45 protein-coding genes (2 of these 45 running past the window's edge) are annotated in these 57,671 nt (G+C 50.1%); 32 read left to right on the top strand and 13 right to left on the bottom strand.

Features of this window, described 5'->3' with window-relative positions; genetic code table 11:
- Together VH86_RS06740 and VH86_RS06735 are read right to left on the bottom strand one after the other, a co-directional pair.
- Positions 1–1,743, bottom strand: partial view of an MdtB/MuxB family multidrug efflux RND transporter permease subunit gene (locus VH86_RS06740; RefSeq protein WP_045832330.1) — the 5' portion only. It extends 1,380 nt beyond the left edge of the window; only the first 1,743 of its 3,123 coding nucleotides appear in the window; its start codon is at positions 1,741–1,743; the stop codon falls past the left edge of the window.
- Complete coding sequence (locus VH86_RS06735) at positions 1,743–2,969, bottom strand: MdtA/MuxA family multidrug efflux RND transporter periplasmic adaptor subunit (protein ID WP_038645922.1); 1,227 nt, start codon at positions 2,967–2,969, stop codon at positions 1,743–1,745. Before VH86_RS06735 ends, VH86_RS06740 begins: the two co-directional genes overlap by 1 nt.
- Before the next feature lie 240 nt (positions 2,970–3,209).
- Between VH86_RS06735 and VH86_RS06730 the strand changes: the two genes are divergently transcribed.
- The gene (locus VH86_RS06730; RefSeq protein WP_045832329.1) at positions 3,210–4,172 is read left to right on the top strand and encodes an aldo/keto reductase; all 963 of its coding nucleotides are present in this window, start codon (positions 3,210–3,212) and stop codon (positions 4,170–4,172) included.
- Positions 4,173–4,385: 213 nt separating this feature from the next.
- Positions 4,386–5,726: a carbohydrate porin gene (locus tag VH86_RS06725; RefSeq protein ID WP_045832328.1), complete on the top strand. Its 1,341-nt coding sequence runs from the start codon at positions 4,386–4,388 to the stop codon at positions 5,724–5,726.
- A 138-nt stretch (positions 5,727–5,864) separates the two neighbouring features.
- On the opposite strand, the gene yegD is transcribed toward VH86_RS06725, so the two are convergent.
- The 3 genes from yegD to VH86_RS06710 form a co-directional block, all read right to left on the bottom strand.
- Positions 5,865–7,217 carry a molecular chaperone gene (gene yegD, locus VH86_RS06720; protein WP_038645930.1) on the bottom strand — a complete coding sequence of 451 codons (1,353 nt, stop codon included), beginning with the start codon at positions 7,215–7,217 and terminating at the stop codon, positions 5,865–5,867.
- A 62-nt stretch (positions 7,218–7,279) separates the two neighbouring features.
- Positions 7,280–9,844 carry a diguanylate cyclase gene (locus tag VH86_RS06715; protein ID WP_052696564.1) on the bottom strand — a complete coding sequence of 855 codons (2,565 nt, stop codon included), beginning with the start codon at positions 9,842–9,844 and terminating at the stop codon, positions 7,280–7,282.
- 149 nt (positions 9,845–9,993) lie between these two features.
- Positions 9,994–10,608 carry a phosphatase PAP2 family protein gene (locus VH86_RS06710; RefSeq protein ID WP_045832327.1) on the bottom strand — a complete coding sequence of 205 codons (615 nt, stop codon included), beginning with the start codon at positions 10,606–10,608 and terminating at the stop codon, positions 9,994–9,996.
- Positions 10,609–10,837: 229 nt separating this feature from the next.
- Here VH86_RS06710 and udk point away from each other — a divergent pair, with 229 nt between their 5' ends.
- The 3 genes from udk to asmA all read left to right on the top strand — a co-directional run bounded on the left by udk (position 10,838) and on the right by asmA (position 14,082).
- Complete coding sequence (gene udk / locus VH86_RS06705; RefSeq protein WP_034824830.1) at positions 10,838–11,476, top strand: uridine kinase; 639 nt, start codon at positions 10,838–10,840, stop codon at positions 11,474–11,476.
- Positions 11,477–11,563: 87 nt separating this feature from the next.
- Complete coding sequence (gene dcd, locus VH86_RS06700; RefSeq protein WP_034824828.1) at positions 11,564–12,145, top strand: dCTP deaminase; 582 nt, start codon at positions 11,564–11,566, stop codon at positions 12,143–12,145.
- A gap of 134 nt (positions 12,146–12,279) precedes the next feature.
- Positions 12,280–14,082: an outer membrane assembly protein AsmA gene (asmA, locus tag VH86_RS06695; protein WP_045832326.1), complete on the top strand. Its 1,803-nt coding sequence runs from the start codon at positions 12,280–12,282 to the stop codon at positions 14,080–14,082.
- 50 nt (positions 14,083–14,132) lie between these two features.
- Here the strand turns inward: asmA and VH86_RS06690 are convergent, their stop codons facing one another.
- Positions 14,133–15,698 (bottom strand): TerC family protein, encoded by a 1,566-nt coding sequence (locus VH86_RS06690; RefSeq protein WP_045832325.1) that lies wholly within the window; start codon positions 15,696–15,698, stop codon positions 14,133–14,135.
- A 791-nt stretch (positions 15,699–16,489) separates the two neighbouring features.
- Here VH86_RS06690 and wbaP point away from each other — a divergent pair.
- The 27 genes from wbaP to gndA all read left to right on the top strand — a co-directional run bounded on the left by wbaP (position 16,490) and on the right by gndA (position 52,748).
- Complete coding sequence (gene wbaP, locus VH86_RS06685) at positions 16,490–17,923, top strand: undecaprenyl-phosphate galactose phosphotransferase WbaP (protein ID WP_045832324.1); 1,434 nt, start codon at positions 16,490–16,492, stop codon at positions 17,921–17,923.
- A gap of 298 nt (positions 17,924–18,221) precedes the next feature.
- Positions 18,222–19,352, top strand: a complete 1,131-nt coding sequence (locus VH86_RS06680; protein ID WP_156149352.1) for a polysaccharide export protein — start codon at positions 18,222–18,224, stop codon at positions 19,350–19,352.
- A gap of 9 nt (positions 19,353–19,361) precedes the next feature.
- Entirely contained in the window at positions 19,362–19,796 is a 435-nt protein-coding gene (locus VH86_RS06675) for a protein-tyrosine-phosphatase (protein WP_045832323.1), read from the top strand.
- A 12-nt stretch (positions 19,797–19,808) separates the two neighbouring features.
- Positions 19,809–21,980 (top strand): tyrosine-protein kinase Wzc, encoded by a 2,172-nt coding sequence (wzc, locus tag VH86_RS06670; protein ID WP_045832322.1) that lies wholly within the window; start codon positions 19,809–19,811, stop codon positions 21,978–21,980.
- A gap of 62 nt (positions 21,981–22,042) precedes the next feature.
- On the top strand, positions 22,043–23,179 hold the full coding sequence (locus VH86_RS06665) for an EpsG family protein (RefSeq protein ID WP_038645948.1): 1,137 nt from the start codon (positions 22,043–22,045) through the stop codon (positions 23,177–23,179).
- 12 nt (positions 23,180–23,191) lie between these two features.
- Complete coding sequence (locus tag VH86_RS06660; protein WP_045832321.1) at positions 23,192–23,923, top strand: SGNH/GDSL hydrolase family protein; 732 nt, start codon at positions 23,192–23,194, stop codon at positions 23,921–23,923.
- A gap of 33 nt (positions 23,924–23,956) precedes the next feature.
- Positions 23,957–25,138: an acyltransferase gene (locus tag VH86_RS06655; RefSeq protein WP_045832320.1), complete on the top strand. Its 1,182-nt coding sequence runs from the start codon at positions 23,957–23,959 to the stop codon at positions 25,136–25,138.
- A gap of 69 nt (positions 25,139–25,207) precedes the next feature.
- Positions 25,208–26,125 (top strand): glycosyltransferase family 2 protein, encoded by a 918-nt coding sequence (locus VH86_RS06650; protein WP_038645955.1) that lies wholly within the window; start codon positions 25,208–25,210, stop codon positions 26,123–26,125.
- A 73-nt stretch (positions 26,126–26,198) separates the two neighbouring features.
- Positions 26,199–26,951 (top strand): glycosyltransferase family 2 protein, encoded by a 753-nt coding sequence (locus VH86_RS06645; RefSeq protein ID WP_045832349.1) that lies wholly within the window; start codon positions 26,199–26,201, stop codon positions 26,949–26,951.
- An 85-nt stretch (positions 26,952–27,036) separates the two neighbouring features.
- Positions 27,037–28,071, top strand: a complete 1,035-nt coding sequence (locus VH86_RS06640; RefSeq protein WP_045832319.1) for a glycosyltransferase — start codon at positions 27,037–27,039, stop codon at positions 28,069–28,071.
- 71 nt (positions 28,072–28,142) lie between these two features.
- The gene (locus VH86_RS06635) at positions 28,143–30,353 is read left to right on the top strand and encodes a phage tailspike protein (RefSeq protein WP_045832348.1); all 2,211 of its coding nucleotides are present in this window, start codon (positions 28,143–28,145) and stop codon (positions 30,351–30,353) included.
- A gap of 196 nt (positions 30,354–30,549) precedes the next feature.
- Positions 30,550–31,812 (top strand): colanic acid biosynthesis pyruvyl transferase WcaK, encoded by a 1,263-nt coding sequence (wcaK, locus tag VH86_RS06630; protein WP_045832318.1) that lies wholly within the window; start codon positions 30,550–30,552, stop codon positions 31,810–31,812.
- A gap of 3 nt (positions 31,813–31,815) precedes the next feature.
- Entirely contained in the window at positions 31,816–33,039 is a 1,224-nt protein-coding gene (locus VH86_RS06625) for a glycosyltransferase (RefSeq protein WP_034824779.1), read from the top strand.
- Positions 33,036–34,376, top strand: a complete 1,341-nt coding sequence (locus VH86_RS06620; protein WP_045832317.1) for an MOP flippase family protein — start codon at positions 33,036–33,038, stop codon at positions 34,374–34,376. Before VH86_RS06625 ends, VH86_RS06620 begins: the two co-directional genes overlap by 4 nt.
- Positions 34,377–34,863: 487 nt before the next feature.
- A complete protein-coding gene (gene galF, locus VH86_RS06615; protein ID WP_038645967.1) occupies positions 34,864–35,757 on the top strand; it encodes a UTP--glucose-1-phosphate uridylyltransferase GalF in 894 nt (297 codons plus the stop codon).
- A 44-nt stretch (positions 35,758–35,801) separates the two neighbouring features.
- Complete coding sequence (gene galE, locus VH86_RS06610; protein ID WP_045832316.1) at positions 35,802–36,815, top strand: UDP-glucose 4-epimerase GalE; 1,014 nt, start codon at positions 35,802–35,804, stop codon at positions 36,813–36,815.
- Between the two features lie 528 nt (positions 36,816–37,343).
- Complete coding sequence (locus tag VH86_RS06605) at positions 37,344–38,759, top strand: mannose-1-phosphate guanylyltransferase/mannose-6-phosphate isomerase (protein ID WP_045832315.1); 1,416 nt, start codon at positions 37,344–37,346, stop codon at positions 38,757–38,759.
- A gap of 14 nt (positions 38,760–38,773) precedes the next feature.
- Positions 38,774–40,150, top strand: a complete 1,377-nt coding sequence (gene cpsG / locus VH86_RS06600; protein ID WP_045832314.1) for a phosphomannomutase CpsG — start codon at positions 38,774–38,776, stop codon at positions 40,148–40,150.
- Between the two features lie 3 nt (positions 40,151–40,153).
- Complete coding sequence (locus VH86_RS06595) at positions 40,154–40,951, top strand: ABC transporter permease (protein ID WP_045832313.1); 798 nt, start codon at positions 40,154–40,156, stop codon at positions 40,949–40,951.
- Positions 40,948–42,246, top strand: coding sequence for an ABC transporter ATP-binding protein (locus VH86_RS06590; RefSeq protein ID WP_045832312.1), 1,299 nt, complete (start codon positions 40,948–40,950; stop codon positions 42,244–42,246). Before VH86_RS06595 ends, VH86_RS06590 begins: the two co-directional genes overlap by 4 nt.
- A 9-nt stretch (positions 42,247–42,255) precedes the next feature.
- Entirely contained in the window at positions 42,256–44,445 is a 2,190-nt protein-coding gene (locus VH86_RS24675) for a methyltransferase domain-containing protein (RefSeq protein ID WP_052696562.1), read from the top strand.
- A 30-nt stretch (positions 44,446–44,475) separates the two neighbouring features.
- Positions 44,476–46,986 carry a glycosyltransferase family 1 protein gene (locus tag VH86_RS06580; RefSeq protein ID WP_045832311.1) on the top strand — a complete coding sequence of 837 codons (2,511 nt, stop codon included), beginning with the start codon at positions 44,476–44,478 and terminating at the stop codon, positions 46,984–46,986.
- 27 nt (positions 46,987–47,013) lie between these two features.
- Positions 47,014–48,048, top strand: coding sequence for a GDP-mannose 4,6-dehydratase (gene gmd / locus VH86_RS06575; RefSeq protein ID WP_045832310.1), 1,035 nt, complete (start codon positions 47,014–47,016; stop codon positions 48,046–48,048).
- A gap of 1 nt (position 48,049) precedes the next feature.
- Complete coding sequence (locus tag VH86_RS06570; RefSeq protein ID WP_045832309.1) at positions 48,050–48,952, top strand: GDP-mannose 4,6-dehydratase; 903 nt, start codon at positions 48,050–48,052, stop codon at positions 48,950–48,952.
- On the top strand, positions 48,928–50,091 hold the full coding sequence (locus tag VH86_RS06565) for a glycosyltransferase family 1 protein (RefSeq protein WP_082082829.1): 1,164 nt from the start codon (positions 48,928–48,930) through the stop codon (positions 50,089–50,091). The genes VH86_RS06570 and VH86_RS06565 overlap by 25 nt, the downstream gene beginning before the upstream one ends.
- Positions 50,088–51,203, top strand: a complete 1,116-nt coding sequence (locus tag VH86_RS06560; protein WP_045832308.1) for a glycosyltransferase family 4 protein — start codon at positions 50,088–50,090, stop codon at positions 51,201–51,203. Before VH86_RS06565 ends, VH86_RS06560 begins: the two co-directional genes overlap by 4 nt.
- Positions 51,204–51,338: 135 nt before the next feature.
- A complete protein-coding gene (gndA, locus tag VH86_RS06555; RefSeq protein WP_045832307.1) occupies positions 51,339–52,748 on the top strand; it encodes an NADP-dependent phosphogluconate dehydrogenase in 1,410 nt (469 codons plus the stop codon).
- A 35-nt stretch (positions 52,749–52,783) separates the two neighbouring features.
- On the opposite strand, the gene VH86_RS06550 is transcribed toward gndA, so the two are convergent.
- The 7 genes from VH86_RS06550 to hisA all read right to left on the bottom strand — a co-directional run.
- The gene (locus VH86_RS06550; RefSeq protein ID WP_045832306.1) at positions 52,784–53,899 is read right to left on the bottom strand and encodes a succinylglutamate desuccinylase/aspartoacylase family protein; all 1,116 of its coding nucleotides are present in this window, start codon (positions 53,897–53,899) and stop codon (positions 52,784–52,786) included.
- A gap of 170 nt (positions 53,900–54,069) precedes the next feature.
- Positions 54,070–54,867, bottom strand: a complete 798-nt coding sequence (locus VH86_RS06545; RefSeq protein ID WP_045832305.1) for an ABC transporter substrate-binding protein — start codon at positions 54,865–54,867, stop codon at positions 54,070–54,072.
- A gap of 66 nt (positions 54,868–54,933) precedes the next feature.
- Positions 54,934–55,410: a YbaK/prolyl-tRNA synthetase associated domain-containing protein gene (locus VH86_RS06540; RefSeq protein ID WP_082082828.1), complete on the bottom strand. Its 477-nt coding sequence runs from the start codon at positions 55,408–55,410 to the stop codon at positions 54,934–54,936.
- Positions 55,397–55,720, bottom strand: a complete 324-nt coding sequence (locus tag VH86_RS06535) for a helix-turn-helix domain-containing protein (protein WP_045832303.1) — start codon at positions 55,718–55,720, stop codon at positions 55,397–55,399. The genes VH86_RS06540 and VH86_RS06535 overlap by 14 nt, the downstream gene beginning before the upstream one ends.
- A 190-nt stretch (positions 55,721–55,910) precedes the next feature.
- Positions 55,911–56,522 (bottom strand): bifunctional phosphoribosyl-AMP cyclohydrolase/phosphoribosyl-ATP diphosphatase HisIE, encoded by a 612-nt coding sequence (gene hisIE, locus VH86_RS06530; RefSeq protein ID WP_034824749.1) that lies wholly within the window; start codon positions 56,520–56,522, stop codon positions 55,911–55,913.
- Positions 56,516–57,292, bottom strand: coding sequence for an imidazole glycerol phosphate synthase subunit HisF (gene hisF, locus VH86_RS06525; RefSeq protein WP_034824747.1), 777 nt, complete (start codon positions 57,290–57,292; stop codon positions 56,516–56,518). Before hisF ends, hisIE begins: the two co-directional genes overlap by 7 nt.
- Positions 57,274–57,671 carry the 3' portion of a 1-(5-phosphoribosyl)-5-[(5-phosphoribosylamino)methylideneamino]imidazole-4-carboxamide isomerase gene (gene hisA / locus VH86_RS06520; protein ID WP_045832302.1) on the bottom strand. 340 nt of this gene lie beyond the right edge of the window, so 398 of the gene's 738 nt are visible here — the last part of the coding sequence; the start codon falls outside the window, past its right edge — the gene reads right to left on this strand; its stop codon occupies positions 57,274–57,276. Before hisA ends, hisF begins: the two co-directional genes overlap by 19 nt.

Genomic DNA, 57,671 nt, shown 5'->3' with positions numbered 1-57,671 from the left:
CGACACCGACTGCGGCGCCTGTAAGGTGCCCTGAATAATGCCGTTGTCCTGTTGCGGGAAAAAGCCTTTCGGGATGGCGATCCACATCACTATTGTGAGTAGCAGGGTGCCGAGCGCCACCGACAAAGTGATCCATGGATGTTGCAACACGCGGGTTAGCCAGCGGCCATAACCGGCAATCACCCGATCAAACATCGCTTCACTGGCGCGCGAGAAGCGATTCTGTTTGCGCAACGATTCGGCGCTGAGCATGCGTGCACACATCATCGGCGTCAGCGTGAGCGACACCACGGCGGAGATCAGTATCGCCACTGCCAGCGTCACCGCAAACTCACGGAACAGGCGACCAATCACATCGCCCATAAACAGCAGCGGGATCAGCACTGCAATCAGCGAGAAGGTGAGGGAGATAATGGTGAAGCCGATTTCGCCCGCGCCTTTCAGCGCCGCCGTCATCGGCTTTTCGCCTTTTTCGATATAGCGCGAGATGTTCTCGATCACCACGATGGCGTCATCGACCACAAAGCCGGTGGCAATGGTGAGTGCCATCAGCGTCAGGTTATTGATCGAGAAGCCAAGAAAATACATCGCCGCAAACGTCCCGACCAGCGACAGCGGCACGGCCACGGCCGGGATGATGGTGGCAGGCACGTTACGCAGAAACAGATAGATGATCATTACCACCAGACCAATCGCCAGCATCAGCTCGTGCTGCGTATCCGCCACCGATGCACGGATGTTGGTGGTGCGGTCGGTGAGCAGTTTCACGTCCACCGATTTGGGCAGTGTGGCGGTAAGGGAGGGCAGCAGCGTACGAATACTGTCAGCGGTGGCGATGATATTGGCGCCCGGCTGGCGCTGTACGTTGAGCACAATTGCCTGCTGACGGTTAGCCCAGGCCCCGAGCCAGCTGTTTTCCGCACCTTGTTCAATGCTGGCAACATCGCCTAAGCGGACCGGCGCGCCGTTGTTATAGCTGATGATCAGCTTGCGGTAATCTTCGGCCGAGGTCATTTGGTCATTGGCCGCCAGCGTAATCGAGCGCGTTGGGCCATCCAGGCTACCTTTGGCGGAGTTGACGTTGGCGTTGGTAATCGCGGTGCGCACGGTTTCGCTGGTCAAGCCTAATGCGGCCAGCGCCTGGGTATTCATTTTCACGCGTACCGCCGGGCGCTGTCCGCCGGATAGCGTCACCAGGCCTACACCGGTGACCTGCGAAATTTTCTGCGCCACGCGCGTTTCGACCATGTCCTGCACTTGCGTCAGCGGCATGCTGGTGGTGGTGACGGCGAGCGTCATGATCGGTGGATCGGCAGGATTGACCTTACTGTAAACCGGCGGGTTGGGCAGATCGCTGGGCAGCAGATTGGTGGCAGAGTTGATCGCCGCCTGTACTTCCTGCTCGGCAACATCCAAAGAGAGGGAAAGCTGGAACTGCAAGGTCACCACGGAGGCACCGCCGGAACTCTGCGATGCCATCTGCTTCAGCCCTGACATCTGGCCGAACTGGCGCTCAAGCGGGGCGGTAATCGAGGACGTCATCACATCCGGGCTGGCGCCGGGATAGAGCGTGACCACCTGAATCGTCGGGTAATCCACTTCGGGCAGCGCCGATACCGGCAGAAAGCGGTAACCGAGCACGCCCGCCAGCAGAATGGCAATCATCAGCAGCGTGGTCGCCACTGGGCGCAGAATAAACAGGCGTGACGGGCCGCCACTGCTGTCTGGGGGCATCGCCTGCATTATTGACGCTCTCCGCGCGCAGGCTGGGCGGCGCGCGTGCTGTGTGTGGCGGTACTTTGCGGTGATACCACTTCAACGGTGGCACCTTCGGTCAGACGGTCCAATCCGTCAGTGACCACGCGCTCACCGGCGTCGAGCCCGGCACTGATCACCACTTTCTGGCTGTCCTGCAAGCCCGCCGTCACGCGCTTCTTGCTCACTTTGTTTTCGCTGTTGACCACCCAGACAAAGTGGCCGTCGTTGCTCATTTGCAGCGCAGCCGTTGGGATAACCACCGCATCCTGCAGCGTGTCCACTTTCAGGCGCGCGTTGACGAACTGATTGGGGAACAGCGCATCATCCTGATTATCGAAGCGCGCTTTGAGTTTGATGGTGCCGGTGGTGGCATCAATCTGGTTATCGAGGCTGAGCAGCGTGCCGCTGGTGAGCAAGGTTTTGTTACTGCGATCCCAGGCTTCGACAATCAACGGCTGTCCACTTTTCTGTGCCTTGAGAATCTGGCTAATGTTGTTTTCGGCGACGCTGAACACCACGTCAATCGGATGGGTTTCGGTGATCACCACTAAGCCAGTGGTATCGCCAGAAGTGATGTAATTACCGACATCAACCTGCTTCAGCCCGACGCGACCGGCGATCGGCGCGGTAATGCGGCTGTAGGTGAGATTAAGCTGCGCGCTGGCGACGTTACCTTCATCGGCTTTAATCGTGCCCAGCGTTTCACTCACCAGCGAGCGTTGTGTGTCCAGTTCCTGCTGCGACACCAGTGAGGTTTTCGCCAGTTTTTCATAGCGACTCAGATCGCGACGTGCATTGGCGAGCGTGGCCTGATCTTTTGCCAGCTGTCCCTGGGCCTGAATTAACGCGACCTGATACGGGCGGGGATCGATTTCGGCAAGCAGTGCACCCGCTGCCACCTGCTGACCTTCCTGGAAATGTAAAGCCATCAGCTGGCCGTCAACACGGCTGCGTACCGTGACGGTATTCGCGGCGGTCACGGTGCCGAGTCCGCTGAGATAGTAGGGCACGCTTTGGGTGGTTGCAGCAGCCGCCTGCACCGGTGCCAGAGGACGGCGATTGGCGCCGCCGGCGCCGCGACCATGATGTTGCTGGCCCTCGGCTTGCGGCTGTTTACTCGGTTCCGCAGGATGCTGCCACCAGTAATATCCACCGGCCAGTGCGGCGACCGCGACGATAGTTATCAGGCTTGTTTTCAGTCGACTGTTCATCTGCTTGCGTGCTCTCCAGCGGTTTCGTATTCCCCAAATGCGAAAGCAAAATGGCTGTTTCGCAAACGAAATGATTGTAGTCGCCCGTACCGGGCAAAAATTGAAGGAATTAAGAATATCGCCCCTGAGGCGCTAAGTATTCATATTACATAAACATTTTGGCAGGAAAACGCATAAGCGCAGCGATTTCCTTTGCTAAGCTCAAAGGCAGTCATGTCTCGTTTCAATAAGGAGAACAAAATGAGTCAACAGAAAACCCGTCAGCTTGGCGACAGTGGTATTCAGGTTCCGCTTCTCACTTTTGGCGGCAACGTTTTCGGCTGGACAGTCGACGAGAAAACCTCGTTCTCACTGCTCGACGCGCTGGTGGAAAAAGGGCTGTTCTTTATCGATACCGCGGACGTTTATTCGCGCTGGGCACCCGGTAATGAAGGGGGCGAGTCTGAAACTATCATGGGTAAATGGCTGAAAAAAAGCGGCAAGCGCGACAGTATCGTGCTGGCGACGAAAGTGGGGATGGAACTGTCTCCGGAGAAAACCGGGCTAAAACCGGCTTACATCCGTCAGGCGGTGGAAGATTCGCTGCGTCGTTTGCAAACCGATGTGATCGACCTTTATCAGGCGCACCGTGACGACCAGGATACGCCGCTGGTTGAAACCCTCAAAGCTTTTGATTCGTTGATTAAAGAGGGAAAAGTGCGCGCGATTGGCGCCTCCAACTACAACGCAAAACGCTTGCAGGAAGCGCTGGATATCAGCAAGAAAGAGGGGCTGGCGCGCTATGAAACGCTGCAGCCAGAATACAATCTGTATGACCGCCAGGAGTATGAAAGCGGGCTGGAGCAGGTGGCGGTTAAAAATGGCCTCGGCGTGATTAACTACTACTCACTGGCCAGTGGCTTTCTGAGCGGCAAATACAAAAAGCCGGAAGACGCCAGCAAAAGTAAACGCGGGCAGGGCATCGTAGAGAAGTACCTGAATGAGCGCGGCAAGCGCATTGTTGAAGCGCTGGAGGATGTTGCGGCTTCGCATGATGCGTCAGCGACTCAGGTGGCTCTGGCGTGGCAGATTGCGCGCCCGAGCATCACCGCACCGATCGTCAGTGCGACCTCGCTTGAGCAGATTAACGAATTGGTGAAGGCCACCGAGTTAGAGTTGAGTAAGCAAGAGATCGAGGAACTGGCGAGCGCCAGTAAGCTGTAATCCTCACGGGACGCGACGGCGTCCCGCTTTATTTTGTTTTTTTGCCATGCAAAAAATGCCATTTCTGTAAAAAGATATTCATTCATAGACCCTTGTCACAGTTGCGTTAATTAACTATCACCCTTCCAATCAGTGCGCACATATTTGCAAAAATTGACATAACGCCAGCACTATCCTCTGTTCGATCCTTTCCCGTCACATCACAAAAGAATAATGATCATGAACAGAAAAAAAGCAGTGCAGCATATGCCCCGTCTGGCAGCGGGCACCCTGATGTTTCCGATGTTGAGTACATCAGCAATGGCGGCTGATGCATTCAGCTATGACTCACCTTACATGTTTGGCGATTGGGGTGGTTCCCGAACGCAGCTGGAAAAAGACGGCATTAAATTCGACGTCAACTACACCATGGAGAGCGCCTCTAACCTCGGCGGCGGCGCGGATACCAACACATCCATGCGCTACAGCGATCAATGGGCGTTTGGCGCCAACTTTGACCTGGAAAAACTGCTGAACTGGCAGGATGCACAATTCCAGATGACCATCACTGACCGTAATGGCCAGAACATCTCCGATCAGGTCGCAGACCGTCGCACGGGCATGCTCTCTTCAATGCAGGAAGTGTACGGCCGTGGACAAACCTGGCGCCTGACGCAGTTCTGGTTGAGCAAAGGCCTGTTTGATGACGCGGTTAACCTGAAAGCCGGTCGTGTCACCGTGGGTGAAGATTTCGATAACTTCGACAGTAAGTTCCAGAACCTTGCTTTTGGTAGTGGTCAGGCGGGGAACTGGCGTGGAGATCGCTGGTTCAACTGGCCTGTCTCCCAATGGGGCGGCCGTGTGAAATTCAACATCACACCTGAAGTGTTCTTCCAGGTCGGTTTCTATAACCAGAACAGCGCCAACTACGATCGCGGTGATGGCTTCCGTCTGGATACCAGCAACTCTGAAGGCAACATGGTGCCGGTGGAACTGGGCTGGAAACCGACTTTCGGTGCCGACAAACTGCCGGGTAACTACCGTATCGGGTATTACTACTCGTCAGCTAACAGCGATAACTACGGCAGCTGGCGCGATGGGGCTTATCAGAGCCAGGATCACGCCTACGGCGGTTATGTGCTGTTGCAACAGCAGCTGACAGCGCAAGGCGGGGACGCCAGCCGTGGTTTGGGCGTGACGGTGCAGGCGGTGATGAACGACCACAAAACGTCGAAAACCGACAATTACCAGTCCATCAGTTTCACCTGGAAAGGGCCGTTTGATGCGCGTCCACAGGATGAAATCGGTGTCGGTGCGGCGCGTATTCACGTTAACAGCGCCTATACCCGTTCGCTGCGTGAGCAGAACAACGCTAACGGCGAAACTGACTTCAACAGCCCGACCTATCTGCCGATTCAGGATGGCTCGGAGTATAACTATGAGATCTATTACAACGCTCAGCTGACCAAATGGCTGCAGCTGCGTCCGAACCTGCAGTATGTGGTGGCGCCGGGTGCAGTGAGCGAAGTGAAAGATGCGTTTGTCGGTGGCATCGCGGCGAATATTAACTTCTGATTCGCGGATGCACATGAAAATGGCGGCCAGATGGGCCGCCATTTTTTTGTCGCTTACCTATAGCGCCACAACGCCATTCGCCTCTGCCGGCGAGTCAGTCGCTAGTGCGGTGAGCGATGGAGCAGGTCGCGGTAGCGATTAACGGAACATCACTTCTGCCCAGCGCGCCAGACCGGCGGTGACCGAGCCAAAGTCATCGCCACCGGCAATCGGCGTGTCTGGCAATGCTTGCTGTAATGCCGCACGCAGCACCGGCGACCGTGCGCTGCCGCCGGTCAGGTAAATCACTTCCGGCTTGGTTTCACAGGTGGCGAGTGCCAGATGCACTTGCTCCAGGATACGCTCCAGTGGCTGGTTGATGGCTTCTTCCAGCTGGGCGGCACTGATTTCAGCCTGCAATGACTGGGCGATAAACGCCAGTGACGCTTCGGTCTCCGGCAACTCGGACAGCGCGATTTTGCTCTCTTCAGCGGCACGCACCAGACGATAGCTTAGCTTCTGTTGCCACACTTTCAGCAGGTGCGCCACTTTATCGCCCTGCTCGGCATCGCGAATCAAATCGCGCAGCAGTTTACCGCTCGCGGCAGAGTAGAAGTCGCTTTGCGCCGGAACATCGTTAATCGCCACCGCATTCCACCACGGCAGTGCGGGCAGGGCGGTGCCTTTTTGCGTGTTACCACCGAGACCCAGCAGAGGCATCAGTGTTTTGAACGCGAGGATAATGTCGAGATCGTTACCGCCCACGCGGCAACCACTGTGGCCCAGCAAACTTTCACGACGGTCGGTTTTATTGCGCCACTCTGGGCCCATCAACAGCATCGAGCAGTCGGTCGTACCGCCGCCGATATCCACCACCAACACACGCGTCTCTTTCTCCAGCGTGGCTTCAAAGTCCAGCCCGGCGGCAACCGGTTCAAACTGGAATTCCACGTCGCGGAAACCCGCACGCTTCGCCGCACGCAGCAGAATACCCTGCGCCTGCTGGTTTGCCTCTTCGCCGCCCAGGCCCTGGAAGTTGATCGGGCGGCCGATCACGGCTTGCTCAATCGGACGGTCTAGTTGGGTTTCGCCCTGCTGGCGAATGTGCAGCATCATGGCGCACACCAGATCTTCGAAGAAGGCGATTTGCTGTGGTTTAAGGCCGTTGGCGCCAAGGAAAGACTTCGGTGATTTCACGAACCACACTTCTTCCGGATCCACCATATATTGTTGCAGCGCGGTCAGGCCGAACTGCACGCTTGCCGCGGTCACTTCGATATCTTCTTCGCGGTTATAGCGCAGGGCACGCTGGAGCAGCGCGGTACCCTCGGTGTCCGGTGTCGGCACCTGATGATGGCGGTGCAACCATTCGCTGATCGCTTCACGCGTGGGTGCACAAATCATGGAGGGAAGCAGGCGCTGACCCTTCTCCAGTGTCAGCAGGCGCGGTGTACCGTTATCGCTGACTGCGATAGAACAGTTGGCCGTGCCGTAATCGAATCCAATGAACATTTTATCCCCCATGCCAGAAAAAAGGGGGCGACTTTAGCGCAGCCAGCGCAGGCTGGCAATGATCACATTTGTACTTCCTGATAAACGTGATATTGACCACGGCCCGCATGTTTCGCACTGTAGCAGGCGACATCCGCCTGTGACATCACCACATTGCGGATGCAGTTGTGCTGATCAATCTGCGTGATCCCGGCGCTGGCGCCCACATGATAAGGATGATCGTGCCACAGGAAGGTGTATTCGTTGACTGAAGTGACAATGCGCTGAACCACATCGCGCACCTGGTCAACGTGACTGTTCGGCAGCAGCACGCCAAATTCATCGCCGCCCAAACGCGCCAGCAGATCGCTGCTGCGCAGGTGTTTTTTCATCAGCTCCGCCAGTTCACGCAGCAGGGCGTCACCTGCCGCATGACCTGCGTTGTCATTCACCGCTTTAAATTTATCGAGGTCGATAAACACCAGCACATGCTGAGTGTTGTTGGCCGCAGCATCGTTCACCACGCTTTTCAGTTGCTGTTCAAAGCTATGGCGATTCGGTAGCCGCGTCAGCATATCGTGCGAAGCACTGTAGCTGAGGCGTTTCATCATTTTGCGTGATTCACTGACATCCTGGATAACCATCACCGCACCGATGCTGGCACCGGTGAGGGTTTTCAATGGGGTAATGCTGTAGTGAATTTCCACCTGCACCCCCTCTGGCGTGTGCAGCACCAGCTCTTCTTCCAGGTCCGGTGACGTTTTTTCTCCCGGTAAGTCACACAGCAGCAAATTCTCTACGCGCGGACCGTTAGCACCGCGCGTGATATTTAACAGCTCGCTTAACGCCACTCCCGCTGCTTTTTCCTGCGGCCAGCCGCTCAGCGTTTCGGCCACCGGGTTCATAAAGGTCACGCGCATCTCATCGTCGGTACTGATCACCGCTTCGCCGATCGAATCGAGGGTGATCGCCATCCGCTCTTTTTCCTGGAACAGCGCTTCGTTGAGCGCGCGCAGTGGCGTAATGTCCTGGCAGATGCCGAGCATGCGCTCGATTTGACCATCCTGACTGAGAATTCGGTTTGCCTCGGTGCGCACATAGCGCGCGCCGCCGGGCAGATTGACGCGATATTCCAAATGGAAAGCGCTGCGTCGTTCAATCGCCTGCTGCACGGTCAGTGCGGCGTTTTCACGTTCGGCGGGATCCAACAGATGCAGCCACAGGTCATAGGTGGGCACCTGATGGGGGCCGAGCGCGAACAGTTCATACATGCGTTTATCCCACAGCATCTCACCGCTCAGCAGGTTCCACTCCCACACGCCGATACCGCCCGCCTCGTTAGCCAGCGTGATGCGTTCCATCAGGCGGCGATTCACCTGTTCACTCTGTTTGAGTTCAGAAATATCGACTATCTGCGCAATAAAATAGAGCGGCTGGTATTCAGCATCGCGCACCATGGAAACCGTCAGGCGCGCCCAGACGATTTCGCCATCTTTGCGGAAATAGCGCTTCTCCATGGTGTAAGTCATGATGTCACCCGCCACCAGACGTTCCAGCTGCTGCAGGTCGCTGTGGAGATCGTCGGGATGGGTAATCTGCTGGAAAGTGAGTTTTTTCAGTTCGTCAGCCGGGAAGCCCAGTGTATGACACAGCGACTGATTGACCTGCTGCCAGCCACCGTTGGGCGACACCAGCGCCATGCCAATCGCCGAGTACTCCATTGCATTACGGAAACGGGCTTCACTCTCGCTGATATGATGCTTTTCGCGCTGAAACGCATCCATCACCAGCGCCATGACATGGCTGGGAAGAAGCACTAACAAGAACGGCAGCCAGGTGCTGACCTGGCCAAGCAGCAAGCCGTTTTGCGCCAGATTAACAAAGTTAAACGCCAGCAGAATCGAGATGAAACTCGCATTCAGGAAGAACAGCACAAAGGCTTCGAATTTCGGTAGCCGCACAGCGCACCAAAACAGGATCACCACGATAAAAGTGAACGGCCACGGCAGAAATCGCAGCGATAAGTAACTGGCGAGCAGGGTGACGATCAGGGTCAGCAGGGTTTCCAGCTGATGGCCGGGGCTGATTAATTGGCGCAGTGGCTTATTGGGCCACAGTAACAGCACGGGTCCAAATGCCAGTACGCCGATCACCTCGGAGATCACCCAGGTCGAAAAGAAGGGCAGAGACGCGCGATGGCCCACATGCAGCATCCACACTGCCACCACACCGCCAATCAGGGGGGCAATCAAACCGGCGCAAACAGCGAAACGCACCCAGTCGAGTAGCGAGTTAAGGGGATTTCTACGGTCAAGCAGCGCGCGCAACATCAGGCCGCCCAGAATGGCCTGTACCATATTCAGAATGGAAAACTTTATGTTGCTCAGCGCCGGGCCAATGACGATTAAGTTGGCCAGCGTGGTGCCGATGACACAGCTTAGCAGCAACAGCGGCACATGTTTTGAGGGGGCGCGGAACACCACCACCGTCATCAGAGCGGTGGAGTACCAAAGCGGGGAAATACGTCCGCTGACCACAATCAGTTCGAGACAAAATAGCGTCAATAAAAAGGCCAATGCACCCAGAAACAGTGCGTTGAGCCATTTTCTTTGCGGTCTATCCTGTGAGGTTAATATTTCCAGGGTCATGCACGAATCCAGCAGCGCGCATTCGTTACACGTCGAAAAATGCGCCAATCATTCTCTGTTTTGCATGCTAGCACATCTGTATAAGATGTCTGCGCAGAATCTAGTTTAGCCCTGATTCAATGAAAGTTTTGGCCCTGACAGAAAAAAGATTAATCGCGAAACAGATCGGCGCGCGTATAGGGTTTTTCTAATCCGGCGATGTGGGCAGAAAAACGTTCAAGAAATTGCTGCGTGGTGGCAACGCGGCCATGACTCATCAACACCAGCGGCACCAGCAGGGCGACACACACTTGTGCCAGGCTGAAGCCCTTCAGGGCGGTGCGGCGCTGTGTCAGCAGGAATGCACTGCTCAGCGTAAAGCCCAGCATCAGGCCGGTGAGCACTTCACTGAAGGAGTGCGCGTGGATCACGAGGCGTGACAGGCCGACCATCATCGGGATCAGATAGCCAATACCGATGGTTAATGCGCGCCAAAAGGTGGGGAAGCGGCCCGAAACCAGCCACATCATCACCGGCCAAAGCGTTGCTGACATGGCGCTGTGGCCGCTGAATCCGGTGAAGTTAAATCTGGCGCTGCCAATGCCAAACCCGAGAAACAGGATTTTAGACAGGCTAACCAGCAGGCCCGCCAGGCCAAAAGCGAGCAGCCAATACCAGACAGTCTGGCGGTTGTCGCTTTTCCACGGCAACACCAGCGCGATAATCACGGCGGTCGGGATCAGCAACATGCTGTCACCAAAATAGGTCAGGGTTTTCCAACTCATATTTTTCCTTGGGCTTTATTGAGTCAACCTGGGTGGTACACCACTCAGGCAGGAGAACAGTGTATCGATTAAGCATCTGGCTGCAAAAGGGGATATTCTGAAAAGCGGCGGGCCCATTTCTCTGGCATCAAACAGGTGAAATACCTATAATTGCCGCCAACTAACCCTCTCAATCGGCCCATTGCGGTTTCGGCTTCAATTGGCTCCAGTTATCAGGTCTTAAAAAAGTATGACTGACAAGTCTCATCAGTGCGTGATCGTTGGCATCGCAGGTGCATCCGCATCCGGAAAAAGTCTTATCGCCAGCACGCTCTATCGTGAAATCCGTGACCAGGTCGGTGACGAGCATATCGGTGTGATCCCCGAAGATGCCTACTACAAAGATCAGAGCCACCTCACCATGGAAGAGAGGGTGAAAACCAACTATGACCATCCCAGCGCCATGGACCACGATCTGCTGTTGCAGCATCTGCGCGCGTTAAAGGCGGGTCAGGATATTGAGTTACCGGTTTACAGCTACGTTGAACACACGCGCACCAGTGACTGTATTCATCTTAAGCCGAAAAAAGTGATCATCCTTGAGGGCATTCTGCTGCTGACCGATGCGCGTCTGCGTCAGGAGATGAACTTCTCCATCTTCGTGGATACTCCGCTGGATATCTGTCTGATGCGTCGCATGAAGCGCGATGTGAATGAACGCGGTCGTTCCATGGATTCGGTGATGAGCCAGTATCAGAAGACCGTGCGTCCGATGTTCCTGCAGTTTATTGAGCCATCCAAACAATACGCTGACATTATCGTGCCGCGTGGCGGGAAGAACCGCATCGCCATCGATATTCTCAAAGCCAAGATTAACCAATATCTTTGAAAATACTGCGTCCGGATGGACGTGACGCGTGAAGGTTGTCACAACAGTGGCGACCTTTCGCTACACTTAAAGCATGGAGACTCTGCGATGAGATTATGCGATCGCGACATTGAAGCCTGGCTCGACAACGGTAAACTGGCGATTGACCCGCGCCCACCGGTTGAGCGCATTAATGGCGCCACCGTGGATGTGCGCCTCGGCAACCAGTTCCGCACTTTCAGTGGTCACACTGCACCGTTTATTGATTTGAGTGGCCCAAAACACGAAGTCAGCGCCGCACTGGATCGCGTAATGAGCGATGAGATTGTGCTGCCGGAAGGGGAAGCTTTCTTCCTGCATCCGGGTGAGTTAGCGCTGGCAGTGACGCTGGAATCGGTCACGATTCCGGATGATCTGGTGGGTTGGCTGGATGGCCGCTCCTCGCTGGCGCGTCTGGGCTTGATGGTGCACGTGACGGCACACCGTATCGATCCAGGCTGGCAGGGCCGCATCGTGCTGGAATTCTACAACTCCGGTAAGCTGCCGCTGGCGCTGCGCCCGGGCATGCTGATTGGCGCATTGAGCTTCGAGCCATTGTCTGGCCCGGCAGCGCGCCCCTATAACCGCCGCGAAGATGCAAAATATCGTGGTCAGCAGGGTGCCGATGCCAGCCGTATCGACAAAGACTGATGTTCACCTAATGATTCAACGTGCGGCAAAGCGGTAAGAGGGTGAATCCCCGGTAGCTGGCATCAGTGTGTGACTGGGGTAAATGAACGCAGCCAACGCCGCTGCAGCATGAAGAATGACGGTGATGAGGGATTATGAGAAGAGTGATAACGACGCTGGCCATCCTGTTAGTGGTGGTCGTGGCGGGCATGACGGCACTGGTGTTGCTGGTCAATCCCAACGACTTTCGTACCTATATGGTACAGCAGGTAGAACAGCGCAGTGGTTATCAACTTGAAGTCAGCGGTGGCCTGCGCTGGCACGTCTGGCCGCAACTCAGTATTCTCGCCGGGCGCATGAGCCTGACCGCACCTGGCGCCAGTCAGCCGATGGTCACCGCAGAAAATATGCGTCTGGATGTCAACCTCTGGCCGCTACTCTCGCATCAGCTAAGCGTCAGCCAGGTGATGCTGAAAAATGCCGTGATTCGCGTCACGCCTGACAGCGCCGCCCAGAAACCGAGCGGTTCACCGGTGGCACCCACGGACGCGGAGCCGGTGGTAACGCGTACCAATGGTTGGTCATTCGATATTGCTAAACTGCGCCTCGCCGATAGTCTGCTGATCTGGCAGCAACCCGGCGGCGACGAATACAACTTCCGTAATCTCAATCTCAGCCTCGATCAGGATGCCAGCAAAACCGCCAGCATCGAACTCGCCACGCGCATTTCACGCAATCAGCGTAATGTGAGCGTCAACCTTAAAGGGCAGATGAATGTGGCGCAGTATCCGCATCGGCTGGTGGGGCAGATAGAGGAGATGGATTACACGCTGGATGGCGCTAACCTCCCGCCGCAGGGCATCAAAGGGGCGCTGAGCGGGCAGGGCGAGTGGAATGCCGATAAACAGCAATTCGCGTTGCAAAAGATGCAGTTGACGGCCAACGACAGTACGTTGGATGGCAGTGCCGAAGGGCGTTTAATGTTGCCTCAGCAGCTCAATCTGGCTTTACACGCCACGACGTTGAATCTTGATAATCTGATGGCCAGCGCGCCCGCCAGCGACAACAGCACCCCGCAGCATGCCAGCGTGACGCGCACGCCAGTGATCGCTGAACCACGCACGCGCACCAACGCTGACTCGCCGTTGAATCTGATGGATTTAACGCTGAACCTGAATGCGGATTCCAGCGTGTGGCGCGGATTGACGCTGAGCAATCTGCAGATTGATGCCAGCAATCAGGAAGGGTTGATGACCCTGAACAAACTGCAGGGAAAAATCGGCGATGGGCACTTCTCGATTCCGGGCAGCATTGATATCCGCCAGCCGGCGACGAAAGTCGCCTTGCAGCCGGAAATTGAAAACATCGCCATTGCACCATTAATGAAAGCGCTGGAACTGCCGGAGAGTTTGCAGGGCACGGTCTCTCTGAAAGGCGATCTCAGCGGCACGGGCCTGAGCGTGGATGAAGCGAAGCGTAACTGGCAGGGTAACGCCGAGCTAGAGGCCACCAACCTGCAACTCGCCCAGCTTAATCTGCAACAGATGGTGCGCCGTGCCGTGGCGCGCGTGAGTAGTAGCGTAACCAATGATGAGCCTGACGATCAGGGGATTCAGCAGCTGAGCGGCCGTATTAGCCTGAACCAGGGCAAGATTGTCATGCCCGATCTGCAGGGTGGCAGTAGCCGCCTGGCAGTGCAGACCAAAGGCACGGTTGATGTGGTGAACCAGCAACTCGACGTCACCATCAATATGATGCTGCGCGGCTGGAAAGGTGACGATAAGTTAGCGAGTCTGCTCAACGGCCAGCCGATTCCACTGCGGATGTACGGTGGCTGGAACAACCTGCAATATTCACTACCGGTTGACGATGTGGTGCGCCAGCAGTTGCAGAGTGAAGCGAAATCGCGCCTGAACGAGTGGCTGGATCGCCAAAAGCCTGCGGTGCAACAACCTTAATCTACCTGTAATGCCGTTATGCCTGGTTTGATTGGGCATAACGGCGTCGGTTACTGTGCCAGCTCAGGCGCGGGCACAATTTCCACTTTCTGCACCCGATGATTTTCCACCTGCAGCGTGCGCAATAAATAATCCCCCACCTGTAACTCTTCTCCCTCTTCAGGCACATGTTGCAGGCTGTCCATTAATAATCCGGCCAGCGTGTGGTAATTCCGTTTCTCATCCAGTGGCAAGTGCACATAGGCTGCCAAATCCTCTAAAGGAATATGTCCGTTCGCCACCCAACCGCCATGCGGCAACGGCTGGATATCATAGCGCGCATCAATCTCCTCGCCTTCATTCGGCAGATTCCCGGCGATCGTCTCCATCAGGTCGCTCAGGGTGACCACGCCTTCCACCGATCCAAACTCATCGACCACAAACGCAAAATGGGTGCGGGCGTGACGGAACTGCTCCAGTGCCTGCAATAACGTCAGGCGTTCGGGAAAGATCAGCGGCTGCTTCACCAAAGCACGTAAATCAAGAGAATGGCTGTGCAGCGACTGATGGAGCAAATCAATCACATGTACCACGCCGAGTGGATCTTGCCCGCGTTCGGTAATCAGGATGCGGGTGTGTTGATTGTTATCCAGCTTAGTCATGATTGCGGCCGGATCTTCACTCAGGTCGATGTGCTCAATATCGTGGCGTGATGTCATGATGCTGCTGATGTGGCGCTGCCCTAAGCCGAGTACGCGGGCAATCATGCGCCGCTCCTGGCGATTGAATAACGCCCCTTCATCGCTGTCGCTGAGCAATGAGGCGGTATCGGCGTCCAGCTCGGCACGCTGAGCTTCACCGCGCAGAATGCGCAGCACGGCTTCTGAGGTGCGCTGGCGTAGCGGGCGTCCGGCGGTGAGGAAGCGGCGGCGATTAAACAATGCCAGCTGATTAAACATCTCGATCACTATTGAGAAACCAATCGCCGCGTAGAGATAGCCCTTTGGAATAATAAAGCCGAGGCCTTCCGCGACCAGACTGAAGCCAATCATCAGCAGGAAACTCAGGCAGAGAATCACAATGGTGGGATGACCATTCACAAATCGCGTGAGCGGCTTACTCGCCAGCAGCATGAGCAAAATGGCAATGGTGACCGCCGCCATCATCACCGGCAGCTCGTTCACCATGCCGACAGCGGTAATCACCGCATCAAGCGAGAAGATGGCATCCAGCACCACAATTTGCGCGACCACTGGCCAGAATTTAGCACCGTTCTTACTTTGACCGCTCTCTTCGTCGCTCCCCTCCAGGCGACTATTGAGTTCCGTCGTCGCTTTATATAGAAGAAACAGCCCGCCGGAGAGCAGCAGCAGATCGCGGGGGCTGAAATTGTGCTGGAACAGGGTAAACAGCGGTTGCGTGAGAGTCACCAGCCAGGAAAGCGATGCCAGCAACACCAGTCGCAACAGCAACGCCAACAGTAAACCGATCACGCGCGCACGGTCACGCGCTGCAGGCGGTAACTTTTCGACCAGGATGGCAATAAAAACCAGGTTATCAATACCCAGCACCAGCTCGAGAACGATTAGCGTGACTAATCCTGCCCAGAGCGACGGATCGAGGATCCACTCCATCATGCTTTCATCACCTGAATGTCTGAAAATGCGTTTTGTCTGATGATAGTGAATCAGCGGGCAAGGTACAAATGAGGCAAATCGCGCTATATCACCCTGTTGCCCTGAGTTTTAGGCATATTCTGAGAAGCGACAATTCGTCGATAAGATGAATGTATGGATAAACTTCACCCCATCGTGATAGTGACGATTAATTCTAATATTCACGCGCAAGCGTACGTTTTTAATGCGAAGCAGTCCGAAGGTGAGTATCGAATTATTCTGAATTTTACGCAGGAATGGGCTGAAAGGGATGGCATCAATACTTATGACTGGTAGTCTTTTTCCTAAAATAGTGCAGGGGACACGGGGCCTACTTGTAAACAAGCCAGTAATAACTAGTATAGCAACGTGTTAGTAAATGTCTGCGCCGAAGTTGTTAATAGCGCGCTGTTTAGCTTCTTAATGTTATGAATTGTGATCGTGCACGGGATTAGCCTGCCGCTGGCTAAGAATAATCTCAGTGAATGCGATGAAAATAGATGCGATTGCAGCGGTATTGGCAGCGACAGCCAAGGGCGGTAGCGTGCCTGAAGTGCTTTTCTCCGTTCAGATTAGGGCTAAATCGTGGCAAGGGAAGTCAGACTAATCTGTTGGTATTTATTGCAATTCTTTGGTTTTACTAAAAAGAGAATTGGCATAAACACCGGAGCGTTTGCCGCAGATTGCCTCCCCGTTAGCAGTGGATATATCGCTCGTTTATTACACAGGGCAGAGGCGTTAGGGATTAGGGAAATAAAATAAAAGAGTTAAATATGCGCGATAACCAAATTACATATAAAAGTCTCCTCACTAAAATTTTACTGGCGTGCTCGGATTTAATTTGTTTCAACGCGGCATTGTTTATTGCTCTGGCGGTGATTAATTCGTTCACAGATTCTCCACTGGCAGATATATCTGAAAAATACCTGCACTTAAAAATCGCCACTCATGTTTGCTTATCGATTATTTGCGTAGGCTGGTTCTGGGTTCGCCTGCGTCATTACACTTATCGCAAGCCATTCTGGTTTGAGCTGAAAGAGATATTTCGTACCATTCTTATTTTCTCTGTCATCGATTTGTCAATCTCAGCCTTATCGCAGTGGCAGCTGTCGCGCTTTGTCTGGGTCACCACCTGGATTTTGGCGCTGATTTTAATTCCACTGGCACGCGCCATCTCTAAGCGCGTACTCAATCACTTCGGTATGTGGAAGAAACAAACCATCATCATCGGCAGCAGCCGTAATGCTGAAGAAGCCTGGCAGGCGCTGCAGAGCGAAGAAGTGATGGGTTTTGATGTCATTGCCTTCTTCGATGTCGATGGCAGTTGCCCTCAGGCCAGCCTCTCTGGCGTGCCGGTGCTGCACAATGAACAAGAGCTGTGGCAGCTGACGCACAGCGAAACCCAGTTCATCGTGGCGGTGGAGTTTGAACAAAGCCAACACCGCGACAACTGGCTGAAAATGCTGGCAAAGCATAACTGCCGTTCAGTCTCAGTGATTCCAACCCTGCGCGGCGTACCCCTTTACGGTACCGACATGGCCTACATCTTTAGCCATGAAGTGATGATTCTGCGCGTGAACAATAATCTGGCGAAACGCACTTCACGCTTCCTGAAACGTGCTTTCGATATTGTCGGCGCTCTCGGCATCATCATTGCGCTGTCACCGGCGCTGCTGGTCCTCGGCTTTATGGTTGGACGCGACGGTGGTCCACCGATTTACGGTCATGAACGTGTCGGCATGAACGGCCGTAAATTCAAATGCCTTAAATTCCGCTCGATGGTGATCAACTCGAAAGAGGTGCTGGAGGAAGTCCTGCGCACTGATCCGGTCGCTCGCGCCGAGTGGGATAAAGATTTCAAACTGAAGAATGACCCGCGTATTACCAAAGTTGGCCACTTCATCCGTAAAACCAGTCTGGATGAACTGCCGCAGCTGTGGAATGTAGTACGCGGCGACATGAGCCTGGTGGGCCCACGTCCAGTGATTGAAGACGAACTCTGTCGTTATGCCGGTGATGTTGATTATTACCTGATGGCGAAACCCGGCATGACGGGATTGTGGCAGGTTAGCGGTCGTAACGACGTTGACTATGAAACGCGCGTCTATTTCGATTCGTGGTATGTCAAAAACTGGTCGCTGTGGAATGACATCGCGATCCTGTTTAAGACAGTGGGTGTCGTGCTGAAACGCGATGGCGCTTATTAAGAGAAGAAGGGCAGGGGACGAAGTCATTATCCCCGTCTGAAATGCCGGTGCTGGGAGTGCCTTAACTGACAACTGCCATTATCGAGCCTGAATAGAGTCGGTGACTTGCCGGCAGGGTAATCACCGACTTTACTTGATGTCGTCTCAGGGCACGGTGACAACATAAAACCAAGGGAGCGCATAATAATGACCCACAGTTTCAGTGTTTAACCCGTCAGTTTTATTTTTTTATAAGACGCTACACAGCGGCGTTTTCGCCTCTATCAATCATTAACTGATAGCGAAGAATCAGATGATAATGAAAATTAAATTGATACCTTTACTGGTATCCGCAACTTTTCTCTCCGGGTGCACCATTGAACCAGGTTCGCACCTTTCCACTGGCGGAAAAGATGTCATTGAGCAACAGGATAGCAACTTTGACATCGACAAATACGTCAACGTCTTCCCGCTGACGCCGCGTCTGGTTGAACAGATGCGACCGAGGCCTCTGGTTGCGCAGGCCAACCCGGCGCTGCAAACCGAAATTCAAAGCTACGAGTATCGCGTGGGCATTGGCGACGTGCTGAACGTCACCGTCTGGGACCACCCGGAGCTGACCACACCAGCGGGTCAGTATCGTAGCGCCAGTGACACCGGTAACTGGGTACAGGCCGATGGCACGATTTTCTACCCGTACATCGGTAAAGTACGTGTAGCCGGCCGCACCGTAACGGAAATCCGTGCTGAAATTGCGCGCCGCCTTGCGCAGTTCATTGAAAGCCCGCAGGTGGATGTCAATGTTGCGGCGTTCCGCTCACAGAAAACCTACGTGACCGGTTCGGTGACCACTTCCGGTCAGCAGCCGATTACTAACGTGCCGCTTACCGTACTCGATGCCGTCAACGCCGCCGGTGGCTTAGCCGCCGATGCTGACTGGCGTAACGTGGTGCTGACGCATCAGGGCAAAGAGCAGCGCATCTCACTGCAGGCGCTGATGCAAAACGGCGACCTGAGCCAGAACCACCTGCTGTATCCGGGCGATATTCTTTACGTTCCGCGTAACGATGACCTGAAAGTCTTTGTGATGGGCGAAGTGAAGCAGCAGTCCACGCTGAAAATGGACCGCAGCGGCATGACGCTGGCCGAAGCGCTGGGCAATGCGCAAGGGATGGATCAAACCACGTCCGATGCCACCGGTGTCTTCGTTATTCGTCCTATTCGTGGTGCCAACCGCACCAAGATCGCCAACATCTATCAGTTGAATACCAAAGATGCGGCATCGATGGTGATGGGCACCGAATTCCAACTGGAGCCGTACGACATCGTCTACGTCACCGCGACACCGATTACCCGTTGGAACCGTGTTATTTCCTCACTGTTGCCAACCATCGTGGGTATCGATGATGCCAGCGAGGCAACGCTACGTTTCCGTAACTGGGGTAACTAAGGTTTCCGCATGATTAAGTCCGTGCTAGTCGTCTGCGTCGGCAATATCTGCCGCTCTCCCACCGGAGAGCGCCTGTTCCAGCGCGCGCTACCTTCAACTCGGGTGGCTTCTGCAGGGCTTGGTGCTCTGAAGGGGTTCCCGGCAGATCAGACTGCCAGCGATGTTGCCGCTGAACACGGCGTATCGCTGGAAGGCCATCATGCTCAGCAGTTAACGGCCAGTATGTGCCGTGACTATGACCTGATTCTGGTGATGGAGAAGCGCCACGTTGAGCAGGTGAATCGCATCGACCCAGCCGCACGCGGAAAAACCATGCTGCTTGGGCACTGGCTCAATCAGCAGGAAATTGCGGATCCGTACAAAAAAAGTCGCGAGGCCTTCGAAGAGGTCTACGGGTTACTGGAAAACGCTACCCAGAAATGGGTCAACGTACTAAGCCGATAGTTGGGAATACCCATGAATATTAAAAACAAGGTTATGACCGCGCCAAAAGAAGATTCGAGTGGATGGGATCTGGCGCATCTTGTGGGACAGCTAATTGATCATCGCTGGATCATTGTGGCCGTTACCGCCTTCTTCATGTTGGCAGGAACGCTCTACACACTGTTTGCAACGCCGATTTACAGCGCCGATGCCATGGTTCAGGTAGAGCAGAAAAACACGGCTTCTGTTCTGAATGAATTGCAGGATGTGATTCCAACGACACCCGCTTCCGACACTGAGATTCAAATCCTCGAATCCCGTATGGTGCTGGGCAAAACGGTCAATGACTTAGGTCTGGATACCGTGGTGGAGCAGAACTACTTCCCGGTGATTGGTAAAGGTCTGTCGCGCCTGATGGGCAACAAGCCGTCTGAAATCGCCATTTCTCGCCTGGAAATTCCGCGCACTATCGATAAGCGTACGGTGCAGTTGGAAGTGACAGGGCCGCAGACTTATACCGTGACCAGCGAGGGTGATGAGCTGTTCAAAGGCCGCGTGGGTCAGTTGGAGCAGCATGGTGACGTCACTATGCTGGTCAGCGGTATCCAGGCTGATGAAGGGACCAGCTTCAACGTCACCAAACTCACTGACTTGCAGGCCATCAGAGCGGTGTTGAACGCGCTGACCGTCGCCGATAAAGGCAAAACGACCGGTGTGCTGGGTCTGGAATATCAGGATGAAGATCCGGTGCGTGCCAGCAAAGTACTGAATCAGATCGTGAACAACTATCTGCTGCAGAACGTTGACCGCAAATCTGAGCAGGCTGAGAAGAGCCTGGAGTTCCTGCGCAACCAACTGCCACAAGTGCGTAGCAGTCTGGATGATGCGGAGAACAAGCTCAACGCCTATCGCCGCCAGAATGAATCGGTGGATATGTCGCTGGAAGCGAAATCGGCGCTCGACTCCTCCGTTAGCGTGCAGAGCCAGTTGAACGAACTGACCTTCAGAGAAGCTGAAGTGTCACAGCTCTACACCAAAGATCACCCGACCTATCGCGCGCTGCTGGAAAAACGCAAAACCCTGGAAGATGAGCAGGCAAAACTGAACAAGAAAATTGCCGGTATGCCGCAAACCCAACAGGAAATTCTGCGTCTGACACGTGATGTGCAGTCAGGTCAGGAAATCTACATGCAGTTGCTGAATCGCCAGCAAGAGCTGGGTATCAGTAAAGCCAGTACCGTGGGTGATGTGCGCATCATCGACGGTGCGGAAACCGCCGGTAGCCCGGTGGCACCGAAGAAAATGTTGATTATTGCCGCCAGCTTTATTCTGGGTCTGATTATCTCGGTGGGTCTGGTGCTGCTGAAAGCGCTGTTCCATCACGGTATTGAGAATCCTGAGCAGCTGGAAGAGCTGGGCATGAACGTCTATGCCAGCGTACCGCTGTCAGAATGGCAACGTAAGAAAGATACCGAAGCGCTGGCGCGTCGTGGTCACAAAGAGAAGAGTGACCCACACAATACGCTGCTGGCGCTGGGTAATCCGACTGACCTCTCCATCGAAGCGATTCGTAGCCTGCGTACCAGCCTGCACTTCGCGATGATGGAAGCCAAAAACAACATTCTGATGATTACCGGTGCCAGCCCGGGTATTGGTAAAACCTTTATCTGTGCCAACCTGGCGACCCTGGTATCGAAAGCAGGCCAGCGTGTGCTGTTCATCGATGGTGATATGCGCCGTGGTTATACCCATGAGCTGCTCGGTTCGGAAAACAAAATGGGTCTCTCCAATGTGTTGTCCGGCAAGAGTGAGTTCTCACCGGCCATGATTCAGAAAGGCGTGTACGGTTTTGATTTCCTGCCACGCGGTCAGGTACCACCGAACCCGTCTGAACTGCTGATGCATCGTCGCATGAGTGAGTTGCTGGATTGGGCGAGCAAGAACTACGACCTGGTGCTGATTGATACCCCACCAATTCTGGCGGTGACCGATGCTTCCATCATCGGTAAGTTGGCCGGTACGTCGCTGATGGTGGCGCGTTTCGAAACCAACACCACCAAAGAGTTGGATGTTAGCTACAAGCGCTTCGCGCAGAACGGTATCGAGATTAAGGGTGTCATCCTGAACGCCGTGGTGCGTAAAGCAGCGAACTCCTACGGTTATGGTTACGACTATTACAACTACGAATATAAACAGAAAGTGTAACGCACCCTGTTATTGACTTAGAGGCGGCATCTGCCGCCTCTTTTTGCGTAAGGAATGACACCATGGCACCCTATTGGGTTATATCCGGATTGTTGCTTCTGATTTCATTGAGTGAGCTTATTGTCAAAAAAGATGAGCGCACCTCGGGTCTGATGCTCTACCTGCTGTGTATCGCCACCGCTATTCTGATTGTGTTTGCCGGGATTCGCGGTTTGGGTACCGGCATGGATGACCTGCAGTATCGGACATTTTATACCGGCTTTATTCAAAGTCTGCAGATCAACGGCTTTAGCGCCACCGTCGAGCTTTTCCGTTATGAGCCGCTGATTTTTGCCATCGCCTGGCTAACCAGCCTGATTTCCAGTAATGCTGACACCTTCTTATTTGTATTCAGCATTCTGGCGGTGGTGACCAACGCGGTGTTCTTCCGCAAAATGTCACCGTACCCGATCCTCGCGCTGGCACTCTATTCCGCCCATATCTACATCAACAAAGACATGAACCAGATTCGCTTTGGTCTCAGTTCTGCGCTGTTTTTGGGTGTGCTCTGGTGTCTGTATCTGAAGCGTTACTGGGGAGCGTTCGGCTTTTTCCTGCTCTCTTTCTTCAGCCACAACACCGGGATTATGGTGGTTACGGTCTTGCCATTCTTGTTTATCCGTCAATGGCGCTATTGGCCGGTGCTGATTATCTTGCTGAGTATCCCGATGTCGAAGTTCGGCGGGACAAACTTTATCAGCTTGATCAGTGCGCATATGGGCGCGATGGGGGAGAGGGCGGAAGGCTACAGTGCTGAAGCATCGAATACCGCGGATGGCAGTATCTTCTCGGTTTCTAACCTTAAAAACATCATGCTGGTGTGTATGTTTGTCTATTTCATGCTCAGCGATGAATTGAAACGCAACAACGCTGAGCAGTGGCGATTTAACTATCTGATGATTGTGACCTTCGCGCTGGGCGGGGCCATCAGGATCTTCTTCTATAACTATTCATCCGGGGCAAGGCTTTCCAACTACCTGTTGCAAGTTGAGCCTATTCTACTGACCTCGTTGATCTATCAATCACGGCAATTACTCAAACCGGCGATGTTCGCGATGTTCAGTTTCTTTCTTGTTTATTACCTCTACTACAACACCATCTCGCAGAAACAGGCCGTTGTCGGCTACGAGGTGGCGCAGGAGTTCAAAATCTTTAGGTAACAGAGAGGTAACATGACAAGAAAATTGATGGTTTTAGCCCTCGCGCTGGCACCGATTGCGGCACTGGCAGCACCGGGTTTAAGCACGTTGCAGATTGACGCTTTTGGTGATTCCACGACCGCGGGTGTCATCAGCAAAGACCGTAAAAGCAGCATCACCCAAGCCAGTGAAATCGGTGAATTGACGCAAATGCTGCAACAGCAGTATGGCGATCGGGTCAACATCGTGGTGAAAAACCACGGTGTTCCCGGTGCGCAGGCCGCTGAGTTGTTGTACCCGCATGGCGGTGATGATCAAAGCCATTGGGAGGACTTAATGAAAACCTCCCCGGCCAAAATCGTTTTGATCAACTACGCCATTAACGATGCCCGACACTATTTTTTCAAGGATAAGAAGGTGCACCTTGAAAGCCCTGAAGAGTATGGGCGGATTATCACGCGGCTGGTCGAAGTGGCGAAGCAGAACCATAAACAGGTTATTTTGCAGGAGCCGAATCCCATTTGCGGCAAAGCGGAACGTTGGAATGTTTGGCCCTACGTCTGGCAACTTAATCAGGTGGCTAAGCAGCAACAGGTTGCCGTGGTTCACCAGTATAGGGTGATTAAAGAAGATCGTGACTGGCAGTCGCAGATGTCTGACGACTGTATTCATCCGCTGGAGTCACTGTATAAAGCCAAAGCGGATCGTACCTTTAGTATTGTTAGCCCACTTGTTCAGCAAAGTCTTGCGCAGCAAAGCCCCTAACCTTGTTGTGTCGATTTTATAAGGGATCCTGATATGTACATCATGATTATGGTGGTTTCGTTCTGCCTTGCATTGCTCATTTTACATGCCTGCTCTTATCATCGCGGTATTTATAATGATAAAGGCGTGAAGAGTATTTCTGGCCTGCGTGCTTTCCTTGCCAGTATTGTCGCCTTTTCTCATTTTGTTCATTATATTTACGGGCTGGATCAACCGTGGATATATGATAAAAACTATTTTGCCTGGTTCTCTGAGGGCAATTTTTTTGTGAACTCGGGTAAATTCGGCGTCTTGCTGTTCTTTATGATTTCGGCATTCCTGTTCTATCGCTGGCTGGATAACGATACGCTCACCCCTGCACAGTTGAGTGGAAAACTCTGGCGTTCACGCGTTCGACGTATTGTGCCGATGTTTTGGTTCTCAGGTTTCGTTATCTTTACCATTGGTGCGCTGCAAGGTGCGCTGATGCCGCCGTTGCAAGCGCTGAAAGATGCCGTTTTATGGCTGCTGTTCATTGGCAGTTACAACGTTGGCGAGATGTCTACAGCGGTGGTGAACTCCGGCGTGGAGTGGACGCTGCGTCTGGAATGGCTGCTGTATTTGTCTATTCCCGTGATTTATTTCCTCAACCGTTTAACGCGCGGGAAATACAAAACTCTGCTGATCCTCTCGTCCATCGGCGTTATTTTCATCATTGCCGTCGCATTACGCTTATATGGGAAAACCTATACCGATCCGCGTCCGGTACTCGGCTTTGCGATGGGATATTTTGCTTATAAGTTCCGTGATAGATTTGCTGGTCTACGCCATTCACACAGTGCGGCAATCCTCAGCCTTGGATTGGCCGTATTCTCTCTGTTCTTCACCTCAAATACCTTCTTCTATGTCTTCTTCCTGATATCCCTGACGGTGATCTTCTTTATTGTCAGTAGCGGTAATTCGCTGATGGGACTGCTGGAAAATAAGACCTTGATGTCGATTGGTGAAGTGAGCTACAGCCTCTATTTGATTCATGGTGTGGTGCTGTACGGTATTGAACAAATTCCACCGACGTTATATCCGCATAATTACTGGATGTTTACGCTGTTATCTACACTGTTCTTTGTTGCGGCGTTTTATGTCGCAAAAATGACCTATCTTTGGGTGGAAAAACCGTTTATCGGCAGCAGTGGCGGTAAGTCTAAAGCAGCAACCAAAGCAGCAGCCGAAAATTAAGAATTTGACTGATTACCTTCGCTTAATATTCGTATTACTGTTAACCAGAAGTTTTTAGAGGTACTGGCAATGCAGGATATTCGTTTCTCAATTGTAATTCCCGCGTATAACGCGTCGAAGTCGATTGTAACGACGCTGGATTGCGTCAAAGCGCAAACCTATCGCAATTTTGAAGTCATCATCGTGGATGACAAATCGGCTGATGCCGCTGAACTGGCACAGGTGGTGCGCAGTGAGCGTTATCAGGATCTGGACATTAAACTTGAGCTGTCTGAGGTGAAACTCAACGGTGCCGGTGCTCGTAACAAAGGTATCGAACTGGCTGAGGGCGATTTCATCAGCTTCCTTGATGCCGATGATGAGTGGGGCGTCGATAAGCTGCTCACCGTTTATGACACCATCACCAAACTTGAAGCACAGGGTAAGTCGAACTATCTGATTTTCAGCCAGGTGAACATTCATCAGGATGGCCGTTTCCTCAAGGTGATGCCGATGCAGGAACCGGGCAAGAATGAAACCATCGCTGAATATCTGTTTGGCTGTTACGGCTTTATTCAAACCAGCACCATTGTGTTGAAGCGCGAAGATGCCGATAAAATCCGTTTTGATGCGCGTTATATTCGCCATCAGGATTACGATTTCTGCATCCGTGCTGACCGCATGGGCTATGAATTTGTGATGATCGATAAGCCGCTCGCCACCTACCATCTGGTGACCAAATTTGGTTCCAAGCACAAAGGCGAGTCGGTGAAGTACTCCTTCTTCTGGCTGGACACCATGAAGCCGCACCTCACGGCACGTGACGTCCATACCTATAAGGCGTTCAAGCTGCCGCTGCGCTACAAGATGGATGGTAAATCACTGCAGGCGAGCCTCAGTTTCGCGCGCTACTTCTTTCTGACCAATCGTGATAACCGGGCTTATTTCCTGAATCGACTGTTCGATAAGGTGAAGTCCCGTTTCTCTGGCGGACGAGCCGTCTCCTGATTCACTTTATATAAATTTCACTTGCTCCCGCACCGGGAGCAATTTTTTGGTTCCTGACACTCCGGGTATGCAAATGACAAATCATGTTGGCACCGTCGGTATCGTGATGCCGATGTATAACGCGCGTAAAACGGTATTGCGTGCGGTAGAATCGATCGTCAATCAGACCTATAGCGACTGGCATCTTTATTTAATAAACGATCAGTCCACCGATGATTCGCTGGCCTATGTACGCGAACACTGCACTGATGCGCGCATCACCATTCTTAACAATGACGTCAACCTCGGTGCGGCGGAAACACGTAACGTGGGTCTGCGTGCCGCGAAAGAAGAGATCATCGCGTTTCTTGACAGTGACGACGAATGGCACGCCGATAAACTCGCCGAACAGACTGCGGCGATCGCGGCGGGTGATGATTTTGTCATCACGCATTATCATTACAAAACCAAAACCGCCGACCACGATATTCTCTACAGCAAACCCTATCTGCAGCAGGAAAACTTCGTGAAGAAGCAGTATCGCGTCTGCTTCTCTTCCGTATGTTTCCGCCGTCCTCCTCAGGGCATCTTCTTCCAGCGTAAAGGGCATGAAGATTTCCTGTTCCTCTACGAACTGTTCCTCCGCTACAAGCAAGCTCGGGTGATCCAGAAGACGCTGGTCAACTATTACGAGCTGGGCGATTCCCTCTCGCGCAATAAGAATAAAGCGGCGAAATGGCACCTCGAATTATTAAGAATTATCTATAAAAACAATCCGTTAAAAATCTATTACTATTACGGCTGGTATATGGTGAACGGCGTTCTCTTCACCCTGAAGCATCGTTAAGACCCGGCATCCTTCGTGTTGTTACGACGTGAGCAGCACGCAGGCGTTGGGTCTTAAGTTCACATTTTGAGGTGGAAAGCGTTTTATGAAAAAGATCGTTTTAGTGATTAAGGATGCCTACTCCTACGCGGGCACGGAAAACATCTGTAATTTCATGTCGGAGTGCCTTGGAGAGCAGCACGCCGTCACCATTTATTCGCTGGAAGGGTACGGCAAAACCTTTTATCCGTTCGATCGCGTGAAAGAGATCGTCAGTTTTGAAGGGCACAGCAACCCGATTAAAAGCGCTGTCGCCAGCATTCATCAGCAAGGGTTCGACAGCGTATTTCTGATCAGCATGGGCCGCCTGAGCGTGATGTTCGCCTTCTGGAATTTGATGGCGATGAAGAAAAAACGCTTTAAAGCCTACGCCTGTGAACACATTGCGATTAACTCCTTTAGCAAACCGATCAAAGCGCTGAAATGGATGCTGCTGCGCTATTACGACCAGGTCATCGTGCTGACGGACAAAGATCATCAGGTGTTCAGCCGCTGGAATATCGCCAGTAAGCAGATCCCCAACCCGGTGGTGTACAAGGCCTTTCAGCGCCAGAGCCGCAGCCGTCAGGCGCTGGCGGTGGGGCGTCTGGACAATCAAAAAGGCTTCGACCTGCTGCTGGATATCTGGGCTGATTTTAGCAAAACCCATCCTGAGTGGACGCTGGTGATTGCCGGTGACGGTGAATTGCGTCAGCAATTGCACGATCAGGCTGCGGCGTTGGGCATCACCGACAGCGTGAATTTCGTCGGCAAAGTCAGCAACATCAACGATTACTACCGTGACAGCGACATGGCGCTGATGACCTCGCGTTATGAGGGCTTGCCACTGGTCCTGCTCGAAGCGAAATCCTGGTCATTGCCGGTGGTGGCTTATGACTGCCCAACCGGCCCGCAGGAAATCATCAACCACGGGGAAGATGGTTTCCTGGTGCCGATGAATGACAAATCGACGTTTCTGGCGCGGATGGAACAGCTGGCGAGTGACGATAGCCTGTTCTACGCCATGAGCGAAAAAACCAAAGAAACTGCGCTGAAGTTTGACGGTAACCAGATCAAACAAAGCTGGCTGGCGCTGGTTTAAGCGTCCGTTCTCGTGCCTCCGGGATCACATTTATGGCTGTTACGCAGCCCCATGACCACGGGATTGAAAGCATGAAAAGAAGAGAAGTCTTGCAAACTGCAGCCTCCTCCATTGTTGCCGCGCTCTCAGTGAGCGCATTTTCCAGCTATGCGGCAAAAAGTGGTCAACCTGCTTTGAAAGCTGTCGATCCGTCCAGCGTACCGCAGGGCGATGTGCCGATTTTAACGCCGGAAAATGTCTACACCATGCCACCACAGTTCTGGCAGAACTTTGAGGGCAAATTGTGGATCGGGCAGGCCGGTCAGGATGCCAGCAAAGCGGGCAATCAGATTCCGGTCTTCCTGCGCGATGCCAGCGGTAAAGTGTCACAAATCAGCCAGCCTATTGCGCTGAATAAGGGCAACTTCGCGCAATTCATCCACGATAATGCAGCGTTGATCGCCAATCCTTCGCACTCCATGGTGGTGGAAGACGACCAGGGGAATACGCTGTTTTCGATTGCAGATGTTTCGCGACCCAACCCGAGTAACTTTAGTCAGCGTCTGGCGCAGCCGAATGGCTATCAGTTGATTGGCGAAATCCCGTCGGTCGATGAGTTACGGAAAACGCGTCCGCTGTTCGCCGGCGCCAAAATCAAGCTGAAAAGCTGGCATGAAGGCTTAGAAGTGGGCGGCGGGGAATTCGTTGGCGCTTTTGGTGACGGCAAAGATGATGGCGGCGTTATCTTCAGTGGTAACGGTTTCTATTGGCGTCGCGTGGTTGAAGATTTTAACCGCCTGACGCTGTTCGATTTTGGCGCCATTGCCGATGCCAAAACCGATGCCGCACCGGCGATAAAAGCCATGTATCAATGGTCAATTGATGCCAATCAGCAGATCTGTGTGCAGTTCCCGGCAGGCAATTTCTTCGTCACCGAGTGCGATTTCGGTAATGAACAACGACGCTACTTCCGCATCTCCGGCGCGATGGTCAATTTTGGCTATTTCCCGGCGACCACCCTGACTTCAGACGGTCGCTCTGAATTCCTGTTCCAGGTGAACGCGCGTTGGACGGAAATCTCCAATCTGATTTTCAACGGCCAAAACGACAAGCGGCCTAATAAGCAGGGGCTGTTCCGCAACACTTGTCCCGGTGGGCAATTTTTCCGCGGTGCCTGCCTGCGCCTTAATCAGGTTGGCGGGGTGTCGTTGAGCTTACTGGATACGCTGGATTGTAAAATCGATCAGTGGTACGCCAATGCCTGTACCGGCGATGTGATCAAAGCCAGTTGGTCAGGCCAAAAGGCTGGCGCCTGGGATCACAGCACGGCGATTGAACTCTCCAACTTCAACGCCCAGCACTGTAAAGGCGGTAAGGTGTTGAATCTGCCGCGTTGCAGCCAGTCGATCATTCATAACGGCTGGATCGAGCACAGCGAGTTTCCCGGTGACATTTCCAATGGGCAGTGGATTATCGATGCGCTCAGCATTGAAGACTGTAAAAATCCACTGATCGCGCACAACTCGCGACTGAACATGCGCCAGACCAACCTGCAAGCGGGGAGTTGGATTGACAACTCGATGGAAGGCGAGCGTTGGCTCAACATCTGGGAGATGGGTTCAACGCGCGTGGAATCTTACGGCGTCGCCATCGATGGCAGCCTGAAATACAACTACATCACTTCACGCTTCCGCCTGGCGAATAACACCAACCAGGAAACCTGGTTTGAACTCGGTAACTTCTACTCACCTACGGTGGGTGACAGCTGGGAGATCGAGGTGTTTGGTCAATCGCAATTCAATAACGGCACGGCTAATCAGCCGTTAATGAACGTCATCGACGGCAAAGGCACCGGCGGTCGTGCGGTGATTCATCTGCAACGCAAAACCAAAAATGCGGAAGCCAGCTGGTCAGCCGAAGGCAGTTCACCGGTGGTAGATGTCCGCTTTGAACCGCGTTCAGAGACGGACACGAAAGTGTTCGTCAAGCTGGCTGGTTGGACACCTACCACCGCGATTTTGATTAAAAGCACCGCCAAGGACCGCTTCCTCACCGGACGCTGTGCGCGTGTGGATGCCACCATGGCGCAGGGCAGTCCTGCCAGCGGCAGCCAGCAGGCACCGCAGCGTTTCAGCCTGCACAACGGTAAAGCGGGGATCGGCGGTAACGAGCAGGGCGATCTGCTGTTGGCCTCGCGCGCGCTGAAACCGGAGCAGGTAGATACGCGTGCGCCGAAAGGATTTGTCTCGGTGGTGATTAACGGCGAACAGGTGGCGTTACCCTATTTTGCAGTGAAGTCGTAATGCTCGAACCGGAGAGGACGCAGCTGTTTGCGTCCTCTCCGGGAAAAGTTTGGAGCGGCCTCAGGTCGCCCGTTTGAGAACAGATTTTCTATTTTGGGCATTGTTCCCATTGCAGTTTTTTAACACAGAGTTCACTTTGCCCGTGCAGGAAATGGCGTGGCTTGTAAAAAATTAAAAAAATTTTTCTGGAGTGTTTATGAAGATTTTATTGGTGGGAAACCATACCTGTGGAAATCGTGGGGATGGCGCGATTTTACGTGGACTGATCGACTCTTTGCAGTCTGCGCGTGGCGACCTCGATATTGATGTGATCAGTCGTTATCCAACAAGCTCCGGGTACTTATTGCAACAGGATATCCAGCAGGATTCCCTGTTTCTGCATAACAGCAAATCAGCGAAAGGGCTGGTGGGCAGCGTTAAACGTAAAGTGGCCAACCGTCTGATGCCCGAGATCATGATGGCGCATCTGGGCAAGGGTGGCCTGTACAAATCGTTTTCTGTGCCGCCACATCTGGCGCAGTTCACCAAAAGTCTGGAACAGTATGACGCCATCATTCAGGTGGGCGGCTCGTTCTTCGTCGATCTGTATGGTGTGACGCAATTTGACCACGCGCTCTGTGCATTGATGGCGAAAAAGCCGCTGCACATGGTCGGTCACTCCGTGGGACCCTTCGAGAACCCGCGCGTGAATGCGCTGGCCAACTTCGTGTTCGATCGCGTCGATAGCCTGGTGCTGCGTGAAGAAGTTAGCTTCGATCGTCTAAAACAAGACGGTGTCACCACCAATCGAGTGAAGAAGGGCGTGGATACCGCCTTCCTGGTGAAAGCGCGTGATGTAGAAAACCCGAGTCACAACCTGCTGCACTGGAAAAACATCATCAGCGCGCGTAAAACCATCGCCATCACCGTGCGTGAACTGGCACCGTTCGATAAACGTCTCGGCGTGACGCAGAAAGAGTACGAAGCGGCCTTCGGGAAAGTCATCAATGCGATGATTGCCGAGGGCTATCAGGTGGTGGCTTTCTCTACCTGTACCGGCATCGATAGCTACGCCAAAGACGACCGGATGGTCGCGCTGACGCTGCGCGACCACGTCGAAAATCCCGAGCATTACCATGTCATCATGGACGAGTTCAACGATCTCGAACTCGGCATCCTGCTAAGCCATTGTCACCTGACCATTGGCACCCGCCTGCACTCCGCCATCATTTCCATGAACTTCGGTACCCCAGCCGTGGCCATCAACTATGAGCACAAATCGCTCGGCGTGATGAAGCAGCTTGGACTGCCGCAAATGGCCACCGACGTGCAAAGCCTGATGGATGGCTCGCTGATCGACAAAGTACAAACCGTGCTGGCCGATTACGACAACGTGAAGCGCAAAGTGGATACCGCGGTGGCGCAGGAGCGTGAAATTGGTAACCGCATTACGGCAGAAATTCTCAACGTGCTGGGGTAAGTGATGAAGCTGACCTTTTTCACCATGCGTTTTCCGGTTGCCTCTGAGACGTTTGTCCTCAATCAGGTAACGCATTTCATCGATGCAGGCTATGACGTGGAGATTATCTCCGTGTTTCCAGGCGATATGATCAATCGCCACGCCGCGTTCGATGATTACAATCTGGCGGCGAAAACTCACTATTTACTGCCGGAAGAGAAAGTTTCGAATCTCGATAAGCTGACGCAGCGCATTGGTTTGATGCTGCCGAAAATCGCTAAGCCGGCGTTGATCAAATCACTCAATGTCGGTCGATACGGGCAGCAGGCGAAAAAGCTGCTGCTGCCGGCGATTGTTGCTAACGCGAAGCAAACCTTCACCGCGGATGTGTTTCTGGTGCACTTTGGTTATGCCGGTGCGCTGGCCAACAAACTGCGTGAGCTCGGCGTGCTGAAAGGCAAGCAGGCGACGGTGTTCCACGGCGCGGATATTTCGCGCCGTCACATTCTCGAAGAGCACAAGCTCGATTACGTCAACCTGTTCAAACAAAGCGAGTTGATGTTGCCCATCAGCCATTTGTGGGAGAACAAGCTGATTGAGATGGGTTGTCCACGCGAGAAGGTGCACGTGACGCGCATGGGCATCGAGCCGGAGAAGTTTAACTTCAGGCCGCGTGAGGCGTTTCATCAGCCGCTGCGAATTGTCTCGGTCGCGCGTTTGACCGAGAAAAAGGGCTTAGACGTGGCGGTAAAAGCCAGTGAAATTCTGCGCAACAACGGTGGGCAGTTCGAGTTCACCATTATCGGCAACGGTGAACAGGACGGCATGATGCGTGAACACATCGCGCGTGCCGGACTGGAAGCCTTTGTCACTATGCCAGGTTTCAAGCCGCAAGAGGAGATTCGCCAGGCGTTGAACGATGCCGATATCTTCCTGTTACCGTCCAAAACCGCTGCGGATGGCGACATGGAAGGCATTCCGGTGGCGTTGATGGAAGCGATGGCGGTGGGGCTGCCGGTGGTCTCGACCTATCACAGCGGCATCCCGGAGCTGATTCAGAACAACGTCAGCGGCTGGCTGGTCTCGGAAAACGATGCTGAAGAGTTGGCCGACACGTTGTTGCGTCTGTCACGCGGCGATGTTGATGTCGCGCCGGTAGTGGCTGCCGCGCGACACAAAGTGGAAACCGAGTTCAATCAGCACATTGCTTATGGTGAGCTGGCTAAAATTCTGGAGCGCATGGTGTGAGCGGATTAAAAAAACAGGCCGTCTGGCTGTTTGGCAGTACCTGCTTCGCGGCATTGCTGCAGGTGTTACAGCTCAGCGTTCTGGCGCGAAAACTGGAAGCGCATGAGTTGGGTTTATTAGCCATCATCAATGCCATTCTGGCGGTGGCAACGGTGTTGCAGGATATGGGGATGAGCAGCTACATCGTGCATCGCCAGGACATCAACCGCCGCCAGCAGAGTACGATTTATTGGGTCAACGTCTCGCTCAGCTTGTGTACCGGTTTGATTATGCTGGCGATTGCCTTCCCGGTGGCGTGGTTCTATCACCTGCCTGAATTGACAGGGCTGATCATGCTCACCAGCCTCAATTTCCTCGTGCTGGGACATCTGTCGCAGTATCAGGCGCACTATGTGAAATCCAAACGTATGGTGACGCTGGCGAAGATTGAGATGGCGACCAAGCTGTTCGCGTTTATCTGTACCGTGGCGATGCTGTACTTTACTTCGCTCACGGTGGCGGCGGCGATCCTTGGGCTGTTCATCAATGCCTTTACGCGCATCCTGTGCATGATCTACTTCGGGGAGAAGTCGTGGCGTCCAACGTGGGAGTTTGAAGGGGCGACCTTCATCAGCGCGGTGCGTTACGGCATTTATCAGCTGGGTTCTCAGACCATTAACCAGCTGCGTACTCAGGCGGATGCGTTAATCGTCGGTAAAGTGATGGGCGCGGAGATGCTGGGGATCTACTCGCTGGCCAAAGAGTTGATTCTGCAGCCACTGAAACTGGTCTCGCCGGTGATTAACCGTCTGGCGCTGCCGCGTTTCGCCGAGAAGCAGCACGATCCGGAGCAGCTGAAAAATCTGTTCCTGAAAGGCACCTTCGTCATCATGTTGTTCAGCAGCGCGATGTATCTGGCGATTGGCATTCTTTCGCCGGTGATCGTACGCGTGCTGTATGGCGCGTCGCATGAGCAGGTTTACCATCTGATTCCACTGATGCTGCTGTTCGGTATGCTGCGCCCGATGGGTGGCTTAACCGGCGCAATTTCCCAGGCGAACGGTAAGACTAACGTCGAGTTCTACTGGAACATCGTCGCCAGTCTGGTGGTAGTGGTGGTGTTGGCGACAACCTACATCTGGCCGAACGTGCTGTATGTAGCGCTGACGTTATCCATCTCGCAGGTGCTGATTTCTGCCTTCGCCCATCCGTTCTTTATCAAGCCGGTGATTGGTATCCGCTTTATGCCGTATGCCCGCCAGTGGGTTTCGGTGTCGGTGGTGTTTGTCGGCCTGATGATGCTGGTGAATCACTTCAACTTGTTTGTGATGCCGGAGTGGTTTGAGGGTTGGCTGTAGGTTTTGCCATTGCTACGTGATCTGCGCGGGCATGCACTTGCTGTCTGCACAGATCCGTAACGGCGACATGTATGGCGTAATGCCGCTCACTTAAGCCAGGGAGTGCGTATTCAACCCGGTTCTCCCTCAATGCGCACCGAACAATGTAGGGTCGCCATTTATGGCGACCAAAACGCGCTCAACTGACAAGCATTACGCCATTTATGGCGCAGTCTACCCGCACGCACCACGATAAAATCCCGCTGAACTCATTCTGTAAACCACTGGTCTTAACCTCTGCCACTTTTCCATTGACCTCCCACTGTTTTTCAGCGGTTTAGCGCCTCCATTCTGCTTCGGTCAGGCGAAGCGGCAGCCCGCCATTTTGGCGATTTTTGATGTGGTGACAGAGAGTTAGTGCCGGATTTTCAGATAAAGATTATACTTGCTGCACCGGCCGATCCTGCATAATCGACCCCACGTATTCACTTCATGAAATGGAATAAATATGACCAAGCTTAAAGCAGTAATCCCGGTTGCGGGTCTCGGTATGCATATGCTCCCTGCAACGAAAGCCATCCCGAAAGAGATGCTGCCTATCGTCGACAAACCAATGATTCAATACATCGTTGACGAGTGCGTAGCGGCGGGCATCAAGGAGATTGTGCTGGTCACCCATGCTTCCAAAAATGCAGTGGAAAACCACTTCGACACCACTTATGAGCTGGAAGCGCTGCTTGAAGCGCGCGTAAAACGTCAGCTGCTGAGCGAAGTGCAATCAATCTGTCCTCCTGGCGTAACCATTATGAACGTGCGTCAGGCGAACCCGTTGGGCCTCGGCCACTCAGTGCTGTGTGCACGTCCAATGATCGGTGATAACCCGTTCGTGGTGGTACTGCCAGACGTGCTGCTGGATGACTCAACCGCTGACCACCTGCGCTACAACCTCGCCGCAATGGTCGCACGCTTCGAAGAAACCGGGCACTCACAGGTACTGGCGAAACACATGCCGGGTGAAGACCTGACCGAATACGGTGTTCTGACCACCGAAGCGCCAATTGATAACCCAGGTGACATCAGCACCATCACCAACATCATTGAAAAGCCAGAAGCGGGCCAGCTGGATTCAGACCTGACTGCGGTTGGTCGTTATGTGCTCTCTGCGGATATCTGGCAAGAGCTGGAAAATACCGAGCCAGGCGCTTGGGGTCGTATTCAGCTGACCGATGCCATCGCCTCACTCAGCAAGAAAAAACCGGTAGATGCACAACTGCTGACCGGTACCAGCTTCGACTGTGGTAAAAAAATGGGCTACATGCAGGCATTCGTTTCTTACGGTCTGCGTAACAACGCGCAGGGCCGTGATTTCCGTGAAGCTATCCAGAAAATCCTGGCGAAATAATCCATTCTCATGCCGCGCCGCTTGCGCGGTTTAAAGGAGTACACATGGCTATTTTGGTAACGGGCGGAGCAGGGTACATCGGCTCCCATACGGTGCTGGCTCTGTTAGAGCGCGGCGACGACGTTGTGGTCCTGGATAACCTTTGCAATGCTTCGCGCGAAGCCGTCAATCGCGTGGAGAAGCTGTCTGGCAAGAAAGCGGTGTTCGTTGAAGGCGACATCCGCGATCGCGCTTGCCTGCGTGACTTGTTTGCGGCCAACGACATCTCTGCAGTGATTCACTTCGCGGCGTTGAAAGCCGTAGGTGAATCGACCCGCATGCCGCTGGAATACTACGAGAACAATGTGGCGGGTACCGTGGTGCTGCTGGAAGAGATGCGTGCTGCAGGCGTGTGGAACTTCATTTTCAGCTCTTCAGCGACCGTATACGGCGCCGATGCACCGGTTCCTTACGTGGAAACCACGCCAATCGGTGGCACCACCAGCCCATACGGCACCTCTAAGCTGATGATCGAATTCGTGATGCGCGATTTCGCCAAAGCAGACCCAAATTTCAAAGCTATCGCGCTGCGCTACTTTAACCCGGTAGGCGCGCATGAGTCTGGCGAGATTGGTGAAGACCCAACCGGTATTCCTAACAACCTGCTGCCGTATATCGCGCAGGTGGCGATTGGTCGCCTGGAGAAGCTGGGCGTGTTTGGTGATGACTATGACACGCCAGACGGCACCGCTCAGCGCGACTACATCCACGTGGTGGATTTGGCCGAAGGCCACCTGAAGGCGCTGGATCATCTGTCGAAAGTCACCGGTTACAAGGCGTATAATCTTGGCGGCGGAGTAGGTTTCTCCGTGCTGGAAATGATTAAGGCGTTCGAGAAGGCTTCTGGTAAGGCGATTCCGTTTGAGTTTAAGCCGCGTCGTGATGGCGATCTGCCGGCGTTCTGGGCGGATGCAAGTCTGGCGAATACCGAGCTGGACTGGCGAGTGACGCGTGGGATCGATGCGATGATGCGCGACACGTGGAACTGGCAGAGTAAGAACCCGGATGGGTTTAAGTAATCCTCACTGAATTGATCAAAACCCGGCATCTGCCGGGTTTTTTTATGGCTAAATTTACTAATATCAGGCTGTTTATTTTTTAATCAACGGCGTGATTTTAGGCACAGATTATTCCTAAACCCCGGGAAACAAGATCAACGTCCGAGTTGCATATGCCGTTGTTTGTCCCTAAAGCAAATTCGAGCTCTATTTATCAGAAAAAGCAACTATATTCAATCGGGTCAATGAGTTGTATTTAAGCGAAGCGATTAAGTGATTAAAACATTGATAGCACCCCCTTAAGACAATAACCATGTTATTTCGTCAGCACAAAATGTATTATTTGCAGTGGCTTTGGAGATAGCTGAAGCCTGACGAATAATTAACCGTTTCCTATGAAGGCGGCGGAGCACATAAAATTGACTTGTTACACAGCATATTGGTTGCTGCAAGCCAAGGGCGGTAGCGTGGCTGTTTTTTATCTCCGATGAAAAAATAACCCGCTCAAAAATGATATAGCAGTTAAAATGACACATTAGAGGTTGTGGAATGTTACTTCCCGTAATTATGGCCGGAGGAACCGGCAGTCGTTTGTGGCCCCTTTCACGCGAACTGTATCCTAAGCAGTTCATCAGTTTGCATGGGCAGCACTCGATGCTGCAGGAAACTGTCAACCGTTTGACGGGTGTAGAAGCGCGCGCACCATTGGTTATTTGTAACGAAGAGCATCGCTTCCTGGTCGCTGAACAACTTCGCCAAATCAACAAGCTCTCTCACAATATCATCCTTGAACCGGTGGGACGTAACACTGCTCCGGCCATAGCTCTCGCTGCGCTGAATGCGATTGAGCAGGGGGATGATCCTGTTCTGCTGGTGTTGGCTGCAGACCATGTAATTGAAAATCGTGCAGCATTCCATCAGGCAATTACTATTGCGACTAAATATGCCAAGCAAGGCCATTTAGTCACCTTCGGTATCGTGCCGACAGGTCCTGAGACAGGTTATGGTTACATTCATCGTGGAAGTCAGATTTCAGATGATTTGAACGCCCCATTCGGCGTACAACGCTTTGTAGAAAAACCGAATCTTAAAACAGCAGAAGATTACCTTTCCTCCGGTGAATATTACTGGAACAGCGGCATGTTTATGTTCCGCGCAAAACGTTATCTGCAAGAGTTGGAAAAATTTCGCCCTGATATTCTTGAAGCCTGTCAGCGCGCAATGGCAAACGTTAAAGAAGGCAGTGACTTCATCAGCATCGATAAAGATGATTTTATCGCCTGCCCAGATGAATCCGTGGATTACGCGGTAATGGAACAAACAGATGCTGCAGTAGTTGTGCCACTGGATGCAGGTTGGAGTGATGTAGGTTCATGGTCAGCGCTGTGGGAAGTCAATGAGAAGGATGCTGCGGGTAACTCACTCAAGGGCGACACTTTCCTGCATAACACTAAAAATTGCTATATCAACAGTGAAGATCAGTTGGTTGCGGCTATTGGTGTTGAAGACCTCGTAATCGTAAACACCAAAGACGCCGTATTAGTTGCCCGTAAAGATCAGGTGCAGGACGTTAAGCGTGTGGTTGAATTCCTGAAATCAGAATGTCGTAGCGAATATCGTCGCCACCGTGAAACCTATTGGCCATGGGGTCGTTGCGATCTGATTGTTAATACCGGACGCTTTAACGTAAACCGTATCACGGTAAAACCGGGTGAATCCTTCGAATTACAGATGCATTACCATCGCACTGAACACTGGGTGATTTTGTCTGGTACCGCGAAGGTGACGATTCAGGACAAGACACTGCTGTTAACCGAAAACCAATCAACTTTCATCCCTATTGGTCACCAGCACACGTTGGAAAACCCTGGCAAAATTCCGTTGGAGCTATTGGAAATCCAGTCTGGTTCATACCTTGGTGATGACGACCTCATTTCGATTAAACAACAGCTTGCATTTAAGTAAGGACTGACAAAATCATGGCAGCACTGACCTGTTTTAAAGCTTATGACATCCGCGGTGAGTTAGGCACGGAACTGAACGAAGATATTGCCTACCGCATTGGCCGCGCCTACGGTGAATTTGTCCGGCCAAAAACGATTGTGGTGGGTGGCGATGTCCGACTGACCAGCGAGTCATTAAAGCGGGCATTGGCCGATGGATTGCGCGATGCGGGCACTGATGTGCTCGATATCGGTATGAGCGGAACAGAAGAGATCTATTTCGCTACCTTTCATTTAGGCATTGATGGCGGCATTGAAGTGACTGCCAGCCACAACCCGATGAATTACAACGGGATGAAACTGGTACGCGAAGGAGCGCGCCCGGTAAGCGGTGACACTGGCCTGCGCGACGTTCAGCGACTGGCGGAAGCGAATGACTTTGCTCCGGTTGAAGATGGCAAACGGGGAAGTTATAAGCAAATTTCTGTGCTGGATGCATATGTCGATCATCTGATGGGCTACATCGACTTGAATAATTTCACTAAACCGATGAAGCTTGTCATCAACTCAGGTAATGGTGCTGCAGGTCATATCATTGATGAGATTGAAAAACGCTTTAATCAGGCGAATGCACCTGTGTCGTTCATCAAAGTGCATCATGAAGCAGATGGCAACTTCCCGAACGGGATCCCAAATCCGCTGCTGCCTGAGTGTCGTAAAGACACCTCCGATGCGGTGCGTGAGCATCATGCGGATATGGGTATTGCCTTTGACGGGGATTTTGACCGCTGTTTCCTGTTTGATGAGAATGCAGAGTTCATTGAAGGCTATTACATTGTCGGGCTGCTGGCTCAAGCATTCCTGAAAAAAGAAACGGGTGCGAAAATCATTCACGATCCGCGTCTGACCTGGAACACCATTGATGTTGTGACCCGTGCAGGTGGTATTCCAGTCATGTCTAAAACCGGGCATGCCTTCATCAAAGAGCGCATGCGCGAAGAAGATGCAGTCTATGGTGGCGAGATGAGTGCGCACCACTACTTCCGTGACTTCGCTTACTGCGACAGCGGCATGATACCGTGGTTACTGGTGGCTGAACTACTGGCAGTGAAAGGGGAGACGCTCTCCGGACTAGTTTCGGAAAGAATGAAAGCGTTTCCTTGTAGTGGTGAGATCAACTCTAAAGTTGCTAATGCGAAAGAAAAGATTGAGAAAATAAAGCAACGCTACACTCAACAGGGAGCAGAAGCTGATACGACTGATGGGATCAGTATTGAGTTCTCAACATGGCGCTTCAATTTGAGAACTTCAAATACAGAGCCACTCGTGAGGCTTAACGTTGAAACTGTGGAAAGTACAGAATTGATGAAAGAAAAAACTGCTGAGCTGATTGATGCTTTAAATGGTGAATAACTCATGATTAATGGTTTATTAACTGGAATAAATCGATACCGCGGATTTATTTTTGATAGTATTAAGCGCGATTTCCAATCGCGCTATCAAAGCAGTTTCCTGGGAGCGATATGGCTTGTGCTACAACCGGTCGCCATGATTTCGGTCTATACATTAGTTTTTTCTGAACTCATGCGTGCCAGGCTTTCGGGCATGTCATCACCTTATGCATATAGTATATATTTATGCTCAGGTGTTTTAACATGGGGGCTGTTTGCAGAAACACTTAACGGATTGATTAATGTTTTTTTGAGCAATTCTAATATACTAAAGAAATTAAGTTTCCCACGTATATGTCTTCCCATTATTGTAACATGCTCTTCGATACTGAATTTTCTAATTATATTCACACTCTTTTTAATATTTCTAATTTTAACAGACAACTTTCCAGGAATGGTGATCTTTAGTATGTTGCCTGTATTAATCCTTCAAATGATTTTTACAGTAGGCTTGGGGATCATTTTAGGTGTAATGAATGTATTCGTGAGAGATGTGGGACAACTAACGTCAATTTTATTACAGTTCTGGTTTTGGTTTACGCCAATTGTTTATGTAAGTGACACATTACCTGAATGGGTTCAGGGTGCTTTAGCATATAATCCAATGGCAACAATAATCAAAGCTTATCACAGTATCTTTGTTTATAAACAACCACCAGAGTGGATAACTCTGTGGCCAATAACAATAATTTCAATCACCCTATTTATATTGGGATGGGTCATGTTTAGAAAACATGCTGCTGATATTGTGGATGAATTATGATTAAAAGTATTTCTGTAAAAAATTTATCAAAAGCATATAAGTTTTACTCATCTAAATGGAGTCGGGTGATTGAAAAATTTCTTCCTGAAAGTAATCCCCTCCATGAAAAAAAGTGGGTTCTGAAAAATATTTCATTTGATGTAGTACCCGGTGAGTCTGTTGGGATTGTAGGTGTTAATGGTGCTGGGAAAAGCACGCTATTAAAATTATTAACCGGTACTACTAAGCCAACGCTTGGTACAATTTCTATATCCGGGCGGGTTGCAGCATTACTTGAATTAGGAATGGGTTTTCACCCCGATTTTACTGGCAGGCAGAATGTATTTATGTCTGGTTTGATGATGGGATTAAGTCGGGATGAAATTTCAGATTTATTGCCAGATATTGAAAAATTTGCTGATATAGGTGCTTATATCGACCAACCGGTTCGCATTTATTCAAGTGGTATGCAAATGAGACTAGCCTTTGCTGTCGCCACATCCTCGAGACCGGATATATTGATTGTTGATGAGGCTCTATCAGTGGGCGACTCAAGGTTTCAGGCAAAATGTTATTCACGTATTGCTGATTTCAAGTCACAAGGTACAACTCTTTTATTAGTATCACATAGCGCGGGTGATATTGTTAGACATTGTGATCGTGCCATATTCCTGAAAAATGGTGAAATTGCTATGGATGCATCTGCACGTGAAGTGACAAATCGCTATCTTGATGAGCTTTTTGGAAAATCAGTAATTGAAAAAACTGAAGCTCTTAACAATGACATCTCAATAAATCTCAGTCTTGCGGGTGAAGCCGACAATGATATTTTTCATACTCGCCCAGGATATCGTCATGAAGAATATCGTTGGGGACAGGGTGGAGCAAAAATTATAGATTATGACATTCAAATTAAAGGTAAAAGCTTCCCTTCGAATATTATAAGTAATGAAGAAACTGATTTTTATTTTAAGACGATTTTCGAAAATGACTATGAAAATATTGTCCCAGGATTCTTAATTAAAACGTTAGATGGCCTCTTTTTGTATGGTACTAATTCCTTTTTAGCTTCTGAGGGTAAAGAAAATATTTCTGTCAGGAAAGGTGATGTCAGAATATACAGGTTTACATTTCCGATGAATTTAAATGAAGGGCAATATTTAATTTCATTTGGCGTTTCGTCAGGTAATCCCGAACTTGAAATGATTCCGTTAGATCGTCGATATGATTCAATAATCATTCATGTGAGTAAATCCATGCAATTTTGGGGGATTATCGATCTTAAATCATCTTTCAAAAGCTATGACAAAAGGTAAGTTTTAAGCATGAATAACACTTTGCACGACCTGATAACAGCATTACCTGAAGTCTATCAAACAATTTTCGGCCATCCTGAGTGGGATAGTAACGTTTCTCGTAATTGTAACGAGCGACTTGATGTTATTTATGAAGTTTACACAACTCTCTCTAACAAATTAGGGCGTCCGTTAAAAGTATTGGATCTCGGTTGTGCTCAAGGCTTTTTTAGTCTGACTCTTGCAAATAAGGGAGCCACAGTTAAAGGTATTGATTTTCTAGATAAAAATATAGATGTTTGCCGTAAGTTAGCTGAAGAAAATGAAAGTTTAAATGTTGAATTTGATACGGGGCGCATAGAAGATGTTATTGAAAACATTGAGCCCAGAGATTATGATTTGGTAATAGGTTTAAGCGTATTCCACCACTTAGTCCATGAACATGGCATTGAAAAAGTCAGAAATTTACTATCAAAATTGGCAAACTCAGTCCATGCAATGATACTTGAACTTGCGTTGAGAGAGGAACCACTTTATTGGGGACCATCCCTCCCAGATCAACCCGAAGAATTAATTGAAAATTGCAAATTTTATAGAATTATTGCTGAATATCAAACTCATTTATCATCAGTAATTAGACCAATGTATGTGGTTAGCAATAATCACCTATTACTAAATAATTATTGTCAAGAATTTACATTTTCTTCAAATGTACCTTACAATACAGACGTCGAAGTTCATGAAAATAGTCGAAGATACTATTTCAATGCTGATATAGTTTGCAAATTCTACAATTTCAATAAGGCTAATTTATCTTCATTTGAGAAAGATCGTAGTAGGAAAGAGCTCGTTCAAGAAATAGAGTTTCTCAGTTCAACCCCTGCTGGTTTTTCAGCGCCGCAATTGATAAATAGTGGCACAAGTAAAAATAACGGCTGGGTTGTTATGGAGCGTATCAAAGGTGATCTTCTTTCTGACGTTCTGGTTAAAAGTGAAGACATAGATTTAGACAAGATAATCCAAAATTTACTAGAACAGCTAGTTGTACTTGAAGAGAACGGATACTACCACGATGATATTCGGTCATGGAATATTCTGGTTAATGAAAAAAACAGAGTTAACTTGATTGATTATGGATCAATTTCTAGAGAAAAAAAGGATTGTGTGTGGCCTGATAATATATTTCTCGCATTTAATATATTTCTTAAAGAGATTTTAATTCCTACTGAAATCTCTGAAGGTCTGTTGCGTTCAGCATCAATAAGTCCTTTTAACCTCCCTGCAAAATATGAAAATTGGCTACATCAATTTTGGATAAAGCCAGTTCAAGAATGGACATTCCGTTTATTACTTGATCTCTTTAATAAAAGAAACGAACTCCCTAAGCTTAAGGATAATCTGGGTGGCACTGATGAGTGGATCAGGGCCCAAGAAAAACTATTGATGAACAATCAGTCGTATATCTATAAGCTATTAGCAGAAAATGATGCAAATCATTCGAAAATTACTCAGGTCGAAAATCACATTGAAGGTTCAATTGATAATAAGTTACATGATTTAGAAGTTGAGTTAGAGCTTAATAACAAAAAAACAGAAATTCTTATTTCCAATTTTGAAGAGCTAGTAAATACACTAGAATTAAAATTCGAAACCAGATTTAATGAAAATGTAGAAAGCGTTAACAGTTTTAGAAAAAGCTTTGAATTATCTCTAATTGAGTTAAAAAAGAGCCAGGATAAAAGTAACAGTGAACACTCTTCATCTGTTTCTGAAGAAAAGCTTATTGGAACAATCCAAGATCTACAGCACAAGTATGATTCACAGGTGAATGAGAATGCTCGCCTGCATGCTCATATAGCAGCAATGACACACAGTAGTTCATGGCGAATCACGGCCGGTTGGCGCAATACCGGCAGATATGTAAAAGCTATACGTAATAATTCATTCAATTCATTGTCTAGGAAAATAATTGTAAGGACTGTATTGAAATGTTATTCATACATTAATGAAAGGCCACGTTTAAAAACAAAGATAATCTCGTTTGCAATAAAGATAAAGCTCTATGACACTTTGTTTAAATTGCATCAGCGCATTAAATATAGAAAAGCAGGTGATGAAAATGAAACTGTAGTTGCCAATGAAGATGTCATTATATCTCAAGCCGATAACAGTCAGTTGCCTGCACTAGTTAAAGATATTTACTCTAAGTTAAAACGTTAAAATATAAATTAATATTAAAGGAGTATAACTTTGCACATTTTATTTGATATGCAAAGCTGCCAATCTGAAAGTCGGCTTCGTGGCATAGGGCGTTATTCATTGTCTCTGGTTAAAGCAGTTGTAAATAATCCTTCCCGGCATAAAGTAAGCATTTTACTAAACGGCCTTTATTCTATTGATATCATCAATACTGTCCGGAATGAATTTAAAGGTCTTATAGCTGATGAAAACATATATATTTTCTCCGCAACTAGTCCACTGGCGTATCACGATAATAACAATCACGCCAGAAATAATGCCGCAAAAATTTGCCGCAATCTAGCAATTGAAAACATTAATCCTGATGTTATTTGTAATACTAGCTTCAGCGAAGGTTTTGTAGATGATTTTGTAGTGTCAATTACAGATGAAAATAATGGGCCTAAACAGTTTTCAATTGTTTATGATTTAATACCTTTGTTGAATAAAGATGTATACCTTGTAGATGAGAGTTTTAAAAATTTCTACATGAACAAACTTGTTGAGCTTGAACACGCAGATGGGCTGCTTGCAATTTCAGGCTCTGCAGCAAATGAGTTTCGATCTAATACAAAAATCAGTCCAGAAAAAGTCATTAATATTTCGTCAGCAGTTGATTCTCATTTTAAAAAAATAAAAATTACTAACAATGAAAAGAATGAGTTATACCAAAAGTATAATATTCATAAAGACTTTGTTATGACTATCGGCGTACTGGAGCCGCGAAAAAATATTGAGGCGTTAATTCATGCTTTTAGCCTACTTGACTCAGATGTAAGGAAAAGTCATACCTTAGTGCTGGCTTGTCAGATAAAACAACACGATAAAGAGCGGTTGCTCATTATCGCGCATAAGCATGGTCTAAATGATGAAGATATAGCGTTCACAGGTTTCATACCTGATAATGATCTTGTTGCGTTATATAATATTTGCAAACTTTTTGTTTTTCCCTCGATCCATGAGGGATTTGGATTGCCGCCACTCGAAGCTATGTCTTGTGGCGCTGCAACCATAACTTCAAACACTACAAGCCTGCCAGAAGTTATGGGATGGCAGGAAGCTATGTTTGATCCGCGAAATGTTAATGATATTGCAAACTTAATGCAAAAGGCACTAATTGACGACGAATTTCGTATTGCATTAGTTGCTAATGCAAAAAAACAGGCTTTGGAATTTTCATGGGACATTTCGGCACAAATTGCCATAGATGCTTTTGAAAAAAGTTTAAACAAAGTTAAAACCGTCAAAGGCCCGACTAACAACTCGATAAATGAGGCTATAGAAAGAATTCATAACAGTTCCTCACAGTTAACGGAAGACGTTGATTTATTGGGAACGGCATGGGCTCTGGCAAAAAATAGTTTCCAAACCCATGAGCGTAAAATATTAGTAGATATTTCTGTATTGGTTCAGCATGATGCAAGAACCGGGATACAACGAGTAGTTAGAAGTGTATTATCAAATCTTATTAACTCCGGATGTGAGGGTTACACCATTCGCCCTGTTTACTGCAGAATGGGTGAATTATTTCACTATGCAAATGATTATTTAAAAGATAATTATGATATCAATTATGGCGTTGATGAACCTGTTCTTTTCAGTAAAGACGATATACTGCTCGGTTTAGACTTGACGGCACATTTATTCCCATATTTAAATAATCAAATTAATACAATTCGAAAGAGTGGTGCTTTTGTTTACTATGTGGTTTACGACATAATTCCTTTATTGCATCCTGGATGGACAGATGTGAATGTTCGTATGGCATTTCCAATCTGGTTAAAATCGATTGCTGAAAATTCTGATGGTCTGGTTTGTATATCGAATAGTGTTGCACAAGAAGTAGATGCTTATTTAAATGAGCATATCGATACAATCTCTAGAAATCCTTATCTTAAATTGAAGTATTTTCATTTAGGTGCTGATATTTCCGCAAGTAAACCATTTACTTGCCGGCCAGATAATGCGGCCGAACTCTTAAGGAAATTAAAAGTACAGCCTACTTTTCTTATGGTAAGTACTGTTGAACCTCGCAAAGGACATGAGCAGGTTCTTCTTGCTTTTGAAAAGTTATGGAATGATGGTATATCTTGTAATCTTGTTATTGTGGGAAAAAAGGGGTGGGGAGTAGATCATCTTGTTGAAAGAATTGAAAATCACGCACAAAAAGACCGGAATTTGCATTGGTTGAATAATATTGGTGACGACTTCCTTTCAGAATTATATGCTGAAACTAATGCCCTTATTGTAGCGTCCTATGCGGAGGGTTTTGGATTACCTATCATAGAGGCAGCTCAGCAAGAATTGCCAATCATCGCTCGTGATATACCTGTGTTACGTGAGATTGCAGGTGACAACGCATTTTATTTTAGTGGAAATGATCCTGACTGTGTTCATTTAACACTCAAAGATTGGATGGAAATGGAGAGAAATGGCACTATTCCTGATTCAAGAAATATTAACTGGTGTACATGGAGGGAAAGTACAGTACAATTACTGCAACAGCTTCCATTAGTAAAGTAAAACTGAATATTTTTATTAGGAGTAAGTATGAATACGGCAGTTATTACAGGTATTACCGGTCAGGATGGCGCTTATTTAGCCGAGTTATTGCTCGAAAAAGGTTACAAAGTATTTGGCACCTATCGCCGCACCAGCTCAGTAAACTTCTGGCGCATTGAAGAGTTAGGAATTAAAAATAACCCCAATCTTCATCTGGTCGAATATGATCTGACTGACCTTTCATCAAGCATTCGTTTACTTCAGGTAAGCAAAGCAACTGAAGTCTATAACCTCGCAGCTCAGAGCTTTGTAGGTGTTTCTTTTGACCAGCCGCTGACCACTGCTGAAATCACAGGTATTGGCCCAGTAAATCTGTTAGAAGCTATTCGTATTGTTAACCCTAAAATTCGCTTTTATCAGGCTTCGACTTCAGAGATGTTTGGTAAAGTGCAAGCTATTCCGCAGAAAGAGGACACGCCTTTTTATCCGCGTAGCCCGTATGGCGTTGCAAAATTGTATGCCCACTGGATGACGATTAATTACCGTGAGAGCTATAACATCTTCGCATCAAGCGGCATTCTGTTTAACCACGAATCACCCCTGCGTGGGCAGGAGTTTGTGACTCGTAAAATCACCGATTCAGTAGCTAAAATTAAACTCGGTAAGCTGGATGTGCTTGAGTTAGGTAACATGGACGCTAAGCGTGACTGGGGCTTTGCTAAGGAATATGTTGAAGGCATGTGGCGTATGCTGCAGGCTGATGAGCCAGATACATTTGTCTTGGCAACCAACCGCACTGAAACAGTCCGTGACTTCGTTTCAATGGCGTTCAAAGCAGCTGGCATTGAACTACGTTTCAAAGGCAAAGAGAGTCAGGAAGTTGCCATCGATGTCGCCACGGACAAAGTGGTGGTTAAAGTCAATCCTAAGTTCTATCGTCCTGCTGAAGTAGAATTACTAATTGGTAATCCACAGCGCGCGAAAGACATTCTGGGTTGGGAACCAAAAACCACGCTCGAAGAATTGTGCGCAATGATGGTAGAAGAAGATCTGCGCCGCAATAAACAAGGGTTTTCCTTCTGATATGACTAATGGCAAAAAAGCATTGATCACTGGGATCAAGGGCTTTACCGGCCAATATATGGCAGCGGATTTATCCGCTGCCGGATATAAAGTTTATGGTTTCGGTTCAACTCCTGCCCAGAACTCCTCACACTATTTTCAGATTGATCTTACGAATGCAGCACAGGTAAAAAATGCTGTAGACAGCATTCAGCCCGACGTTGTTGTTCATCTTGCAGCCATCGCTTTTGTTGGTCATGCTGACCCGAACGCGTTCTATAGTGTTAACCTTTGCGGTACACGTAATCTTTTACAGGCTCTTAGCGAATCAGCAAAAATGCCGGATGCAGTTTTGGTCGCCAGCAGTGCTAATGTTTACGGTAATAACACACCGGGAAAATTAGCAGAGTCGGTTCCTGCCAGACCTGCAAATGACTATGCGGTAAGTAAGCTGGCCATGGAGTACATGACCAGTCTTTTTTATGAAAAACTGCCGATTATTATTACCCGGCCATTCAATTACACCGGCGCCGGCCAGGCAGAAAATTTCCTGATCCCGAAAATCGTCAAACATTTTCGTGAGAGAAAAGACGTCATTGAGCTGGGCAATATAGATGTATGGCGTGATTTTTCTGACGTGCGTGACATCGTAAAAAGCTACTCAGCGTTAATTCATTCCCGCTCATCTGGTCAGACTGTCAATGTCGCTTCAGGTAAAATGCATTCATTGAGGGAAGTCATTGATCTCTGCCAATCCCTGATAGGCCATGAAATTAAGATTGAAGTTAATCCTGATTTTGTCCGGCCGAATGAAATCAAAGAACTTTGTGGCGATATCACTTTGCTCAGTAGCTTAGTCGGTGAGACTTCGTCTAAAATTCCTCTTAGAGATACACTAAAATGGATGCTGGAAGCAAAGCAATAAACGTCGTTTACTCTACGGACTGCATTAAATATCCTTTAACCGGTATTGGCCGTTATGCGTTTGAGCTTGCTAAACAGCTTCAGGAGAGAGAAAACGTCGCGCTGACGTTTCTTCATGGCACTAAGACTCGTGACTCACTGGCAGTCGCGAGTGAGTCTGCTCAATCGGTTCAATCTCTAAAGCGTAAGTTACAAAGAAGCAAAATAGTAAGTGAAATATATCGCCTGACTTTTCCGGTAATGAAAATGATGGCGTTGAGGAATTTTAAGAATCATATATTTCATAGCCCAAACTATTATCTACCTCCTCGCGCGAAGCATTGTGTTGCCACCTTTCATGACCTGTCAGTATTCCACTGGCCACAGTTTCATCCTGCCGGCCGTGTTCATCTGATGCAAAAAGAGTTAAGGAATACCGTTTCGCGTGCGTCTATGTTGATTACCGACTCTTATTACACAAAGAATGAGTTAATGAATTTCTTTGATATTGATGATAATAAGATTGCCGTAGCACCTCTGGCCTGTAATGAACATTTTCATCCTCGTGATGAAGCAGAAACAAAACAAGTTCTTGAAAAATACAATCTTAAGTGGCGGCGATTCTTTCTTTATACCGGCACGATTGAACCAAGAAAGAACATACTGACACTGCTTCAGGCGTATGATCGCCTGCCTGCTCAGGAAAAATCTGCCTTCCCGTTAGTCATTAGTGGTTATAAGGGTTGGGAGAATGAACAACTCTTCAGGCTTTTTGATAAAGGCGAGAGAGAAGGGTGGCTAAAATATCTAGGTTTTGTCCCTGGTAAGGATCTGCCATTTTTATTCAGTGCTGCGACGAGTTTTTTATTCCCTTCAATTTATGAAGGTTTCGGCTTACCGATACTTGAAGCAATGGCATCAGGAACGCCTGTGATTTGCTCAAATGCAACCTCGCTTCCCGAAGTGGCTGGAGATGCAGCATTAATGCATGAACCTGACGGCATTGATGCTTTGACGACTTACATCCATATGATGATTGAAAACGCTGATGAAAAGCACCGTATGATTATTACGGGACTGGCGCGTGCCCGAGAATTTTCATGGTCACTGTGTGCGGATAAAACCATTGAAGCTTATGAGCAGGTCGCAAAATATATATGATTAAAGTTCTACACTGTTACAAAACCTATTATCCTGATACTTTTGGTGGCATCGAGCAGGTTATTTATCAGCTTGCAGAGGGTGGTTTTAAATCAGGCATTGAGTCTGTGGTTTTTACTCATAGTCCCCAATTAGAAAATAAAAAAAACAGACTGGATAACCATCAGATCCATCGGGTAAAAACGCAGTGTGAGTTTGCTTCAACCCCATTCTCTTATTCAGCCATACAAGAATTCAGTAAGCTTGCTCAGGACGCGGACATTATCCATTACCATTTTCCATACCCATTCATGGACTTTTTGCATTTCGCTGTAGGTATTAAAAAGCCATCCGTAGTGAGTTACCATTCTGATATCGTGAAGCAGAAGGTGCTGCTAAAACTCTATACCCCGTTAATGAATCGTTTTCTTTCCAGTGTTGATCGGATTGTTGCCGCATCACCAAATTATGTTGAAAGCAGCCCGGTATTGCAGCAATTCAAAGAAAAAGTTGAGGTTATCCCATACGGTCTTGATAAACAGTTTTATCAAAACTATGATCCTGCCGTTTTGCAAAAATGGCAGACAAGATTTCCGGATGGCTTCTTCCTGTTTATTGGGACGTTTCGTTATTACAAAGGTCTGCATATCTTAATTGAGGCGGCAAAAAACAGCCGTTATCCCATCGTCGTGGTGGGTGCAGGACCGATTGAGGCTGAGCTGAAAGCACAGGCACAGCAACTTGGTGTGGACAATATCCATTTCCTGGGTGCGCTGGAGGATAATGAAAAATCTGCATTGCTGCAGTTATGTACCTGTCTAGTTTTTCCATCTCATTTACGTTCCGAGGCTTTCGGCATCTCTTTGCTCGAGGGTGCACTCTATTCCAAACCGCTGATCTCCAGTGAGATTGGAACCGGAACAACCTTTATCAATATTGATCGAGTCACCGGTTTAGTCGTCCCTCCATCCGATCCTGAAGCATTAAGAAAGGCGATGGATGAAATATGGTATAATCCCGACATGTCTATGATCTACGGTGCCGCTGCGCTGGCGCGCTTTGAATCACTCTTTACGGCAGATAAAATGATTCAAAGCTATACAAAACTTTATGAATCCTTGTTAAGTGTGTGATTTTTATTGAGATGATTTCATCTGCTCTACCGCACCATTCATTACCTTTAATCCGCTATCCTGAGTTAACATACTGATCACTTACAAACTGGTGTTACTAGTAACACCATGCGAGACCACAGACAGGAGTATTTAATGTCCAAGCAACAGATCGGCGTTGTAGGTATGGCAGTGATGGGCCGTAATCTGGCTCTTAATATTGAGAGCCGCGGTTACACTGTTTCTATCTTCAACCGTTCGCGCGAAAAGACTGATGAAGTTATCGCTGAAAGCCAGGGCAAGAAACTTGCTCCGTTCTACACTGTAGAAGAATTCGTTGAATCGCTGGAAAAACCACGCCGTATCCTGCTGATGGTGCAGGCGGGGGAAGCGACAGATAAAACTATCGCTTCTCTGACTCCTCACCTCGACAAAGGTGACATTCTGATCGATGGCGGTAACACCTTCTATAAAGATACCATTCGTCGCAACAAAGAACTGTCAGACCAAGGCTTCAACTTCATCGGTACCGGCGTTTCCGGCGGTGAAGAGGGAGCATTGAAAGGTCCTTCCATCATGCCTGGTGGTCAGAAAGAGGCATACGAGCTGGTTGCCCCAATTTTGGACAAAATAGCTGCGCGTGCTGAAGACGGTGAAGCTTGTGTTGCTTACATCGGTCCAAACGGTGCCGGTCACTATGTGAAGATGGTTCACAATGGTATCGAATACGGTGACATGCAGCTGATTGCAGAAGCTTATGCGCTGCTTAAAGGTGCACTGGGTCTTAACAACGAAGAGTTGGCTAAGACTTTCACTGACTGGAACAACGGTGAGCTGAGCAGCTACTTGATCGACATCACCAAAGATATCTTCACCAAGAAAGATGAAGACGGTAAATATCTGGTTGATGTGATCCTTGATGAAGCAGCTAACAAGGGCACCGGTAAGTGGACCAGCCAGAGCTCTCTTGACCTTGGTGAGCCACTGTCACTGATCACCGAATCAGTATTCGCTCGTTACCTGTCTTCCTTGAAGACGCAGCGTGTCGCAGCTTCTAAAGTGCTTAGCGGTCCTCAGGCTAAAGCTTTCACCGGTGACAAAGCTGAGTTTGTTGAGAAAGTGCGTCGTGCTCTGTATCTGGGCAAAATCGTTTCTTATGCGCAGGGCTTCTCTCAGCTTCGTGCTGCTTCAGAAGAGAATAACTGGGATCTGCACTACGGTGAAATCGCTAAGATTTTCCGTGCTGGCTGCATCATTCGTGCTCAATTCTTGCAGAAAATCACTGATGCTTATGCGAGCAATGCTGATATTGCTAACCTGCTGCTGGATCCATACTTCAAAAACATCGCTGATGAATATCAGCAAGCTTTGCGTGATGTTGTGTCTTATGCAATCCAGAATGGCATCCCGACTCCGACCTTCTCTGCTGCAATTGCCTATTACGACAGCTACCGTTCAGAAGTGCTTCCAGCTAACCTGATTCAGGCTCAGCGTGACTACTTCGGTGCGCATACTTACAAGCGCATTGATAAAGACGGTGTATTCCACACTGAGTGGCTCGACTAATAATTGTGAGGCTTCCTTCGGGAAGCCTCAATTTTTTACCCCACCAACAACTCACCCTCTCTGCCCGCATTTTCCCCCGCAAGCCTTACCACCAGCATTCCCGCCGTAGCAAACTTCATCAAATTCCGCGCATACAGCACCCCACCAAACTCCACCACCAGCGGCGTGACCTGGTCGGTAATTGGGTCCACAATCTCGGCCACCACTTCACCCGGCTTGATCCATTCGCCCAACTCACGGCGATTCAACAACAGCCCTGAATGCGGAGCATGGATATACTCACAACCTGCCAATGGCGTTGCAGGGTTGATCAGAGCAGGTGACTCACCCACGTCACCCGCTATATAGCCGCCTTCAATCAGCGCATTAATTATCGCATCTGCATCATTCTCCGCCTGTTCGGGAGAAACATCAGCAACCCCACGTAACTCCAGCGTCACTGGCAACAAACCACGAGGCATTGGATACTCACCACCAAATCGCTCAGCCAGTGTCAGCCACGGTTCACAGCAGGCCTCATCAAAGGGTTCGCCACCGGAGATTTGCGCCAGCAGTTGCACTTCACTGCCTAACCAGCGCGCTAATGGCTCGATATCCTGCCATGCGTGCGGCGTGGTATACAGATGCGGCAATGCGTCCCAGTCGCAGTGCAAATCAATCATCAAATCTGCCTGGCTGGCCATACGCATTAGCGTGAAGCGCTGCGCATCCAGTTCGGTACGAGCAATGCGATCGCGATAGTGGCGATCAATGGCATCACGGATCAGCCGTTTGTTCTCATATTCGCTTTGCGTCAACGAACCGGCCAACTCTTCAGCCAGGGTATCGCCTAATGCCGGGAAACGGCGATTGAAATCCTGACCTGAAAGCGTATGGAATCGACCCAAATGGCTGCCGTGCCAGTGTTGACCCATCGCCAGCGGATTTGCCACCGGCACCAGCGTAATTTTGGATTTAAGCTGCCCGGCAGATTCCAGCGCCAGCAGCTTGTGTTTCAGATACCACGCCACCGCCATACCCGGCAGTTCATCACCGTGCAGTGCCGCCTGAATATAGACGCGTTGCTGGGAATCGGTACCGAAATGAAAGCTGACGATTTCGCGCTGTGTACCGAGGGAAGCACTTAACAAGGGATGATGTTGTTGTTGCATGGCGCGGTCGATGTCCTGTATCTACGGCACGCTGAACGTCGTGCCTGATTAATTTTATTGACTGGAATTATAGTGCTGCTGTGAAAATGAGCGGGTATGAAGCCGCTAAATTTGCGCTCGCTCATGTTAGCAGCGCGAACAGGGCGGCCTGAAGACCGCCCCTGCATTGATCAATGCTGGATCGAGATATCAGTGGCGAAGTACTTCTTCTGGATCTTGTCAAAAGTGCCGTTTTTCTTGATTTCAGCAAAGGCGTTATCCAGGGCTGTTTTCAGCTCTTCATCGCCTTTACGCAGACCAATCGCCGTACCTGGACCGATAATCGGGTCTTCCACGATCGGGCCAGCCAGCTCGAAATCTTTGCCTTGCGGATGTTTCAGGAAGCCGTTAGCTGCCTGTGCTGCATCGGTGAACACCACATCCAGACGGCCAGAAATCAAATCACTTTCCACCTGCGCCTGATCGCCGTAAGGCACCACGTTTACACCGTGTGGCTGCCATTTTGCCAGCGCATAACGTTCCTGCACGGTTCCTTGCTCAACGCCAACTGTTTTGCCTTTCAGCGATTCAGCCGTTGGCAGCAGGCCAGAGCCTTTACGCGCAATCAGCTGGGTGTGCGTATCGTAAAGCGGCACGGTGAAGTCAATCTGCTTCAGACGCTCTTCCGTGATACCCATATCAGAGAGGATGGCATCGAACTTACGCGCTTTCAGCGCCGGGATCATGCCATCGAACTGGCTCTCCACCCAGACGCACTTGGTTTTCATCTGCTCGCACAGCGCATTGCCAAGGTCGATATCAAAACCAACCAGCTTGCCTTGTGGTGTTTTGGATTCGAAAGGAGGATAGGTTGGATCAACAGCGAAGCGTACCTGATCGATCTTTGCCTGTGCGCCAAATGCGCAACCTGCCAGCACGGCCAGCGCCAGCGTCTGACGCAGGCGGGCAGTAAAACGAGAACTTGCCATAATATCGGTCTTCTTTATTCGTGATGTGGAATAACGCAGAGTACCGATCACTGCTGGTTATGGCAATTAACAGATTATTTTCACAATGTTACCACTATGCAGTGCACAATAATCGTCCACCTTCAGCACCACGGATTTCTCAAGCAGGCCCGCGTTGAAGGCAATCTCTTCGTAACGTTCAAACATCAAAGGGTCCACCACCAACTTCAGATCGGGGTGAAAACTGAAGGGCGGAATCGCACCGAACACACAGCCCGTTAACGCGTCCACTTCTGCTGGAGAAGCCAAAGAAGCGCGACGTCCTCCTACCGCTTCAGCCACTTTGCTCAGGTCTGCTTGTTGGTCAGCGGGCAATATCGCCAGCACGTGTTGTTTGATGCCGTTACCTTTCACATGGCACACCAGCGCCTTAGCACCTTGTCCAACTTCTGTACCACGGATCGCAGCTACGGCTTCACACTTACCCGTTGCTTCATGCTCCATCAGACGATAGTGGGCGTGGTGCTGGTCGAGCAGGGCGATCAGTTTTTCATGGGTGGTCATTCGGCTCTCCATGTTGAGTGAGATTGGTGAGCAGTTCCTGCATCATATGTGTCTGACGTGGCAGTAAACCCAACCTTAATCCAAGTGGTTTAAATACGCGATTCAATGTCGTCAGCGTAATGCTTTCTTTATCCTGCTCAACGTCAGATAGCGTGCGACGACTAATACCCGCCAAGCTGGCATAGCGTTCCTGTGAAAACCCCAGTAATTCTTTTCGAATCTTACGAAGCAATTTTCCATGAGTTGAGTTGTTCTTGATTGCCTCTTCCAAAAGATCCAGGAAGACTGCTTCGCGTTCAAATGGACTCATTAGGGGGTTCCAATTAATCAACTAAGGATAGGATGATGAAAAAGAACAAGGCTGCATTGGTTTCTTAAATGCAAATACTGCAAATGAGCAGTATGTTGCTCATTCCGATGAGATGGAAATCAATAATGAGAAACATACTGCTCAAAATCCGCCTTTGAAGCCAATTTTGAGCAGCTTATTGCACAATCCGTTATTTATGACGCGCACGCAGATTATTAATGATGGTGCTCAAATCCAGCTCTTGATCCTGCAGCAGCACCATCAGGTGATACAGTAAGTCAGAGGCTTCATTGGTCAGCTCATGGCGGTCATTCACTGTGGCAGCCAGTGCGGTTTCCACGCCTTCTTCACCCACTTTCTGCGCGATACGCTTGGTGCCGCTGGCATACAGTTTCGCGGTGTAAGAACTCTCAGGATCGGCGCTCTTACGTGAAGCCAGCAGCTGCTCCAGCTGATACAGGAACGCCCAATCTGGCGCAGCCGGTGAGAAGCAGCTTGATGTTCCGAGGTGGCAAGTTGGCCCAATCGGGTTTGCCAGCACCAGCAGGGTGTCGTTATCACAATCCGGCGTGATGCTCGCGACCTGCAGGAAGTGACCGGAGGTTTCCCCTTTGGTCCACAAGCGGTTTTTGGTGCGAGAGAAGAAAGTGACGTTGCCTTCCGCCAGCGTCTTTTGCAGCGCTTCCTCATTCATATAACCATGCATCAGCACTTCGCCAGAAACGTTATGCTGGACGATGACGGGCATCATGCCCGCGGTTTTGGCCCAATCCAGTTTGGCCAGTTGTTCTGCAGTTAACACGCGCGAATCTCCACACCGTTGTCGATCAGGAAGTTTTTCAACTCGCCAATATTGATAATTTGTTTGTGAAACACTGAAGCGGCCAGCGCACCGTCGACGTTTGCCTGTTCAAAGGCTTCGAGAAAGTGCGGCATGGTGCCTGCTCCACCAGAAGCGATGAGGGGCACTTTACACACGTCACGGACTTTCTTCAGCTGCACCAGGTCGTAGCCATTACGTACACCATCCTGGTTCATCATGTTCAGCACGATTTCGCCCGCGCCCAGCTTCTGCACTTCCTGCACCCAATCCAGGGTTTCCCAGGTGGTGACACGGGTACGTGACTCATCGCCGGTATACTGGTTGACGTGATATTTGCCAGTGGCTTCATCAAACCAGGTATCAATACCCACCACGATGCACTGCACACCAAAGCGATCCGCCAGACGCGTGATTAGCGTCGGGTCAGCCAGCGCCGGGGAGTTGATGGAGATCTTATCCGCGCCGAACTGCAGAATGCGCGCGGCATCCTCCTCACTCTTGATACCGCCCGCCACGCAGAACGGAATATCAATCACTTCTGCGACGCGAGATACCCAGCTTTTATCCACTACGCGGCCATCGGAAGAGGCGGTGATATCATAGAACACCAGCTCGTCAGCGCCTTCCTGCGCATAGCGCTGCGCCAGAGGCACGATATCGCCAATAATTTCGTGGTTGCGGAACTGCACGCCTTTCACCACTTGTCCGTCACGGACATCGAGACAAGGAATTATCCGTTTTGCCAGCATGCAATCGCCTCCGCTACGGTGAATTTATCTTCCAGTAAAGCACGACCGACAATCACGCCCTGTGCGCCACTGCCACGTAAGGCAGCGATGTCATCCAGCGATCCAATGCCGCCGGAACTCTGAAACGCGATGTCGGGGAAGGCATCAGACACTTCTTGATACAGCGCCACGTTGGAACCACTTAAGGTGCCATCGCGGGAGATATCGGTGCACAGCACGTGCTTCAGGCCAACCGGCTGATACCAGCCAATCACCTCTTCCAGTGTTACGCCAGCCGCTTCCTGCCAGCCACTGATCGCCACTTCTTTACGATTATTGGCGTCAATGCGCACATCCAGCGCCAGCACGATGGCATCGGCGCCGAACTCGTTGAACCAGC

The organism is Pantoea sp. BL1 (assembly GCF_000963985.1).
In the GTDB taxonomy this organism is placed as follows: domain Bacteria; phylum Pseudomonadota; class Gammaproteobacteria; order Enterobacterales; family Enterobacteriaceae; genus Pantoea; species Pantoea rwandensis_B.
Note: the sequence above shows the minus strand (reverse complement) of the source record. Positions and strands in the feature narration are given on the sequence as shown.

Coding starts and splice junctions, on each gene's coding strand:
- VH86_RS06735 (WP_038645922.1), bottom strand. CDS start 2,969: ATGAACAGTCGACTGAAAACAAGCCTGATAACTATCGTCGCGGTCGCC.
- VH86_RS06730 (WP_045832329.1), top strand. CDS start 3,210: ATGAGTCAACAGAAAACCCGTCAGCTTGGCGACAGTGGTATTCAGGTT.
- VH86_RS06725 (WP_045832328.1), top strand. CDS start 4,386: ATGATCATGAACAGAAAAAAAGCAGTGCAGCATATGCCCCGTCTGGCA.
- yegD (WP_038645930.1), bottom strand. CDS start 7,217: ATGTTCATTGGATTCGATTACGGCACGGCCAACTGTTCTATCGCAGTC.
- VH86_RS06715 (WP_052696564.1), bottom strand. CDS start 9,844: ATGACCCTGGAAATATTAACCTCACAGGATAGACCGCAAAGAAAATGG.
- VH86_RS06710 (WP_045832327.1), bottom strand. CDS start 10,608: ATGAGTTGGAAAACCCTGACCTATTTTGGTGACAGCATGTTGCTGATC.
- udk (WP_034824830.1), top strand. CDS start 10,838: ATGACTGACAAGTCTCATCAGTGCGTGATCGTTGGCATCGCAGGTGCA.
- dcd (WP_034824828.1), top strand. CDS start 11,564: ATGAGATTATGCGATCGCGACATTGAAGCCTGGCTCGACAACGGTAAA.
- asmA (WP_045832326.1), top strand. CDS start 12,280: ATGAGAAGAGTGATAACGACGCTGGCCATCCTGTTAGTGGTGGTCGTG.
- VH86_RS06690 (WP_045832325.1), bottom strand. CDS start 15,698: ATGATGGAGTGGATCCTCGATCCGTCGCTCTGGGCAGGATTAGTCACG.
- wbaP (WP_045832324.1), top strand. CDS start 16,490: ATGCGCGATAACCAAATTACATATAAAAGTCTCCTCACTAAAATTTTA.
- VH86_RS06680 (WP_156149352.1), top strand. CDS start 18,222: ATGAAAATTAAATTGATACCTTTACTGGTATCCGCAACTTTTCTCTCC.
- VH86_RS06675 (WP_045832323.1), top strand. CDS start 19,362: ATGATTAAGTCCGTGCTAGTCGTCTGCGTCGGCAATATCTGCCGCTCT.
- wzc (WP_045832322.1), top strand. CDS start 19,809: ATGAATATTAAAAACAAGGTTATGACCGCGCCAAAAGAAGATTCGAGT.
- VH86_RS06665 (WP_038645948.1), top strand. CDS start 22,043: ATGGCACCCTATTGGGTTATATCCGGATTGTTGCTTCTGATTTCATTG.
- VH86_RS06660 (WP_045832321.1), top strand. CDS start 23,192: ATGACAAGAAAATTGATGGTTTTAGCCCTCGCGCTGGCACCGATTGCG.
- VH86_RS06655 (WP_045832320.1), top strand. CDS start 23,957: ATGTACATCATGATTATGGTGGTTTCGTTCTGCCTTGCATTGCTCATT.
- VH86_RS06650 (WP_038645955.1), top strand. CDS start 25,208: ATGCAGGATATTCGTTTCTCAATTGTAATTCCCGCGTATAACGCGTCG.
- VH86_RS06645 (WP_045832349.1), top strand. CDS start 26,199: ATGACAAATCATGTTGGCACCGTCGGTATCGTGATGCCGATGTATAAC.
- VH86_RS06640 (WP_045832319.1), top strand. CDS start 27,037: ATGAAAAAGATCGTTTTAGTGATTAAGGATGCCTACTCCTACGCGGGC.
- VH86_RS06635 (WP_045832348.1), top strand. CDS start 28,143: ATGAAAAGAAGAGAAGTCTTGCAAACTGCAGCCTCCTCCATTGTTGCC.
- wcaK (WP_045832318.1), top strand. CDS start 30,550: ATGAAGATTTTATTGGTGGGAAACCATACCTGTGGAAATCGTGGGGAT.
- VH86_RS06625 (WP_034824779.1), top strand. CDS start 31,816: ATGAAGCTGACCTTTTTCACCATGCGTTTTCCGGTTGCCTCTGAGACG.
- galF (WP_038645967.1), top strand. CDS start 34,864: ATGACCAAGCTTAAAGCAGTAATCCCGGTTGCGGGTCTCGGTATGCAT.
- galE (WP_045832316.1), top strand. CDS start 35,802: ATGGCTATTTTGGTAACGGGCGGAGCAGGGTACATCGGCTCCCATACG.
- VH86_RS06605 (WP_045832315.1), top strand. CDS start 37,344: ATGTTACTTCCCGTAATTATGGCCGGAGGAACCGGCAGTCGTTTGTGG.
- cpsG (WP_045832314.1), top strand. CDS start 38,774: ATGGCAGCACTGACCTGTTTTAAAGCTTATGACATCCGCGGTGAGTTA.
- VH86_RS06595 (WP_045832313.1), top strand. CDS start 40,154: ATGATTAATGGTTTATTAACTGGAATAAATCGATACCGCGGATTTATT.
- VH86_RS06590 (WP_045832312.1), top strand. CDS start 40,948: ATGATTAAAAGTATTTCTGTAAAAAATTTATCAAAAGCATATAAGTTT.
- VH86_RS24675 (WP_052696562.1), top strand. CDS start 42,256: ATGAATAACACTTTGCACGACCTGATAACAGCATTACCTGAAGTCTAT.
- gmd (WP_045832310.1), top strand. CDS start 47,014: ATGAATACGGCAGTTATTACAGGTATTACCGGTCAGGATGGCGCTTAT.
- VH86_RS06570 (WP_045832309.1), top strand. CDS start 48,050: ATGACTAATGGCAAAAAAGCATTGATCACTGGGATCAAGGGCTTTACC.
- VH86_RS06565 (WP_082082829.1), top strand. CDS start 48,928: ATGGATGCTGGAAGCAAAGCAATAAACGTCGTTTACTCTACGGACTGC.
- VH86_RS06560 (WP_045832308.1), top strand. CDS start 50,088: ATGATTAAAGTTCTACACTGTTACAAAACCTATTATCCTGATACTTTT.
- gndA (WP_045832307.1), top strand. CDS start 51,339: ATGTCCAAGCAACAGATCGGCGTTGTAGGTATGGCAGTGATGGGCCGT.
- VH86_RS06550 (WP_045832306.1), bottom strand. CDS start 53,899: ATGCAACAACAACATCATCCCTTGTTAAGTGCTTCCCTCGGTACACAG.
- VH86_RS06545 (WP_045832305.1), bottom strand. CDS start 54,867: ATGGCAAGTTCTCGTTTTACTGCCCGCCTGCGTCAGACGCTGGCGCTG.
- VH86_RS06540 (WP_082082828.1), bottom strand. CDS start 55,410: ATGACCACCCATGAAAAACTGATCGCCCTGCTCGACCAGCACCACGCC.
- VH86_RS06535 (WP_045832303.1), bottom strand. CDS start 55,720: ATGAGTCCATTTGAACGCGAAGCAGTCTTCCTGGATCTTTTGGAAGAG.
- hisF (WP_034824747.1), bottom strand. CDS start 57,292: ATGCTGGCAAAACGGATAATTCCTTGTCTCGATGTCCGTGACGGACAA.